The sequence below is a fragment of the Ligilactobacillus apodemi DSM 16634 = JCM 16172 genome, assembly GCF_001434405.1.
In the GTDB taxonomy this organism is placed as follows: domain Bacteria; phylum Bacillota; class Bacilli; order Lactobacillales; family Lactobacillaceae; genus Ligilactobacillus; species Ligilactobacillus apodemi.
In genome coordinates this window covers 784,294-841,964 of record NZ_AZFT01000053.1, presented here as the reverse complement: position 1 = coordinate 841,964, position 57,671 = coordinate 784,294, and the positions used below count along the sequence as shown (strand labels likewise).

General features: G+C 36.8%; 54 protein-coding genes and 1 pseudogene (1 of these 55 running past the window's edge). 47 read left to right on the top strand and 8 right to left on the bottom strand.

Going from position 1 to position 57,671, the window contains the following annotated elements; all coding sequences use genetic code 11:
- The 15 genes from ftsZ to recD2 form a co-directional block, all read left to right on the top strand.
- Window positions 1-1,235: the 3' portion of a cell division protein FtsZ gene (gene ftsZ, locus FC32_RS09445; RefSeq protein ID WP_025086871.1), read on the top strand. 37 nt of this gene lie to the left of the window's left edge; only the last 1,235 of its 1,272 coding nucleotides appear in the window; its start codon lies beyond the left edge, outside the window; the stop codon is at window positions 1,233-1,235.
- A gap of 20 nt (window positions 1,236-1,255) precedes the next feature.
- Window positions 1,256-1,690, top strand: a complete 435-nt coding sequence (locus tag FC32_RS09440) for a cell division protein SepF (RefSeq protein WP_025086872.1) — start codon at window positions 1,256-1,258, stop codon at window positions 1,688-1,690.
- 13 nt (window positions 1,691-1,703) lie between these two features.
- A complete protein-coding gene (locus tag FC32_RS09435) occupies window positions 1,704-1,964 on the top strand; it encodes a YggT family protein (RefSeq protein ID WP_025086873.1) in 261 nt (86 codons plus the stop codon).
- An 18-nt stretch (window positions 1,965-1,982) separates the two neighbouring features.
- Window positions 1,983-2,765, top strand: a complete 783-nt coding sequence (locus FC32_RS09430; protein WP_025086874.1) for a YlmH family RNA-binding protein — start codon at window positions 1,983-1,985, stop codon at window positions 2,763-2,765.
- Window positions 2,766-2,789: 24 nt separating this feature from the next.
- Window positions 2,790-3,548: a DivIVA domain-containing protein gene (locus tag FC32_RS09425; protein WP_025086875.1), complete on the top strand. Its 759-nt coding sequence runs from the start codon at window positions 2,790-2,792 to the stop codon at window positions 3,546-3,548.
- A 301-nt stretch (window positions 3,549-3,849) separates the two neighbouring features.
- Window positions 3,850-6,645, top strand: a complete 2,796-nt coding sequence (gene ileS / locus FC32_RS09420; protein ID WP_025086876.1) for an isoleucine--tRNA ligase — start codon at window positions 3,850-3,852, stop codon at window positions 6,643-6,645.
- Window positions 6,646-6,762: 117 nt separating this feature from the next.
- Window positions 6,763-7,305 carry an NUDIX hydrolase gene (locus FC32_RS09415; protein WP_025086877.1) on the top strand — a complete coding sequence of 181 codons (543 nt, stop codon included), beginning with the start codon at window positions 6,763-6,765 and terminating at the stop codon, window positions 7,303-7,305.
- Between the two features lie 10 nt (window positions 7,306-7,315).
- Window positions 7,316-7,537, top strand: a complete 222-nt coding sequence (locus FC32_RS09410) for a hypothetical protein (RefSeq protein WP_025086878.1) — start codon at window positions 7,316-7,318, stop codon at window positions 7,535-7,537.
- A 24-nt stretch (window positions 7,538-7,561) separates the two neighbouring features.
- The gene (locus FC32_RS09405; protein WP_025086879.1) at window positions 7,562-8,248 is read left to right on the top strand and encodes a 5'-methylthioadenosine/adenosylhomocysteine nucleosidase; all 687 of its coding nucleotides are present in this window, start codon (window positions 7,562-7,564) and stop codon (window positions 8,246-8,248) included.
- A gap of 12 nt (window positions 8,249-8,260) precedes the next feature.
- Entirely contained in the window at window positions 8,261-9,412 is a 1,152-nt protein-coding gene (locus FC32_RS09400; protein ID WP_025086880.1) for a cysteine desulfurase family protein, read from the top strand.
- A gap of 16 nt (window positions 9,413-9,428) precedes the next feature.
- Complete coding sequence (locus tag FC32_RS09395) at window positions 9,429-9,767, top strand: DUF1831 domain-containing protein (RefSeq protein ID WP_025086881.1); 339 nt, start codon at window positions 9,429-9,431, stop codon at window positions 9,765-9,767.
- Window positions 9,768-9,926: 159 nt separating this feature from the next.
- Window positions 9,927-11,069: a tRNA 2-thiouridine(34) synthase MnmA gene (gene mnmA / locus FC32_RS09390; protein WP_081780052.1), complete on the top strand. Its 1,143-nt coding sequence runs from the start codon at window positions 9,927-9,929 to the stop codon at window positions 11,067-11,069.
- A gap of 119 nt (window positions 11,070-11,188) precedes the next feature.
- Complete coding sequence (locus FC32_RS09385; RefSeq protein WP_025086883.1) at window positions 11,189-11,842, top strand: histidine phosphatase family protein; 654 nt, start codon at window positions 11,189-11,191, stop codon at window positions 11,840-11,842.
- Window positions 11,843-11,857: 15 nt separating this feature from the next.
- Window positions 11,858-12,517, top strand: a complete 660-nt coding sequence (locus tag FC32_RS09380; RefSeq protein WP_025086884.1) for a tetratricopeptide repeat protein — start codon at window positions 11,858-11,860, stop codon at window positions 12,515-12,517.
- Window positions 12,518-12,529: 12 nt separating this feature from the next.
- Window positions 12,530-14,911: an SF1B family DNA helicase RecD2 gene (gene recD2 / locus FC32_RS09375; RefSeq protein WP_056957415.1), complete on the top strand. Its 2,382-nt coding sequence runs from the start codon at window positions 12,530-12,532 to the stop codon at window positions 14,909-14,911.
- A gap of 49 nt (window positions 14,912-14,960) precedes the next feature.
- On the opposite strand, the gene FC32_RS09370 is transcribed toward recD2, so the two are convergent.
- From FC32_RS09370 to FC32_RS09360, 3 genes are all read right to left on the bottom strand, one after another.
- Complete coding sequence (locus FC32_RS09370; protein ID WP_025086885.1) at window positions 14,961-15,944, bottom strand: diacylglycerol/lipid kinase family protein; 984 nt, start codon at window positions 15,942-15,944, stop codon at window positions 14,961-14,963.
- Between the two features lie 249 nt (window positions 15,945-16,193).
- Window positions 16,194-17,870, bottom strand: coding sequence for a ribonuclease J1 (rnjA, locus tag FC32_RS09365; protein ID WP_056957414.1), 1,677 nt, complete (start codon window positions 17,868-17,870; stop codon window positions 16,194-16,196).
- Between the two features lie 3 nt (window positions 17,871-17,873).
- Complete coding sequence (locus FC32_RS09360) at window positions 17,874-18,086, bottom strand: DNA-directed RNA polymerase subunit epsilon (protein ID WP_025086886.1); 213 nt, start codon at window positions 18,084-18,086, stop codon at window positions 17,874-17,876.
- 223 nt (window positions 18,087-18,309) lie between these two features.
- Between FC32_RS09360 and FC32_RS09355 the strand changes: the two genes are divergently transcribed.
- Window positions 18,310-18,783 carry a hypothetical protein gene (locus FC32_RS09355; protein WP_156399018.1) on the top strand — a complete coding sequence of 158 codons (474 nt, stop codon included), beginning with the start codon at window positions 18,310-18,312 and terminating at the stop codon, window positions 18,781-18,783.
- A gap of 79 nt (window positions 18,784-18,862) precedes the next feature.
- On the opposite strand, the gene def is transcribed toward FC32_RS09355, so the two are convergent.
- On the bottom strand, window positions 18,863-19,417 hold the full coding sequence (def, locus tag FC32_RS09350; RefSeq protein WP_025087960.1) for a peptide deformylase: 555 nt from the start codon (window positions 19,415-19,417) through the stop codon (window positions 18,863-18,865).
- Between the two features lie 251 nt (window positions 19,418-19,668).
- Here def and FC32_RS09345 point away from each other — a divergent pair, with 251 nt between their 5' ends.
- From FC32_RS09345 to holA, 15 genes are all read left to right on the top strand, one after another.
- Window positions 19,669-20,571, top strand: a complete 903-nt coding sequence (locus FC32_RS09345; protein ID WP_235722608.1) for a Rossmann-fold NAD(P)-binding domain-containing protein — start codon at window positions 19,669-19,671, stop codon at window positions 20,569-20,571.
- A gap of 78 nt (window positions 20,572-20,649) precedes the next feature.
- Window positions 20,650-20,940, top strand: a complete 291-nt coding sequence (locus FC32_RS09340; RefSeq protein WP_025087959.1) for a UPF0223 family protein — start codon at window positions 20,650-20,652, stop codon at window positions 20,938-20,940.
- An 8-nt stretch (window positions 20,941-20,948) separates the two neighbouring features.
- Window positions 20,949-21,719 (top strand): inositol monophosphatase family protein, encoded by a 771-nt coding sequence (locus tag FC32_RS09335; protein WP_025087958.1) that lies wholly within the window; start codon window positions 20,949-20,951, stop codon window positions 21,717-21,719.
- 157 nt (window positions 21,720-21,876) lie between these two features.
- On the top strand, window positions 21,877-23,718 hold the full coding sequence (gene typA, locus FC32_RS09330; RefSeq protein ID WP_025087957.1) for a translational GTPase TypA: 1,842 nt from the start codon (window positions 21,877-21,879) through the stop codon (window positions 23,716-23,718).
- Between the two features lie 400 nt (window positions 23,719-24,118).
- The gene (locus FC32_RS09325) at window positions 24,119-24,403 is read left to right on the top strand and encodes a DUF1507 family protein (RefSeq protein WP_025087956.1); all 285 of its coding nucleotides are present in this window, start codon (window positions 24,119-24,121) and stop codon (window positions 24,401-24,403) included.
- Window positions 24,404-24,650: 247 nt separating this feature from the next.
- Entirely contained in the window at window positions 24,651-25,856 is a 1,206-nt protein-coding gene (locus tag FC32_RS09320; RefSeq protein WP_025087955.1) for an FtsW/RodA/SpoVE family cell cycle protein, read from the top strand.
- A gap of 35 nt (window positions 25,857-25,891) precedes the next feature.
- Window positions 25,892-29,317: a pyruvate carboxylase gene (locus FC32_RS09315; RefSeq protein WP_056957413.1), complete on the top strand. Its 3,426-nt coding sequence runs from the start codon at window positions 25,892-25,894 to the stop codon at window positions 29,315-29,317.
- A 1-nt stretch (window position 29,318) separates the two neighbouring features.
- Complete coding sequence (locus FC32_RS09310) at window positions 29,319-30,452, top strand: CAP-associated domain-containing protein (RefSeq protein ID WP_025087954.1); 1,134 nt, start codon at window positions 29,319-29,321, stop codon at window positions 30,450-30,452.
- Between the two features lie 17 nt (window positions 30,453-30,469).
- A complete protein-coding gene (locus tag FC32_RS09305) occupies window positions 30,470-30,772 on the top strand; it encodes a YlbG family protein (RefSeq protein WP_025087953.1) in 303 nt (100 codons plus the stop codon).
- Window positions 30,773-30,777: 5 nt separating this feature from the next.
- On the top strand, window positions 30,778-31,341 hold the full coding sequence (gene rsmD, locus FC32_RS09300; RefSeq protein ID WP_025087952.1) for a 16S rRNA (guanine(966)-N(2))-methyltransferase RsmD: 564 nt from the start codon (window positions 30,778-30,780) through the stop codon (window positions 31,339-31,341).
- Window positions 31,341-31,820 (top strand): pantetheine-phosphate adenylyltransferase, encoded by a 480-nt coding sequence (gene coaD / locus FC32_RS09295; RefSeq protein WP_025087951.1) that lies wholly within the window; start codon window positions 31,341-31,343, stop codon window positions 31,818-31,820. The genes rsmD and coaD overlap by 1 nt, the downstream gene beginning before the upstream one ends.
- 54 nt (window positions 31,821-31,874) lie before the next feature.
- Window positions 31,875-32,513: a helix-hairpin-helix domain-containing protein gene (locus tag FC32_RS09290; RefSeq protein WP_025087950.1), complete on the top strand. Its 639-nt coding sequence runs from the start codon at window positions 31,875-31,877 to the stop codon at window positions 32,511-32,513.
- A 61-nt stretch (window positions 32,514-32,574) separates the two neighbouring features.
- The gene (locus tag FC32_RS09285) at window positions 32,575-33,066 is read left to right on the top strand and encodes a ComE operon protein 2 (RefSeq protein ID WP_035460248.1); all 492 of its coding nucleotides are present in this window, start codon (window positions 32,575-32,577) and stop codon (window positions 33,064-33,066) included.
- 11 nt (window positions 33,067-33,077) lie between these two features.
- A complete protein-coding gene (locus tag FC32_RS09280; protein WP_235722606.1) occupies window positions 33,078-35,306 on the top strand; it encodes a DNA internalization-related competence protein ComEC/Rec2 in 2,229 nt (742 codons plus the stop codon).
- 76 nt (window positions 35,307-35,382) lie between these two features.
- The gene (gene holA, locus FC32_RS09275; protein ID WP_025087947.1) at window positions 35,383-36,411 is read left to right on the top strand and encodes a DNA polymerase III subunit delta; all 1,029 of its coding nucleotides are present in this window, start codon (window positions 35,383-35,385) and stop codon (window positions 36,409-36,411) included.
- A 53-nt stretch (window positions 36,412-36,464) separates the two neighbouring features.
- On the opposite strand, the gene rpsT is transcribed toward holA, so the two are convergent.
- A complete protein-coding gene (gene rpsT, locus FC32_RS09270) occupies window positions 36,465-36,719 on the bottom strand; it encodes a 30S ribosomal protein S20 (protein ID WP_025087946.1) in 255 nt (84 codons plus the stop codon).
- A 265-nt stretch (window positions 36,720-36,984) separates the two neighbouring features.
- Here rpsT and rpsO point away from each other — a divergent pair, with 265 nt between their 5' ends.
- The 14 genes and pseudogenes from rpsO to FC32_RS09200 all read left to right on the top strand — a co-directional run bounded on the left by rpsO (window position 36,985) and on the right by FC32_RS09200 (window position 53,294).
- Window positions 36,985-37,254, top strand: coding sequence for a 30S ribosomal protein S15 (gene rpsO / locus FC32_RS09265; RefSeq protein WP_004048905.1), 270 nt, complete (start codon window positions 36,985-36,987; stop codon window positions 37,252-37,254).
- 207 nt (window positions 37,255-37,461) lie between these two features.
- Window positions 37,462-39,171, top strand: coding sequence for a ribonuclease J (locus FC32_RS09260; RefSeq protein ID WP_025087945.1), 1,710 nt, complete (start codon window positions 37,462-37,464; stop codon window positions 39,169-39,171).
- 78 nt (window positions 39,172-39,249) lie between these two features.
- The gene (locus FC32_RS09255; RefSeq protein ID WP_025087944.1) at window positions 39,250-40,128 is read left to right on the top strand and encodes a hypothetical protein; all 879 of its coding nucleotides are present in this window, start codon (window positions 39,250-39,252) and stop codon (window positions 40,126-40,128) included.
- Between the two features lie 1,324 nt (window positions 40,129-41,452).
- Window positions 41,453-42,034, top strand: a complete 582-nt coding sequence (locus tag FC32_RS09250) for a TetR/AcrR family transcriptional regulator (RefSeq protein WP_025087943.1) — start codon at window positions 41,453-41,455, stop codon at window positions 42,032-42,034.
- A complete protein-coding gene (locus FC32_RS11120; RefSeq protein WP_369384585.1) occupies window positions 42,031-42,132 on the top strand; it encodes a beta-ketoacyl synthase N-terminal-like domain-containing protein in 102 nt (33 codons plus the stop codon). The genes FC32_RS09250 and FC32_RS11120 overlap by 4 nt, the downstream gene beginning before the upstream one ends.
- A 201-nt stretch (window positions 42,133-42,333) precedes the next feature.
- Entirely contained in the window at window positions 42,334-43,275 is a 942-nt protein-coding gene (locus FC32_RS09240) for an ABC transporter ATP-binding protein (protein WP_056957412.1), read from the top strand.
- Window positions 43,276-43,291: 16 nt separating this feature from the next.
- Window positions 43,292-44,031: pseudogene (locus FC32_RS11015) on the top strand (ABC transporter permease).
- A gap of 1 nt (window position 44,032) precedes the next feature.
- Entirely contained in the window at window positions 44,033-44,986 is a 954-nt protein-coding gene (locus FC32_RS09230) for an ABC transporter permease (RefSeq protein ID WP_056957411.1), read from the top strand.
- Between the two features lie 270 nt (window positions 44,987-45,256).
- On the top strand, window positions 45,257-46,444 hold the full coding sequence (gene tuf / locus FC32_RS09225; RefSeq protein WP_025088061.1) for an elongation factor Tu: 1,188 nt from the start codon (window positions 45,257-45,259) through the stop codon (window positions 46,442-46,444).
- A 177-nt stretch (window positions 46,445-46,621) separates the two neighbouring features.
- The gene (gene tig / locus FC32_RS09220; protein WP_025088060.1) at window positions 46,622-47,911 is read left to right on the top strand and encodes a trigger factor; all 1,290 of its coding nucleotides are present in this window, start codon (window positions 46,622-46,624) and stop codon (window positions 47,909-47,911) included.
- Between the two features lie 173 nt (window positions 47,912-48,084).
- Window positions 48,085-49,320, top strand: coding sequence for an ATP-dependent Clp protease ATP-binding subunit ClpX (gene clpX / locus FC32_RS09215; protein WP_025088059.1), 1,236 nt, complete (start codon window positions 48,085-48,087; stop codon window positions 49,318-49,320).
- 72 nt (window positions 49,321-49,392) lie between these two features.
- Window positions 49,393-50,817, top strand: coding sequence for an NADP-dependent phosphogluconate dehydrogenase (gene gndA / locus FC32_RS09210; protein ID WP_025088058.1), 1,425 nt, complete (start codon window positions 49,393-49,395; stop codon window positions 50,815-50,817).
- 261 nt (window positions 50,818-51,078) lie between these two features.
- On the top strand, window positions 51,079-51,765 hold the full coding sequence (locus FC32_RS09205; RefSeq protein ID WP_025088057.1) for a response regulator transcription factor: 687 nt from the start codon (window positions 51,079-51,081) through the stop codon (window positions 51,763-51,765).
- Window positions 51,765-53,294, top strand: coding sequence for a HAMP domain-containing sensor histidine kinase (locus tag FC32_RS09200; protein WP_056957410.1), 1,530 nt, complete (start codon window positions 51,765-51,767; stop codon window positions 53,292-53,294). The genes FC32_RS09205 and FC32_RS09200 overlap by 1 nt, the downstream gene beginning before the upstream one ends.
- A 111-nt stretch (window positions 53,295-53,405) precedes the next feature.
- Here the strand turns inward: FC32_RS09200 and yidC are convergent, their stop codons facing one another.
- Both yidC and FC32_RS09190 read right to left on the bottom strand, forming a co-directional pair.
- Window positions 53,406-54,326: a membrane protein insertase YidC gene (gene yidC / locus FC32_RS09195; RefSeq protein WP_025088056.1), complete on the bottom strand. Its 921-nt coding sequence runs from the start codon at window positions 54,324-54,326 to the stop codon at window positions 53,406-53,408.
- Window positions 54,327-54,441: 115 nt separating this feature from the next.
- Window positions 54,442-54,717 carry an acylphosphatase gene (locus FC32_RS09190; protein ID WP_025088055.1) on the bottom strand — a complete coding sequence of 92 codons (276 nt, stop codon included), beginning with the start codon at window positions 54,715-54,717 and terminating at the stop codon, window positions 54,442-54,444.
- Between the two features lie 143 nt (window positions 54,718-54,860).
- On the opposite strand from FC32_RS09190, the gene FC32_RS09185 reads away from it, so the two are divergent.
- Together FC32_RS09185 and FC32_RS09180 are read left to right on the top strand one after the other, a co-directional pair.
- Complete coding sequence (locus FC32_RS09185) at window positions 54,861-56,021, top strand: hydroxymethylglutaryl-CoA synthase (protein WP_025088054.1); 1,161 nt, start codon at window positions 54,861-54,863, stop codon at window positions 56,019-56,021.
- A 111-nt stretch (window positions 56,022-56,132) separates the two neighbouring features.
- Window positions 56,133-56,639, top strand: a complete 507-nt coding sequence (locus FC32_RS09180; RefSeq protein ID WP_025088053.1) for a hypothetical protein — start codon at window positions 56,133-56,135, stop codon at window positions 56,637-56,639.
- Window positions 56,640-57,091: 452 nt separating this feature from the next.
- Here FC32_RS09180 and FC32_RS09175 read toward each other — a convergent pair whose 3' ends face one another.
- Window positions 57,092-57,280 carry a hypothetical protein gene (locus tag FC32_RS09175; RefSeq protein WP_056957300.1) on the bottom strand — a complete coding sequence of 63 codons (189 nt, stop codon included), beginning with the start codon at window positions 57,278-57,280 and terminating at the stop codon, window positions 57,092-57,094.
- Window positions 57,281-57,671: the final 391 nt, after the last annotated feature.

Here is a 57,671-nt window from a genome sequence, read left to right as displayed (position 1 = left end):
GCGCCACGATTAAAGTTATTGGTGTTGGTGGTGCTGGTGGTAACGCGGTCAACCGAATGATCGCTGATGATGTTAAAGGAGTAGAATTTATTGTTGCTAACACTGATGTGCAAGCATTAAAAAATTCAAACGCAGAAACTAAAATTCAGTTAGGACCAAAACTTACTCGTGGTCTTGGTGCAGGTGCTAACCCAGAGATCGGTAGCAAGGCTGCGCAAGAAAGTGAAGAAGCTTTGGCTGAAGCGTTAAGCGGTGCTGATATGATTTTTGTGACAGCTGGTATGGGTGGTGGTACCGGTACTGGTGCTGCTCCGATCATCGCTAAGATCGCAAAAGAACAAGGCGCTTTGACTGTTGGGGTCGTAACACGTCCATTTAGTTTTGAAGGACCTAAGCGAGCTCGTTTTGCTGCTGAAGGTGTGGCAAAGATGAAAGAACACGTTGATACTTTGGTCATCATTGCTAACAATCGTTTACTTGAGATCGTGGATAAAAAGACACCGATGTTACAAGCTTTCCAAGAAGCAGATAATGTGTTACGTCAAGGTGTGCAAGGTATCTCGGATTTGATCACCTCACCAGGTTACGTTAACTTGGACTTTGCTGATGTGAAGACGGTGATGCAAAATCAAGGTTCAGCTTTGATGGGGATCGGTTCTGCTAACGGTGAAAACCGGACGGAAGAAGCAACTAAGAAAGCTATTTCTTCGCCATTACTTGAAGTTTCCATTGATGGTGCAGAACAAGTCTTGCTAAATATTACTGGTGGTCCAGACTTGAGTTTGTTTGAAGCCCAAGCTGCTTCTGATATCGTTTCGCAAGCTGCTACAAGTGACGTGAACATTATCTTTGGTACTTCGATCAATGAATCTTTAGAAGATAATGTGATCGTAACTGTAATCGCAACCGGGATCGATAAAAAGAAAGCTGAAACAGGTGCGCAAAAGGCACGCAACATTCAGCAAAACTTTACTAACCCAACAAACCCAGCTGTAAATCAAGAAAAGACACAGGCTGGTCAATCAGCGACAACACAAAATGTTGATCCATTAGGTGATTGGGATCTTTCTCGTCAAATCAATGGTACGCGTAAAGCTGCTCAACAACGCGAAACAGAGTTCCAAAATGTTGAAAAAAAGGACTTTAACGTTTTTGGTTCTAATTCTTCAAGTGACCAAACAAACGATGAGGATGATTTAAACAATCCACCATTTTTCACACGTCGTCGTCGTTAAACTAAAGAGGGGGGATCGAGATGTCATTTTCAAGTAAGCTAAGTGGCTTTTTTAGTGCAGATGATGATTTTGATCGTTTTGATGAAGAACAAGACGAAGAGACATATCCAGAGCGTAAGCCGGTTGAAACCAAAAATGAAGGTAGCGTAATGGAATTGCATAATAATAGACGTCCAGTCGAGAAAAAAATCATGCTCTTTGAGCCCCGAATTTTTTCTGACGTTAAGGCAATTGCAACGCGTTTGTTGGCTGGTCAAGCAGCCGTAGTCAACTTCCAACGAATCGATGACGAACAAGCTCACCGAGTCGTTGACTTTCTTTCAGGGGTCGTGTTTGCTGTGGATGGTGAGATTCAACGGATCGGTGAACAAATTTTCTTGTGTACACCACATGATTTTGAAGTTGAAGGAAGTTTGACAGATACGATGCGTAGTGGTGATTATAAGTATAATTAAGGAGCCAGTTTAAGTGGGATTAGTAGGAATTATTAATGGTTTGTTTAGTTTATATACGTTTCTTATCGTAGCTTATTGCTTGCTTTCATGGTTTCCAGGAGCATATCAAACACAATTGGGACAACTATTAATAAAAATATGCCACCCATATTTGAAATTGTTTGATTTTATTCCGCCAATTGCGGGAATAAGTTTTGCACCTGTAGTTGCGATAATCGTTTTACAGTTTGTTAGAAATGGTGTTTACATGTTGTTAAGTCTGTTGCTCTTTTAAGCGTGGGAGCATAATAAAATGAATAAGGAAGTATACCAACATTTTAGAACAGAAGAACGGGCGGTAATTGATAGTTTGGCTGATTATATTAGCCAGGCTCAAGCTGAGTATCGCCCAGTCTTGACCCACTTTTTAGATCCAAGACAACAACATATTGCACAATTTTTGCTTCAAGATGATGATTTGATCAAGGTTATGGCAGAAGGGGGCACAAAAGAGGCTGAACGCAAACGCCTCCTTTTTTACCCAACGTATTATGAGCCGACATTAGCTGATTTCGAGTTACAATTACTGGAGATCAACTATCCAACCAAATTTGTCACCTTAACCCATGGTCAGGTTTTAGGAACTTTAGCTAATTGTGGTTTAGAGCGTGATGTTTTAGGTGATATTATAACTGATTTGACCCACTGGCAAATTATCGTCCAAGAAAATATTAGTGATTACTTAGTTCAGCAAGTTGAACGGATCGGTAAAACTAACGTTCGACTTGAAAAAATACAACTTTCAGAGATGGTGAGTCAACATAATGATTGGGAAATTGAAACGCTCTCAGTCAGTTCGTTGCGAATAGATACCGTTATTTCCGGTGTTTATAATATTTCGCGTAAACGAGTTAAAGATTTGATCAATGCTAAAAAAGTTCAGTTAAACTGGATGGTAAGCGAAAAGCCAGATACTGAGGTTGGGTTGTTGGATATTATTTCGGTTCGTGGTTTTGGACGGATTAAATTACAAGATATTTTAGGTATGTCCAAACGCGGGAAGCAACGCTTAGAAGTTGCAGTGATTAGAAAATGATTTTAAATTTGGAGGTGTTTGGGGATGGCTTTGACCCCTTTAGATATTCATAATAAAGAATTCCATACAAAATTACGTGGTTATGATCAAGATGAAGTCAATGATTTTTTAGACCAAATTATTAAAGATTACGAACTTGTTTTGAAGGAAAACGCACATTTAACTGAAAGTTTGAAACAAAGTCAAGAAAAGTTGAAGTACTTTAATGATTTGAAAGATTCGTTGAACCAATCGATCATTGTTGCCCAAGAAGCAGCTGATAAAGTTAAAGCAAACTCACAACGTGAAGCTGAGATCATCAATCGTGAAGCACAAAAGCAAGGTCAAGATATTATTGACCAAGCTAATGAAAAGTCACGTCATATTATTGATGAAGCTTCGAAGAAATCAAAACGTTTGGCGTTAGAAACTGATGATTTGCGCAAACAAGCTCGGATCTTCCGCCAAAAATTACAAGTTATGTTAGAATCTCAACTTGAAGTTGTTAAGGGGAGTGAATGGGATGACATCTTGAAGCAAGGGGAAACTACAAGTTACGAAGCTATTCAAGATGCAATTCGTCACGATGATACTCTTGACAAAGCCAATGCAAAAGAAGTAAAATCATTTTCAAACAATAAAGATGACGTCAATGATGTTTATGTTGCTGAAAGTGCACAAATCAGTGAAGCAGTTGAATCTCCAAAAGAATCAGAAGCTGAAACAGTTGTGATTTTCCCAGATTCAACTGATAGCAAAGCTGATAAACAAAGTTTTGCTGAAGATGACTCTGAAAACGAGTAATCTCAATACTTAACAAATTATAAGAGAACACGAATTATTTTTTATGATGTAAGCGAGCCGGAAAAATGGTGCAAGGACCGGTCATCCTCTAAATTATAGTTTATCATCTCTTTTTTGACAGGCTGAAAAAAGTAAGTTTGTCCGGGTTGATCGCGTTATAAGATTGCAGAGTGGAATTATTATTAATTCTTAAATTGGGTGGTACCGCGAGATCTCGTCCCTTAGTTGGACGGGATCTTTTTATTTTAACCAAAAGAAAGGAAGGCTGTGTTTTTCCATCCAAGCACAGTGGGTATTGGATATGCGAATCAAAGATACTTTGAATTTAGGTAAAACTAAATTTCCAATGCGTGGTAACTTACCTGTTCGTGAATTAGAACGTCAAACAGAATGGGAAGAAAATAAAGTTTACGAAAAGCGCCAAAAATTAAATGAAGGGAAACCATCATTTGTACTACATGATGGCCCTCCATATGCTAACGGAAACATCCATATGGGACACGCAATGAACAAGATCTCAAAAGATATCATTGTTCGTTCCAAGTCAATGATGGGCTTTAGAGCACCGTATGTTCCTGGGTGGGATACACATGGTTTACCAATCGAACAACAATTGAAAAAAGCTGGTGTTGACCGTAAAGCTTTGTCAGTTGCCGATTTCCGTGAAAAATGTCGGGAATATGCATTAGAACAAGTTGATAAACAACGTAAAGACTTCAAACGTTTGGGTGTTGCGGGTGAATGGGATAATCCATATTTAACTTTAAACCCAGAATATGAAGCACAACAAATTCGTGTCTTTGGTAAGATGGCTGAAGCAGGACTTATTTATAAGGGTAAGCGTCCAGTTTACTGGTCATGGTCTTCTGAATCTGCTTTAGCTGAAGCCGAAGTTGAATATCATGATGTGACTTCACCATCTGCTTACTACGCAGAAAAAGTTTTAGACGGCAAAGGTGTTTTAGATGACAATACATATATGATCGTTTGGACTACGACACCTTGGACGATTCCTGCTTCAGAAGGGATCACGATCGACGCTAACTTTGATTATGCAGTCGTTCGTCCAGCCGGTGAAGATCGTAAATTCGTGATGGCAGCAGATCTAGTACAAAAGAATTCCGAATTATTTGGTTGGGAAGATGTTGAAACTTTACAAGTTGTTAAAGGTAAGGAACTTGAATATATTACCGCACAACATCCATTCTACGAAGATCGCGAATTGCTAGTGATGTTAGGTGACTTTGTTACAACTGAATCTGGTACAGGTTTAGTGCACACGGCTCCTGGCTATGGTGATGATGACTACAAGATGGGGATGAAATATGGTTTAGATATTTTTGCTCCTGTTGATGATACTGGTCACTTAACTGCTGAATGTGGTCCGGAATTTGATGGTGTCTTTTACGAAGATGCTAACGAAGTTTCTTTAAAGAAATTGCGTGAAGCTAACTTACTCTTGAAGTCAATGGATTATGAACACAGCTATCCATTTGACTGGCGGACTAAAAAGCCGATCATCTTCCGTGCTACACCACAATGGTTTGCTTCCGTTGATAAGATCCGCGATAACATCTTAAATGCAATCAATGAAGTTAAGTTCTTGCCAGAATGGGGGCAAAAACGTCTTTACAATATGATTCGTGACCGTGGTGATTGGGTCATCTCACGTCAACGTGTTTGGGGTGTACCACTTCCAATCTTCTATGCTGAAGATGGGACAGCGATCATGGAAAAAGAAACGATCGAACATGTTGCTAAATTAATTGAAAAACATGGCTCAAACATTTGGTTTAAGCTAGATGCAAAAGATCTCTTACCAGAAGGTTATACTAATGAACATTCACCAAATGGTAAGTTTACTAAAGAAACTGACATCATGGACGTCTGGTTTGACTCTGGTTCTTCTCACCAAGGTGTTTGTGCCGAACGTGATTATTTAACTTATCCAGCTGATCTTTACCTTGAAGGTTCTGACCAATACCGTGGTTGGTTCAACTCAAGTTTGATCACAAGTGTTGCGGTTTCAAATCATGCGCCATATAAGCAGATCTTGTCACAAGGCTTTACGCTTGATGGTGAAGGACGCAAAATGAGTAAGTCGTTGGGGAATACGATCGTACCAGAAGAAGTTATCAAGAAGATGGGGGCTGAAATTATTCGCCTTTGGGTCTTAAGCGTTGATACTTCTGCTGACGTGCGTGTTTCGATGGATAGCTTTAGCCAAATTTCAGAAAGCTACCGTAAGTTCCGTAATACGATGCGTTTCTTGTTGGCTAATACGACTGACTTTGATCCAGCAACTGATGCTTTACCATTTGAAGAATTAGAAGCAATGGACCAATACATGCAACTTAAAGTCAATGAGTTTACTAAAGAGATTCTTGATGATTATGCAACTTATAACTTCATGGATATCTATAAGAAAGTCATTAACTTTATTACAACTGATCTTTCTGCCTTCTACTTAGCTGTGGCGAAAGATGTTGTTTACATTGAAGCTAAGGATTCTAAGAAACGTCGTTCAATGCAAACCGTTTTATATGATACCGTGGTTCGTTTAGCTAAATTAATGACACCTGTTATGCCACACACGACTGAAGAAGTCTGGAATTTTGTTAAAGAACCAGAAGAATATGTTCAATTAGCTGATATGCCAGCAGTAGAACATTTCGATCATGAAACAGAGATCCTTGAAAATTGGGCTCGTTTCATGAAAGTTAGAACCCATGTCTTGAAGAGTTTAGAAGAAGCTCGTAATCAAAAATTGATCGGTAAATCTTTTGAAGCTCATGTTAAATTGTACGTTTCTGACGGTGTTAAACAAGAACTCGATAATTTAAATACTGATGTTCGTCAAGCCTTGATCGTCTCTGAATTAGATGTTTTACCACTTGCTGACGCACCAGCAGATGCCGATGATTATGGTGACGTTAAGATCGTTGTTAAACATGCTGAAGGTGAAACTTGCCCACGTTGTCGTCGAATCACACTTGATGTAGGTAGTGATGAACGCTTTAAAGAATTGTGTGCAAACTGTGCCCAAATCGTGGCGGAAAACTTCCCTGAAGCACTTAGCGAAGGCTTAGAAAAATAAGATTTGATAACAAGTTGTGTTTAGGACTTTTTCGTCTTAGGCGCAACTTGTTATTATTTAGGTGTAAGATCAAAGCCAATTTGATATAATCAATTCAAGGATAATGAGGTGAACTAAATGGAATTTGAAGAAAAAGTTACTAAAGTAGAGCATTTATTTGATGGGAAAGTGATCGATCTAGATCGTGAAACAGTCACGCTTCCAAATGGGAAAGAATCTTTTCGTGAAATCGTGAGACATCATGGCGCTGTAGGTGTAATTGCAATCACACCAGAAGATAAAATGGTCTTTATCAAACAATGGCGTGCTCCTTTAGGTCAAGTGACTTTAGAGATCCCAGCCGGCAAGATCGAGCCAGATGAACAAACCAGTCCATTAGAGACCGCTACTCGTGAGTTAAATGAAGAAGCACGCTATCAAGCCCAAAATATTGAATTAGTCATGCCATTTTACACATCTCCAGGTTTTGCTGATGAAAAAATTTATCTTTATCATGCAAGTGGCTTAGAAAAAGTAGCCGAAGAATTACCACAAGATGAAGATGAATTTTTAGAAAAAGTTGAATTGACTTTACCAGAAGCCCTTAAAGCAATGCAAAATGGGTTGATTTGTGATAGTAAGACGATTATGGCAGTGATGTTTTGGCAATTGATGAATTAGTGAGGTGCTAATGGAAGAAGAAAAAAATACGCCCTTACGGCGGAGTAAAAAAGCTACTGCAGCTTCGACTGAGACTACAAGCTATAGTCGAACGGCTGCGCGTAAGCAACAAAAACAAGAAAATGAAGAAGAAAAGACAAAGCGACTTGCTAAAAAGCTCAATCTTGCGATCGGTATTTTAGTCGTTGCAATTATTTTAGTCTTTTTATTTATGCGCTTTGTCAATTTCTAATTAAGAAAGGTCGTTATTTAGAAAATGAAGTACGGTATTATTTGTGCAATGGAAGAAGAAATCAAGGAGTTACGCGCTAACTTGACTGAGAGTACCGAAAAAAACTTAGGTGGTATTGATTTTTATGCCGGAAAGATAAACGGTCATGAAGTCGTGTTAGTTCGTTCCGGAATCGGTAAGGTCCAAGCAGGGATCACGACCGCTCTTTTGATCGTTGAATTTGGGGTCAATCGAATCATCAACTCAGGTTCAGCTGGTGGGATCGGCACGGGACTTCATGTCGGTGATGTTGTTTTTTCAACCGGAGCAGCTTACCATGATGCTGATGCTACTGTTTTTGGTTATAAACCAGGTCAACTTCCACAACAACCACAAATCTATCCGGCTGACCAAGAATTATTGACAGCACTTGAACAAGCAGCTAAGAATGCAAATTTAACGGTCAAAAAAGGTTTGATCGTGACCGGTGATCAATTTATCGCCTCAAGTGATAAGATTGCTGAGATCAAAGAAATTTATCCTGCAGCCCTTTGTTGTGAAATGGAAGGTGCGGCCATTGCTCAAGTAGCACACCAATTTAAGATTCCTTTTGTAATCGTACGTGCAATGTCTGATGTTGGTGATGAAGATGCTGGCCAAACATTTGATGAATTTATCATTGATGCTGGTAAACGTTCTGCCAAAATGATCTTAGAATTAATGCAAGCTTAGTGAGGGATCAACGTGAAAAATATTTATTTAGATAATGCGGGCACTACGCCTATGGCACCTGAAGTAGTAGAAACTATGACACAAATGATGACTGAAGTCTTTGGTAATGCTTCAGCCGCTAATTCATTTGGTCGCAAAGCTCGTGGTGTCTTGGAAAGAAGTCGGCAAATTTTTGCAGATTCACTCAATGCTAAAAATGCTAACGAAATCATTTTTACGAGTGGTGGTACAGAAAGCGATAATACGGCGATCATCCAAACTGCTCGTAAAAGAAAAAATCAAGGACGACATTTAATTACGACGGCCATCGAACATGAAGCAGTCTTAAAGCCAATGGAATATTTAGAAGAAAACGGTTATGAGGTAACTTATCTTCCCGTTGATGAAAATGGCGTGATCTCATTAACTGATTTAAAAAATGCACTCCGACCAGATACAATTTTAGTGTCGATCATGGCAGGCAATAATGAAGTTGGTAGTCATATGCCACTAACGCAAATCGGTGAAATCGTTGCTAAGAGCAATGCTTGGTTCCATACTGATGCAGTACAAGCATATGGCATTGTAGATATTGATGTTCAACGAGATCAAATCGATTTATTATCGACCTCGGCTCATAAGTTAAATGGTCCTAAGCAAATGGGCTTTTTATATGAGCGTGAAGGCTTAGATCTTGGTTCGCATTTGATGGGCGGAGATCAAGAGTTAAAACGGCGTGCGGGAACTGAAAATATTCCAGCAATTGCTGGTTTTGCTAAAGCCGTTGAATTGGAACAAGCAGAACGCGAAACTTTGCAAAAACGTTATCAAGGCTTTAAACAACAGTTGTGTGATGCATTAGCTCAAAATGGCGTTTCCTTTGAAGTTAATGGTAAAATGGGAGCAGATGAGTTGCCACAAATCATTAATATTTGGTTTAAGGGCTGTCAAAACGATGCAATGTTGACTAATTTAGATTTAGCAGGCTTTGCAGCAGCTGCAGGTTCGGCTTGTACAGCAGGTTCACTTGAACCTTCACATGTATTAAAAGCAATGTATGGTGATAATGAACGGGTGGTTCAATCATTGCGCTTTAGTTTTGGCAAATATAATACTGCAGACGAAATTGCTCAATTAGCCACACAATTAGCTAAAATCAGTCAACGCATTAAGAAAAATAATTAGTAAAGAGGTGTTTTACATGGCTTATGGAAAAACAGCGGAAATTTTAGGCGATACCACAACGTATCAATTATCTAGTGACGTAAAAAAATATGCGTTACGCGATACAGGTTTTATGGAAACTAAGGGCGGAAAATTTCAATTAGAACGCTCCTTAGATCCAGCTTCACCATTTAAAGGCTTTAAATTAAAAGTAGTTGTAGCTGCTGATTTAGGCAGTTTTAAGATGGTCACAACTACTGCTAATGGGCTAAAAGAAGTTAATATTTTCAAAGGTAAAGATGCAGCTGCTAATCAAGAACAGTTAGAATATATTTTGGCTGATTTATTAGCACGAAACATCATTGAAAAAGTTTAATGAAAGAGAGCTAAGGAGAAAAATCCTTAGCTTTTTTATTGTGAAAATTCAAGGTAAAAAAAGTAAGCAAACCTTGTCAAAACACGGATTAATCGTTATAATGGTAAGCACTGGATAAAGCGACCTTCAAATCGTAGAGATTCAGAATCTAATGAAATGATGGTGATTTCTTACATGCAAGACAATAGTAAGACAAGAGTTGTTGTTGGAATGAGTGGTGGCGTTGACTCGTCAGTCGTGGCCTATCTTTTGAAACAACAAGGTTATGATGTTGTCGGAGTTTTTATGAAAAACTGGGACGATAAAAATGATAGTGGGGTTTGTACGGCAACCGAAGACTATCAAGATGTAGCTAAAGTAGCTGATCAAATTGGAATTCCTTATTACTCCGTTAACTTCGAAAAAGAATATTGGGATGGTGTCTTTACGTACTTTTTAGATGAGTATAAAAAAGGGCGTACCCCTAATCCAGATGTCATGTGTAATAAAGAAGTTAAATTTAAGGCCTTTTTAGATTATGCAATGGAATTGGATGCCGATTATATTGCAATGGGACATTATGCACAAATTTCACGTGATGAAGATGGGACAGTCCATCTTTTGCGTGGGGCCGATGAAAATAAGGATCAAACTTATTTCTTAAGCCAATTGACCCAGAAGAATCTCCAAAAGGCAATGTTTCCTATCGGAGGCATGGATAAAAAAGAAGTTAGAAAAATTGCCGAAGAAGCCGGCTTAGCAACTGCCAAGAAAAAAGATTCTACCGGCGTTTGTTTCATCGGTGAACGTAACTTCAGCAAGTTTTTAGGTGAATTTTTACCAGCTAAGCCAGGTCTAATGAAGACCCTTGATGGCGAAGTTAAGGGTGAACATTTTGGTTTGATGAACTATACGATCGGTCAACGTCGTGGCCTGGGGATCGGTGGGGATTCTAAGAGCAATGAACCATGGTTTGTTGTCGGTAAAGACCTGGCAACTAACACTTTGCTTGTGGGGCAAGGATATCATCATGATTACCTTTATGCGACAAGCTTGGATGCCAGCGAATTAAGCTTTGTGGCCCCAATTGAAGACCGTGGTCAAGAATTTCACTGCACGGCTAAATTCCGTTACCGTCAAAAGGATTCAGGCGTAACCGTGCGTTTCAACGATGACCAGACAAAAGTTGAAGTTATCTTTGACGAGCCAGTCCGCGCGATTACACCAGGTCAAGAAGTTGTTTTCTATGATGGTGAAGAGTGCTTAGGTAGTGGCACGATTGATCACGCTTATAAAAACGGTGAAATGTTACAATATGTTTAAAATAAGAGACTGTGACTTAGGTTACAGTCTTTTTTACTTTAAAACTGATGGTTGTGCGGTGGTTGCCTTGTTGAATCTGTGCTAAAATTTAACCAATAGATGAGAAAGAGGGAAGACAAGTGACGAAATTATTTTTTATTCGCCATGGTAAGACCGAATGGAATCTAGCCGGACGCTATCAAGGTGCGTGTGGCGATTCACCTTTATTACCACAAAGTTATCGTGAGATCGAAGATTTGGCTAAATACCTAAATGACTTTAAGTTTGCCAAAATCTATTGTAGCCCGATTCGTCGTGCTAAAATGACCGCACAACAGATCGTAGCTAATTTGAACCAACCTTTAAAATTAGAAGCAGATGTTGCTTTTCAAGAATTTAATTTAGGGAAAATGGAAGGGATGAAATTTACCGACGTAGCGAAAAAATATCCCGCTCAATTAGACGGTTTTAGGCATCATCCTGATAAATATGATCCAACTGAGATCGAAGGTGAATCTTTTCCTGAGCTTTTTGCCCGGATGACCCCTAAGATCAAAGCTATTTGTCAACGTTATCCTAACGACAACATTTTGATCGTTGGTCACGGAGCTGCTTTGTGTGCTGAAATTAGGCATTTGATGGGAGTTCCCTTAGATAAGATCAGAGCTAAGGGTGGTTTAGCTAATACGAGCACAACGATCTTAGAAACAAAAGATGGTCAAAATTTTAAATGTTTAGCTTGGAACAAGACGGATTATTTGAATAAAGAACTGGATGCAAGTGATATTGTGTAAGAGAAGGTAATAGATTTGACACGAAAAGAACAAGAAAAAAGTACGCAGGAATTGACGACAAAGCTAATAAAAAAAATCGATGAAGATCCCTATGATGAACAAGCCTATTATGCTTTAGGGACAGTTTTAACCGAACAAAAAAGCTATGAACAAGCAGAAGAGTTATTTAAGCGGGCACTAAATGCAGTTGTGGACAAACCACAAAAACTCGCCTTGTTGCACTATGGTTTAGGAAATGTCTATTATGCAAGTGCCTTGTATGACGAAGCGCTAAAAGAATTTAGCTTAGTCAATGACAAAGATTTACAGGCACAAGCTTATCTAATGCTTGCTCAAACTTACTATGCTAAGGAAAATTATCAAAAAGCTTTAGCCTTTGCGATGACTGCTGATCAGTTAGAAAGTACGCTAACAACACTTGGCTTAATGGGAGATTGTTTTTTAGCTTTAGGAGATTTTAACCAAGCAAAGGCGATGTATTTGCAAGCTTTAGCAAAAGATACAACTGATGCCCGGATAAATTTCCAATTAGGTGTATTAGCGGTAGTTGATGGCGAAGATCCAAGCAAGTATTTTGATCGAGCTAAGAAAAGTGATCCAAAATTATATCAAAAATTAAATGAACGACTAAAAGATGTTGAGCAGGTGATCCAAGCTACAAACAAGAAAAAGTAAGGAAGAGATGGCATGCAACAGGAGAAACTATCATTATTTGATAACGAAAAGCAAGAAGGGTATTTGATCGGCGAAGTATTGAATATCTTTTTTGAAGCACCCGCTAGTTTATATAAAGTTGCCCTTGTTGAAGTAAAGGAGACTGACCTTGATTTAGAACTAGAAGTGACCGTTACTGGTAATTTTCCAGAATTGATCGAAGGCACGAGTTATTATTTCAAAGGAAGGATCGTTGAGCACCAAAAATACGGTCGTCAATTTCAAGTTTTGACCTATAAACCGGAGATCTTATCGTCTAAAGCTGGAGTTGTAGCTTATTTATCGAGTGAACATTTTGCGGGAATTGGTGAAAAAACAGCGCAAAAAATCGTTGATAAACTAGGCGAAAATGCAGTAGAGTTGATTTTAAAAGATCCAACATGTATTGAGCGCTTAGCTTTAACGAAAAAACAAAAAGAAACTTTATTAGCAGGGATCAGTGAAGATAACGGGGCCGAACAAGCCTTGATCGGGTTAAGTAGTTTAGGTTTCTCTGATAGTATGGCAACCAAGATCTTTGAAAAATATCGTGAGAAAACTTTAGAAGTTTTACATGAAAATCCATATCAATTAGTCGCTGATATTGAAGGTTTTGGCTTTAATCGGGCCGATCAAGTTGCAGTTAAATTGGGCTTTGAGCCGACGTGTGAAGTTAGGATCAGGGCAGCAATTTATGAAAGTATTGCGCAATTAAGCTTGTTTGCGGGGAATACTTACACTGATGCAAAATCATTATTAGAAACTGCACTTACATTACTTGAGACAGCTCGCCCCCAAAAAATCAATCCGCAACTGATCGCTGAACAACTATTGAAATTAGGCGAACAAGGAAAAGTCGTTTCAGATGAAGGAATGATTTATCTAAAAAGTTATTATGAAGCCGAATATGTGATCGCCGAAGAGCTAAAGCGTTTATTACAATATCAAATAGCAGAGTTACCATCTGATGCTGAGTTTGAAAAAGAGATGGCTAAGATCCAGCGTGATTTAGCGATCACTTATGGAGCTGATCAAAAACAAGCGATCAAAGCAGCAGTGAGTTCACCGGTATTTTTATTAACGGGTGGACCTGGTACCGGTAAAACGACGATTATCATGGGAATTGTCCGGCTTTTTGCACATTTAAATGAACTTGATCTAAGCGATACTAGTCAATTGCAAATCGTTTTAGCTGCTCCAACTGGGCGAGCTGCGAAGAAGATGAGTGAAGCAACTGGACTACCAGCCTCAACGTTACATCGGTTATTAGGTTTAAACGGGCGCGAAGATGATTTAGCCGAAGAAACTAAGCAGCTTGAAGGAAAACTTTTGATCGTTGATGAAACATCAATGGTGGATACGATGTTACTTAAGCTTCTGTTAGAAAGTATTCCCACTCAAATGCAAGTGATCTTTGTAGGAGATAAGAATCAATTGCCTTCAGTTGGACCAGGGCAGGTCTTTTCTGATATGCTCGCAAGTGAGACTTTACCCAAAAAAGAACTAGAAAAAATTTACCGTCAGGGGGATGGTTCGACCATTATTTCCTTAGCCCACGATGTTAAAGACGGAATCGTTCCTTCTGATCTGTTGCAAAAAACAAGTGACCGCTCCTTTATTGCTTGTCATGCTTCACAAGTAAAGTACGTTACTGAAAAAGTGGTCAATGCAGCGCTAAAAAAAGAGAACAATAAAGATGACATTCAGATCTTAGCTCCGATGTATCGTGGGGAAGCTGGGATCGACAGTTTAAATCAAGCACTCCAAGCTTTACTTAATCCATTAACTGAACGAAAAAAAGAGCTGGTTGCAGGTAAAAATATTTTTCGGATCGGGGATCGAGTGCTTCATTTAGTAAATGACCCTGAAAATAATATTTTTAATGGTGATATTGGCAAGGTCGTTTCGCTTGAAGTCAAACAAGATCCTTCACCAAATGATAAATTGATCGTCTCTTTTGATGGTCAAGAAGTAACTTTTTTACGTAAGGATCTGCGTAATTTGACCTTAGCATATTGTATGTCGATCCATAAATCACAGGGGAGCGAATTTCCGATCGTTGTTTTGCCAGTAGTCAAACAATACTCGCGCATGTTCGCCCGTAACTTATTGTATACCGCTTTGACGCGAGCAAAGGAAAAGTTGATCTTGTTAGGTGAGCCTGAAGCATATGCTCAATGTATAAAAACAGTGGCTTTGAATCGTAAAACAAGCTTAACCAAACGCTTGCAAGCAGTTTTGGAAATTAAAAAAGACAAGCAAGTTGCTAAAAGTGATGTGCCTAAGTTCGTTTTAACAAAAGAGCTAGTTTTTGGAGAATCAATTGATCCAATGATCGGAATGGATGGGATCACGCCGCTAAATTATTTAACTTAAAAAAGAAAAGTGTCTCATAATTGCAGAAAAACAATTATGAGACACTTTTTTAGCGTTTAGCGACGGGAACACCTTGAATGTTGAGCCAGAAAGGATATTTACTGGAACCAAAGAAAATATCGTAATATTTACTACCAACTTCTTCACCGTCGATTTGACCATATTCTAAGGAATTAATGATCAGATGAATATTTTTATCTTTGTAGTGATGAAGATAAGGGAGTTTCAATTGCTTTTTAAAATAAATCGCAATACTCAATAAAAGAAATTTGAAAAAGCCTAAATTATCAGCAATGATCAAATCTAACTGATGATCATTGACATCAGCGGCTGGCGATAAAACGATGCCGTTTTCAAAGTAAGGATGATTAGCGACATTCACGATCCGAGCATGCTTAAAGAATTCATATTTATCACCGATCCGTAGCGTAACTGCAAAAGCTTCTTGATTTAAAAAGGCAGTAAAGATATTGATCAGATAAACGAGAAAACGTAAACGTGCGCGTAGCAAGAATTTCTTTAGCCGAACATGTTTATGTGCATTTGCATTCAAACTAGTGGCGTAAGCATCTAATCCGATTCCAAAGTCGTTTAAAAAATATCCTTGTTCATTGTGAGTCGTTTCTTGATATTCACCAATGTCATAATAAACTGGTTCGGTTGCCGTTAAGACTTGTTCAAGGGCAGTTAAAGGATCCGCAGAAAGTCCGATTCCCTTGGCAAAACCGTTATTTTGTCCTACTGGAATAAAGGCAAGGGGGACTTCGATTGCAGCTTCTTTTTTGATACTATTTAAGGCTTCATTAAGTGTACCATCGCCACCAACAACTAAAACAACATAATTTTTAGCTTTTTCAGGTGACATTTTACTAAACTTAAGATGTATAAATTGTTGTGTGTGACCTACGTGGTCGGTTAAATGAGCTTCATAGTCAACATTGCGCGAATCAAGAACATTTTGTACTTGTTCCCAGATTTTGGCAGCTTGACCATGTCTAGCTAAAGGATTAACGATGATAAAGAAAGATCTCAAGGTAATAATTACTATATAAAATATGGCAAAATAGCGAGTTTGCGCACTTACTATCTAAGAAAGATTATATATTTTCCTTCCTTAATTTTTAAATATTAGATGATAACCGGGTCGACTATTGCTCCATACCATATTTTCTTTCTTAGGATCAAATTCCAATAGCCAATCATAATAATTATAGCTAATATTTTACCAAGCTACAAGATGAGAATAATAAAAAAGCAAGTCTAACATAGACTTGCTTCAAATTTAAACTGTCACAAACATTGGTAAAATCATTGGGTGACGTTCTGTTTGTTCAAACAGAAATTTTTGGAGTTCCGCAATGATATTTTCACGCAACATCGCTTCAGTTACTTTTTCATTTTTTAAAGTTTGTTTGATCGTACGGTAAACGCGTTTACGTCCTTGCTTGATCAATTCACCTGATTCACGCATATAGATAAAACCACGAGAAAGTAGATCTGGTCCAGCTAAGATCTCACGTTTTTGCATATCGATCGTAGCGACCACGACGACTAAGCCTTCTTCAGAAAGAATCCGGCGATCGCGCAAGACGATATTACCAATATCGCCAATGCCAGAGCCATCGACATAGACATCTTCAGCGTTGAAATGACCAGCATAACGGGCAGAATCTTTAGTCAAGGCTAAAACATCACCGTTTTCCAAGATAAAGGAATTTTCAGCTGGAACATCACATTTTTCCGCCAATTCAGTGTGGATCTTCAACATCCGGTATTCACCGTGAACAGGCATGAAAAATTTTGGTTTCATCAAACGAAGCATCAATTTTTGTTCTTCTTGTCCACCGTGACCAGAGGCGTGAATGTTATTGACCTTACCATGGATCACCGTTGCGCCAGCTTCTTCAAGTTCATTGATCACTTTGTTAACACTTAAAGTATTTCCAGGGATCGGTGAACTTGAGAAGACAACTGTATCACCAGGTTGGATCGCAACTTGGCGATGGGTCCCATTAGCAATACGACTAAGTGCGGCCATTGGTTCACCTTGAGAACCTGTACATAAAATCATTACTTTATCGGCTGGTAAACTATTGATTTCACGGGCGTCCACGATTGCATCATCAGGTATATCAAGATAGCCTAGTTCACGGCCATTAACGATCGCAGCTTCCATACTGCGACCAAAGACTGCGATTTTTCGTCCCTTAGCAATCGCAGCTGAAGCAGCTTGTTGCACGCGGGAAATATTTGACGCAAAGGTAGCAAAGATGATGCGTCCTTCAACTTGCTCAAAAATACGTTTGATCGATTTTCCGACCCAACGTTCTGACTTAGTGAAGTTTGGAACTTCGGCATTTGTACTGTCAGAGAGTAAGCACAAAACGCCTTCATCACCTAAGCGCGCCATTTTTTGGAGATTAGGTGCTTGATTTGTGATCGGAGTTAAATCAAACTTATAGTCACCCGTGCAGACGATCGTACCCGAAGGTGTTTTGACTGCAACCCCTAATGTATCAGGGATGGAGTGTGTTGTTCTAAAGAAAGACACACTCGTTTTGCGAAAACGTAACACTGTATCTTCATTTATTTCATGAAGTTCAGTTGAGTTTAAAAGACCATGTTCTTCAAGTTTGCTCTTGATCAGGGCTAAGGCTAAAGGCCCAGCATAAATTGGAACATTGACTTGCTTTAATAAGTAGGGGATGCCCCCAATATGATCTTCGTGACCGTGTGTAATGACTAAAGCTTTGATTTTTTGCTGATTTGCTACGAGATATTGATAATCAGGGATGACATAATCGATCCCTAAAAGGTCGTCTTCAGGAAACTTTATTCCGGCATCAACGACGATGATCTCGTCTTGAAATTGGATCCCGTAGGTATTTTTACCAATTTCACCTAAACCGCCGAGTGCAAAAACGGCGGTTTCGTTATTTTTAACATTTAGCTTTTTCATTTTTTAAAACTCCGTTAGTTTAAAAGCCGGACTCTCTTTTTCGTAAGCTAAAGCTGCATCGTTTAATTCTTCGATGAATTCAATGTTGTATTCAGTATTGTTTTCTACTAAAATTCTTGCTTCTGGTTCTGAGTCTGCTTCTAAATATAAAGATTCCGTATTTTCACGGCGTGGATTAATTTTTTTACTTGGTTGATAGTATACTTTAAAAATCATTAATGATTCTCCTTTATGATTTAAATTTTTTATTTGCACAAGCTTATAAATCAGCAAAATAAACTTCCGAACAGGGATTGTTTACACAATAATTAAATCTATTCTAACATAGTTTACTAGTTAAGTATATAAAGTTGAATAATTGTAAGTTACATTTAAGAAGTTGGTTAATTGATACACATTGTAAGAAATATATTATATAATCAAAAGAGGTGAATTTTAGATGAAAATAATATATATATTGTTAGGTGTGATTGTGATCGGAGCTTTTTCATTACTTTACCAACGTTATCGTCGCAAAAAAGCACTTTTGGTGGTTCAAGCTGCCAGTAAGAAAATAACAGATGAAGCATTAGCATACTGTCTTCAAGAGTTGGGCATGGATTTTAGTGATGTGCCAAATTCTCATGTGATATCAGACGTTTGGGGTAAAGGTGTTATGGCTTTTGAATACCAGATCAAGGTCAAAGATTTAAACCGAAATTCTCTCAAATCATTAGAAATGGCAATTAACGATAAATTAAGTTATTTTGCCCAACAAAAAGAACTGGTGGGATACTTAGAAAAAGGGCCAATATTTGTTGTATCCGACATTTGGTTACAAGAAGATATTTTGCATATTGATATCTCACATTTGGTCAATCAAGCAACCGTCAGCTATTTAAAAGACATGCGAACCTTAGAAAAAAACAATTAAAAATCAAATAAATAACCTGATCTCTAATATCACGAGATCAGGTTATTTATTGCATTATGCGCTTATTTATAGTTATTAATTAAAGCAAGATCAAATCGTCTGTGGCTGCAAAAGGATTTTCTTGATTAATATGATCGAAAAACAATACGCCGTTTAGATGGTCGATCTCATGTTGCACAACGATTGCAGTGTAGTCGCGCAAACGAGCTACATGTTCATTGCCATCAAGGTCGTACCAACGTAACTTGATCCGCGCATGGCGTGGAACATATCCTGGGATCTCGCGGTCAACTGAAAGGCAACCTTCACCTTCAGAAAGAGCCGCCATTTGAACAGATTCACTTAAAATCGTTGGATTGATCAAAATGTGTTTAAAAAGTGGTTCTTCTCCTTCTTCTCCAGGAACAAGTACAGCTGTCATTCGCTTAGAAACGTCGATCTGCGGTGCAGCTAAACCAACTCCAGCACGGAGATTGTACTTTTCAGCAATTTCTGGATCTTGGCTATTTTCAAGGAATTCCATCATTTTTTGAGCAGTTTCTTTTTGTTCATCAGATAAAGGAAATTCTAATTTTTCCGCGCGAGCTCGTAATGTTGGATGACCTTCACGGATAATATCATGCATAGTGATCAAATTTTATCATCCTTTCATTGATTAAAATCACTACTTCAATTTTAGCATATTTTTTACTTATTTTTTCAAATAATTTGAAGTAGTGTTGGTGACAAAAAAGTCATAGTTTCATAAGTTGTGATATAATTAAAGGGTATTTTTAGTGCTGTTTTTTACGAAAATACGTTTGCTTTTTGTTATGTGAAGAGATATACTTGATTTTTTAGCGATGAACGATGTCTCAGAGACAAGAGTGGAGGTAAGGTAAGATAATGGAAAATAATATCATGATTTGTGGTGAGAGTTCAGAATTAAAACTCTTTTTACAAACATGTATCATTCAAGATCGACCTTTAAACTGTGATTGGTTTCAGATAAGTGAAGAAACGGATCCGATGGTGGCTTCATTGGTCAATAGTGCCAATTTTGCAGATAATTTTAATTTGGAAATGACGCTTCACCCTAGATGGGAGCAATTAGAATTATTAGTGGTCGGAACGCCACCACGTTCTTTTATCGAGACTGAAGGTAAAGAGGCTAAACGAAAATGGGTCCAATTAGTGATCAATCAAGCGATGGCTAACGGATTTAAGGGGAAAGTTTGTTTTGTCGCTGATAACGATCATTTGTGGGTCTATTCAGCTTTGCGTTTTTCTGGTTTGCCTGCAAGTAATATTTTTGGCTTAGGAACGATGCCGTTATCAGAAACAGTGGCGCGTTTGTTGGGCACAGGGCTAGCGATCGGGAGCGATCCGATTTACGCTAATGTGATCGGGACAAGAGATGATTCTTTTATAGCTTGGAGTAGAGCACAGATCGCAGGTAACTCTTTGTTAAGTGTGGTAACACAAGACAATAGTTTATTTGATCAAAGCAAGTTAGATCAAATAACGGCAACGTATTTGGACGAAGCAAAATTGTCGCATGATATCGTAACCGTTTTATGTCTACAAAGAATTTGTAGGGCTATCTTTTTCAATCATCCGATCTTGGTTCCTTTAACACATGAGATCGAATTTGCTAAACAAAAGATCGCAATCAGTGAGCCTGTCGTTTTATCCAAACAAGGTGTCGCAGTTATGACTAAGCTCAATCTTTCAGAAGAAGAAACCGAGCAATTTGTAGCAGTTAAGCAACGTGTATTAGCACAAATCGATGAATTACGAAATAAATAACAAGTCAGTTCAATTTTATTGGCGACTTTAGAAAGGAAAATTATCGCAGATTTAATAATCTAGATATCGTAAAGTATTATGAAAATTAGTGAAAATTTTGAATATCCATTATTGCCAGAATGGAGTACCCAAGAGATCATTGATGCTAGCGAATTTTATGAAGCAGTAGAAAAAGTGTATACTACAGGGATCGAGCGAGCTGAATTTATGAAAAAATATATACGCTTTTTAGAGATCGAACCAGCGATCATGACGCAAAAACAACTTGATCGTGCCTTTAGTGAAGCGTCGGGCTTAAGTATTTATCGGGCAGTTCAATTTGTAAAAAATAGTGATAAAGAACACATCAAATTTACAGAAAAGAGTTGAGATGTGTTATGCATTGGAAACAAATCAATGAACATGTCCAAGTGTGGTTGCGTGAAGTTAGTCGGCAACTATTGCTAGGAAGAAAGCAAGAACTTCAAGTTGCTACTAAAAGTGAACGAACTGATTTAGTAACTAATATTGATAAACAAGTAGAAAAATATTTAGTGGCAAAAATTAGAGCAACTTTTCCAACGTCAAAGATCTTAGGTGAAGAAGGAACTAAAGATAAGGATTTAGCTTCATCTCAAGGATTATTATGGATCATTGACCCACTTGATGGCACGATGAATTATGTAAAGCAACGTGACTGCTTTGCGAGTATGATCGCAGTTTATGAAAATGGTCATGAAAAACTAGGCTATATTTTGGATGTAACGGCGCAAAAGCTCTACTGGGGTGGTCCAGAATGTGGTGTCTTTTGTAACGATGAGCGGCTTCCTAAAGTTGCTGATCTTTCTTTAGCTCAAGGGCTAATAGATGTTAGTGGAAGAATGTTAATGAATAATTACCATAATGTGTGTAAAATGGCGCAAACTAGTATGGGAATTCGGGTTTATGGTAGCGCAGGGATCAGTTTCATTCATGTGTTGACCGGCAAAACAGTTGCTTATTTTTCACATTTACATCCGTGGGATTATGCGGCTGGAAAAATTTTAGCTCATGCCCAGGGTTTAAGCGTGAAAGGCATTGACGATAGTAAGTTTGATATGCTATCATCAGATGATGTATTAGTAGCAACGAAAAATGCTGAGGAAGATATTCTCAAACTTTTGGGTTGACCATTTGTTTGGTGCTGTGACAGAGCGTCACAGTTTTTTTATGTAGCTTTTTGAAAATGTATTTGATATTTTTCATCAGTGAATAGAAAATCATGGATTTATTCCAAACCTATAGTGGCATTTCTCAAGCAGTAGACTTTGAAAGGAAGAAACAACTTTGAAAACACGTGATGATATTCGTAACGTTGCGATCATTGCCCATGTTGACCATGGTAAAACAACGTTAGTTAACGAATTATTAAAGCAATCTGATACGCTTGATGAACATACTGAAATCAGCGATCGCGCAATGGACTCAAATGATATCGAAAAGGAACGTGGGATCACGATCCTTTCCAAAAATACAGCCGTAAAATTCAACGGTAAACAAATCAACATCTTGGATACTCCAGGACACGCCGATTTCGGTGGTGAAGTTGAACGAATCATGAAAATGGTCGATGGTGTGTTATTGATCGTTGATGCCTTTGAAGGTACAATGCCCCAAACACGTTTCGTGTTGAAAAAGGCTTTGGAACAACATTTAACACCAATCGTTATCATTAACAAGATCGACCGCCCAGGTGCCCGCCCTGATGAAGTTGTTGATGAAGTTTTAGATTTATTTATTGAATTAGGTGCAGATGAAGATCAACTTGAATTCCCTGTGATCTACGCATCAGCCATGAATGGTACTTCTTCATTTGACTCAGATCCAGCAAAACAAGAACATACGATGGATCCAATCTTTAATACGATCTTAGACACGATCCCAGCTCCAGAAGATAACTCAGAAGAACCACTTCAATTCCAAGTTGCAATGCTTGATTATAACGATTTCGTAGGTCGTATCGGGATCGGGCGTGTTTTCCGGGGCAAGATCAAAGTCGGTGATCAAGTTACGGTTATGAAACTTGATGGCACTCAAAAGAATTTCCGGGTAACTAAGTTATTTGGGTTCTTTGGCTTGAAACGTTTAGAGATCGAAGAAGCAAAAGCAGGTGACTTGATCGCTATTTCAGGGATGGATGACATCTTCGTTGGTGAAACTGTTTGCCCAGCTGATCATCCTGAAGCATTACCATTATTGCGGATCGATCCACCAACATTGCAAATGACCTTTATGACAAATGATTCCCCATTTGTTGGACGTGATGGTGACCAAGTTACAGCACGTAAATTGGAAGATCGTTTGAAATTACAATTACACACAGATGTTTCCTTGAAAGTTGAAGATACAGATTCTCCTGATGCTTGGACTGTTTCTGGTCGTGGTGAATTGCACTTGTCAATCTTGATCGAAACATTGCGGCGTGAAGGCTTTGAATTAGCAGTATCTCGTCCAAAAGTTATTTATCGTGAGATCGATGGTCAACTTTGTGAACCATTTGAAAGTGTTATTATTGATACACCAGATGAATACTCTGGTTCTGTGATCGATTCAATGGCACAACGTAAAGGTGAAATGTTGAACATGGAAACGGGTGTCAATGGTCAAACTCGTTTAGAATTCTCAACACCAACTCGTGGCTTGATCGGTTATGATTCCCAATTCTTGTCAATGACACGTGGTTATGGGATCTTAAACCATACTTTTGCTGAATATAAACCAGTTATTCGCAACTGGGAACCTGGTCGTCGTAATGGTGCTCTTGTTTCGATCAACCAAGGTAAAGCAACAACTTATGCCATCATGGGGGTTGAAGGTCGTGGTACGATCTTTGTTGATCCAGGGACAGAAGTATATGAAGGTATGATCGTGGGTCAATCTTCGCGTGAACGTGACATCTCTGTTAACGTTACAAAAGGTAAGAACATGACAAACGTTCGTTCTTCTAACAAAGACCAAACTGCAACGATCAAAAAGCCAACTCATTTGACACTTGAAGAATCATTGGAATTCTTGAATGAAGATGAATTGCTTGAAATCACACCAGAAAATATTCGTTTGCGTAAACGTATTTTAGAAACAAATGCACGTGAAAAAGCTGCCAAGAAAGCAGCTAAAGCAAAACAATAAAATAATTTGAAAGTTCTATGAAAATGTTTTATTTAGCATTTTCATAGAACTTTTTTTGATATCCGAAGAACTTTTGATAAAAAAATAATATTTTTCGTGGAATCGGGCTAAATTATTGTAAATTTCTTTATAATGTACGCTAGTTAGCGCATGACCAACTGGTTTTATGATATAATTGCGGAGTATGAGAGGAGTGACAAGTTGTTGTTGAATTTGTGATGTAGTGACTAACAACACCAAGTAGTTTTAGCTACTTGTATAAAAATTTAGTGTGAATTAGTGCAACACAGCTATTTAAAAGTAGGTAACAAGCATGATTGTACCTATGTGGGTAGTTTTTAAATAACATACTATTAAGAAAGGAAAAGCTATATTTAGCTTATTATATAGCAGATAACAGATGGTGGAAAATATTTCAAAACAACAAGCTTTAGAAGTTTTGAAGCAGGATGCAGCTGATATTTGCGAACTGTTAGGTAATCAAAGCGCACTTTTTTGCAGAAATGATTGTCCAGCATTCGAAGAAGTTGCGGATACAAGACTTTATGGCTTTTCATGTGAAGTGAAGTTTTTAATAAAATGTGAAATCTTAACTGATGTTGAAGGGCAAAACTTGATTAAAGAACTTGAGGAAGCTCTAGGTAATATTCAAGAAAAAAATATTCGTAATGTTGGGTTGCAATAGCTACTAGCAAAATAGATAAAGCTAAAAATATCCATTAGAAAGGAAAAATGTGGGGATGGATATTTCTAAAAAAACTCATTTTTTATGGGTCGACTTAGATTTTCAAAGCTAGTTAAGTAAGAACTAGCTTTGATACTAGAAATAAAATCAAGAAAGGAAAAGCTATAGTTCTTTCTAAGTTTACGTTGAAAAGACCTATACTTTTCTACATAAATTTCTCACATGTCATATAGCAAGTTGAATGGAAATGAAAAAAAAGTTTGCAGAAAAGCTTAAATATTTCGATTACGCTTTATTTATTCCCTTTTTGATTTTAGCGTTTATTGGAGTGGTAATGGTTTATTCTGCTAGCTCGATCAATCTGTCATATTTAACAGGCAGTACGATGCAGTATTTTATTCGCCAACTCATCTATGTTGTTATGGGGATAGGGATCACTATCTTGTTTGCCCAGCTTAATCCAAGATGGTGGCGCTCAACGGGCTTATTGATCGGTGGTTGGTTTTTCTTCATGGGCCTCTTAATTATTGCTAAGTTTTTTAACAGTGCGATCAACGGGGCAAATGGGTGGATCAATTTAAAAATCATCAGTATCCAACCGTCTGAGTTTTGTAAGTTATATTTAGTGATGTTTTTGGCCAATCTTTTTTCTAACTATAATAAAAATGGCGGTAATATTTTAATTAGAAAGTTAAAGATGGGTAAGATATTCGTCAAGGAATGGCTCTTGATAGCGATGGTCCTTACAATGTTAGTGATGATCTTATTAGCACCTGATATGGGGGGCTTTGCAATTAGTTTTGCAATCGTCATTGTGATGTATTTAGCTTATGTCAATCTAAAATATTGGAAGAGTTTGCTAATTATCGTTTCGGGAATCGCAACGATCGGTGTAGGAGCATATTTCCTACAGTTCACAACTTTCTTAGATGGAACTAAGATCGGTTATATGATTCAGCGTTTCAGAGCGGTTTTTGAACCGTTTAAGTATGAAAATTCAATCGGTAAACAGCTCGTAAACTCACTATATGCGATCAGTAATGGTGGTATATTAGGTCGTGGGATCGGTGAGAGTATCCAAAAGCGCGGTTATCTTCCTGAACCGTATACTGATTTTATTATCTCGATCACCGCCGAAGAATTAGGTGCGATTGGCGCGACAGTTGTTATTTGTTTGTTGGCATGGGTCATTTTACGGATCTATTTGATCGGGATTCGCTCTAAGAGTACATATGCGATGTTCTTTTGTTATGGTGTAGGTACTTTCTTTGCAGTCGAAACATTTTTTAACATTGGTGGTGCGATTGGTTTTCTGCCGATTACAGGTGTTACACTACCGTTTATTTCTTACGGGGGATCAAGTATGATCGTCTTGACTATTGCGCTTGGGATGGTGATGAACATTTCGGCTAATCAAAAGCGTGGTACAGAAGTAGCAGTATTTGGTGAATAGTAAAAAAATAGGTTTTTGGAAAGTGGTGTTTTTTGATGAAAAAGATTTTAGTTGCTAATCGTGGTGAAATTGCCATTCGAATTATTCGTGCTTGTCATGAATTAAATTTAGCTACTGTGGCAATTTATGCTAAAGAAGATGAATACGGGGTACACCGTTTCAGTGCTGATGAAGCTTATTTAGTCGGGGCCGGTAAAAAACCGATCGAAGCTTATTTAGATATGGATGATATCATCCGAATCGCTAAAATGACCGGCGCTGATGCAATTCATCCCGGTTATGGATTTTTGGCTGAAAATGAAGTTTTTGCTCAAAAATGTGAAGATGCAGGCATTACCTTTATTGGCCCAACTGTTCGTCAATTACAAATGTTTGGTGATAAGATCGAAGCTAAAGAAGTTGCCCACGCTGCCGGCTTAGAAACGATCCCGGGGACTGAAGATCCAGTAAAATCGATTAGTGAAGTGCGTGATTTTGCTCATCAACATGGTTATCCGATCATGGTCAAAGCAGCTCTTGGCGGCGGTGGTCGTGGGATGCGGATCGTTTACTCAGATGATGAATTAGAAGAAGCATATAACCGTGCGCGGAGTGAAGCGATGCAATCTTTTGGGGATGATGAGTTATATGTCGAAAAATATCTGCAAAATCCTAAACATATCGAAGTTCAAATTTTAGCTGATAAGTATGGTAATACTTTACACTTATTTGAACGTGATTGTTCAGTTCAAAGACGCCACCAAAAAGTTATTGAATTTGCACCAAGCATCACGCTTGATGATAAAAGAAGACAAGAGATCTGTAATGCAGCTGTTAAATTGGCCAAAAGCGTCAACTATCAAAATGCTGGGACGGTCGAATTTTTAGTGACCGATGATAAATACTACTTTATTGAAGTAAACCCACGTGTCCAAGTGGAACACACTATTACTGAAATGATTACTGAGATCGATATCGTCCAATCCCAGATTTTGATCGCTGCTGGAAAAGATTTGTTTAAAGATCTCCATTTACCACAGCAAAAAGATTTGACATACCATGGTTGTGCGATCCAATGTCGAATCACAACAGAAGATCCAGAAAACAACTTTATGCCCGATACGGGTAAGCTTGAAACTTACCGTTCACCTGGTGGTTTTGGTGTTCGGCTTGATGGGGGAAATGTCTATACCGGGGCGGTCATCACGCCATTTTACGATTCTTTACTCGTAAAGACATGTGTTCAAGCAAGGACTTTCTTAGAAGCTGTTGCTAAAATGGATCGTGTTTTACGTGAATTCAGAATTCGTGGGGTAAAGACAAATATTGATTTTATGCGTAAAGTTATCAATAACGATACCTTTAAAGCAGGTGAAGCAATAACAACGTTTATTGATCAAACCCCTTCACTTTTTGAAGTGGAACAAAAGGGCAATACTGTTAACCATTTACTAAAATATATTGGTGATGTTACGGTCAATGGTTTCCCTGGGGTAAAACAAGAGAAGAAAGTTTTCGTCCCAGACATAAAATTGACCGATACCTTTGCGCCAAGCGATAATATCAATGCTAAAAAAGTATTTGATGATCTAGGTGCTCAAGCAACGATCGAATGGGTCAAGGATCAAAAAGAAGTTCTGTTAACTGATACTTCAATGCGTGATGCGCACCAAAGCTTATTTGCAACACGGATGCGCACCAAAGATATGCAACCGGTGATCGAAGTATTTGATAAAGCTTTGCCAGACGTCTTTTCAGCTGAAGTTTGGGGTGGAGCGACCTTTGATGTGGCATATCGCTTCTTAAATGAAGATCCTTGGCAACGCCTAAAATTCATGCGTGAAAAAATGCCAAACACTTTATTACAAATGTTATTACGCGGTTCAAATGCAGTTGGGTACCAAAATTATCCTGATAATGTTTTAAAAGCATTCATCGAAAAAAGTGCTGCTAACGGGATCGATGTTTTCCGAATCTTTGATAGTTTAAACTGGATCGAACAAATGGAAAAGAGTATTCAGTATGTGCGTGACACTGGCAAATTAGCTGAAGGCACAATGTGCTATACGGGTGACATTTTAAGTAAAACAGAAACCAAGTATACATTGGCTTACTATGAAAACTTAGCTAAACAATTAGTTGATGCTGGTGCACAGATCATTGGGATCAAAGATATGGCAGGCTTGCTCAAACCAAAAGCTGCCTACGAATTAGTCGGTTCGTTAAAACAAAAAGTTGATGTACCGATCCACTTGCATACTCATGATACGACTGGTAATGGGGTGTCCACTTATGTTGCAGCAACTAAAGCGGGCGTAGATATCGTTGATACTGCCATGAGTGCCTTGTCAGGTACTACCAGTCAACCAAGCATGGGAAGTCTTTACTATGCTTTAGAAGAAAATGAACGCCAACCAAAACTCAACATGGAAAATGTTGAAAAAATCAATCATTACTGGCAAGGGGTCAAGCCGTTTTATAATTCCTTTATGAATGGGATGACTTCGCCACAAACGGATATTTACCAAACTGGGATGCCAGGCGGACAATATTCGAATTTGCAACAACAAGCTAAAGCCTTAGGGATTGAAGACTTTGAGTTGGTAAAAGCGAAGTATCGTGAAGTAAATGATTTGTTGGGTGATATCATTAAAGTCACACCTAGCTCTAAAGTTGTGGGTGATCTTGCGATTTTCATGATTCAAAATGAACTTGATAAGGACAATATTTTAACGCGCGGTCAACAGTTAGACTTCCCCGAATCAGTAGTTGATTTCTTTGCTGGTGATTTAGGTCAACCATACGGCGGTTTTCCAAAGGATCTCCAAAAAGTAGTGCTCAAAGACCGGAAACCAATCACGGTTAGACCAGGGAGTTTAGCTAAACCCGTTGATTTTAATAAGGTCAAAACTGAATTAGCTCAAAAAATAAAACGTCGTCCAACTGAAGAAGAAGTTTTGAGCTACATTTTGTACCCAGATGTTTTCTTAGGTTATGAAGAAAACGTTAAGAAGTTTGGCTCAATGGGAATTTTAGATACGACGACCTTCTATCAAGGAATGCGTTCAGGTGAAACGATCCGGCTCAAATATCGTCCTGGTAAGACATCAATCTTTAGACTTGATTCGATTTCAGAAGCCGATGAAGATGGTAATCGGAGCCTATTTTTCTCAGTCAATGGGCAAAGTATCCAAATCTCGATCCATGATAAGAGTAAGGAAGCCAAAATCAAAGCGATCCCTAAAGCAGAGCCAACTAATCCAAATCATATTGGGGCAACTTTAAGTGGTTCAGTGTTAAATGTGCTAGTGACAAAAGGACAAGTTGTTAAAAAAGGTGAACCGTTGATCGTGACCGAAGCGATGAAGATGGAAACCACGATCAAGGCGCCATTTGATGGAAAAGTCACACATATTTACGTAAAAGATGGTGATGTCTTGACCAGTCAAGATCTGCTGCTTGAATTAGAACCAGTAAAGTAAGTTGAAAAAATTAAACTTTTGGCAACGTTTGTTACTGTGTTTCGTAGTTGTCTTACCTTTGATGTATTTAAATCCTTTTTTTAAAGCAGATAAACAACAGGTGGATCAAACAGTTTCAAATGAGCAAAAAAGCGCCGTTAAGTCACCGGCAATAACAACGTCAAAAGTGAAAAAATTAAAGACAAAGGGTTTGGCACGTTATATTGGCGTGTCAACTCTTTCATTTAGAGAAACTTTTGGCGAACCGCTTCAAACGTTTGCAAGTGCTGAAAATATTGAATGGCAGCAGTATGGCACTTCAGCTTCAGAGTATATGTTAGTCGGGAGCGATCAAAACACTGGAAAAATTGTTACGATCTATACAGTCGGAAAGAGCTCAGCAAAAAATGTGTTACAAGTAGGAATGTCGCTTAAAAAATTGCGTCAAAAGGTGACGTTGAGCAGTAATTTTAAATTAAGTTTAAATGAACAGGTAGCGCAATTGAAATTGTCTGCCAATGATCTAGTGACTCGTCCCTTAGTGGCGTTTAAAAATGGTAGCTATGCCATCAGTTATTTTGATAGTAATACTAAAAAGATAACGGCAATTGCATATATGGCTAAAAATGAATTATTGCGCAGTCAAATATATCGGGTGAGTTCACAAACTCCTCTACCTGTGCAGTATAGTAGCACCGTAGACTGGAATGCCATTCAACTGCCCTTACAAAGCAGTACTTTGGCTTTGATAAATGTCAAGCGAAATTTGGTTAAAAAAGAACCATATATGAGCTCAACCGAGCTAAATGAAGTTGCTAAAAAAATTAGCATGACAATTGATGAAAAGCCCCAAAAATATTTTTCTAAAAAACAAATGAAGCAATATCGCTTGTTAAAAAGTGAACGTCTAGTAGATGCCACATCACTTTTATTGACGTCTAAGACCAAAATCAAACAGCTATTAAAGGATGCTGGTGTAGATCCTAAAAGTTATGGGATTTGTTATGGTGCTCCAGTTACCGCACCGACACAGTTACTAACTGGGCAAACAAAAATCAGCACATTTTGGCAAAAATTGATATATGCTGACGCAAGTGAAGTTGGGATTTATTACGATAAGGCTTGTTTAACTGCGGTATATCGCAAAAAAATATAATTAGGAAAGGTGTTAAGATGTCATTTGAAGCAAAAGCGCGACGTGGTGTGATCGTTTATTTATATCATTTGCGTCAAAGTAAGCAGTTGCGTCGCTTTGGAAATATTCAGTATGTTTCACGTAAAATGAAGTATGCTTTAGTGTATATGGACGAAGAACTTGTAGATAAGACGGTAAGCAAGTTGAAACAATTACGCTTTGTTAAAAAAGTTGAAATTTCTAGACGACCAGACCTAAAAGTTGAATTTGATGAACAAAATCAAAAAGCATATAAGCTGACTGAAGAAGATCAAGAAAAATTTGAAAATAAAGAGAGTTGAGATAGATGAGAATTGTAGCAGGTGAGTACGGGGGGCGAAGACTAAAGGCAGTCCCGGGCATGAAAACTAGGCCAACAACCGACAAGGTCAAAGAAGCGATGTTTAATATTATCGGTCCATATTTGGACGGAGGCGAGTCCTTAGATCTTTTTGCAGGTTCTGGTGGGCTAAGCATTGAAGCTGTTTCGCGTGGCGCCGAACATGCAACCTTGATCGATCGGCAATATCAAGCAATAAAAACGATTCATGAAAATATCGCAGTAACTAAAAATGAAGAAAAATTTACCGTGCTAAAAGGGGATGCCACTAAGGTGATCAATAAATTAGCCCAAGCAGGTAAAAAATTTTCCTACGTTTTTTTAGATCCGCCCTATAAAAAACAACAAATTGTTGCAATGCTACAAAAACTTGTGGAACTAGATCTTTTGGCTGATGGAGCGTTGATCATTTGTGAAACCGATCATATAGCTGATCTACCAACTGATTTGGCTGGTTTTGAATTTATTAAGCGTGCCACTTATGGGATCACCGAATTGACCTTTTATCGTTATGAGGGAAGTGAACTATAATGAAAGCAATTTTTCCAGGAAGCTTCGATCCAATTACTAACGGACATCTGGATGTGATCAAACGTAGCGCTCAACTGTTTGAACATGTTTATGTTGTTATTTTGACTAACACCGCTAAAAAACCATTATTTAGTGCGGAAAAAAGACAAATGTTGGTCGAAGATGCGATCAAAGATCTCAGCAACGTAACAGTTTTGCTTAAAGAAGCAGATTTAACGGTAAATGTAGCTAACCAATTAGGCGCACAAGTGATTATTCGAGCCTTACGAAATGCGCAAGATTTTGAATTTGAAAAAAACATTGCGGAAATGAATAAAAATTTAGCACCGCAAATTGAGACGATGTTGTTAGTAACAGATCCCAAGTATAGTTTTGTTTCATCTAGTTTAGTTAAGGAAGTCGCTCGTTTTAAGGGAGATGTGAGTCAGTTAGTTTCACCACTCGTTTTAGCTGAACTAAAAAAGGCGAATAAAGCGTAAAAAGGAGGAAAAAATTCCTCCTTTTTTTCGTATTTATATATTGGGGGTGAGCTGATGGAAAAATTAGTTGAGCTTTTTGAAAAATACAAGATGTGGTTGATCTTGCTAGGTGTAAGTGTATTTGGGGTAGTTAGTGTTTTTTATTTAATGTTTTCTTCTTCGGCAAAAGAGGAGTCGTTTAAGCAAATTTCATCCAATAAAGTAGCGCGAGTAGTAAACTCAAATGTTGCTAATAGTTCCAGCAAGACGCATGATATTTATGTTGATATCAAAGGGGCAGTCAAACAACCAGGTTTATACCGCATATCGGCTTCAAAACGAGTGGGAGACGCAATTGCATTAGCGGGAGGTGTGACCGAACAAGCCGATATTTCACAAGTAAATTACGCTAAAAAATTAACCGATCAAATGTTGATTTATGTTATCAAAAAAGGGGAAAGCAATCCTAATTCTTCAACGGTCTCGAATGCAGCATTAGCGACTGCCGATAGTACTAGTACAGATAAGATCGATCTTAATATAGCTACTAAAGAGCAATTGATGCAAGTCGATGGAATTGGTGAGAAAAAAGCCGATAAAATCATTGAGTATCGTGAACAACATGGTGGTTTTAAACAACTTTCAGATTTAAAAAATATTTCTGGTATTGGTGAAAAAACGTATCAAAAATTGGTAGATCATTTGAAGATATAGGCATTTTAAACTATGTCTGCTATACTATTACTAAAATTTATAGAATATGAGGTAAGCGATAATGCAAAAAAGAATTCCATGGAACCAATATTTTATGCTACAAGCGGTATTGCTCTCGCTACGAAGCACCTGTAATCGTTTAGCGGTCGGCGCAATTCTAGTTCGTGATCAACGCATGATCGCTGGTGGCTATAATGGTTCTGTTTCTGGAGATAAGCACTGTATTGATGATGGATGTTATATGGTCGATGGTCATTGTTTACGGACGATCCATGCAGAGATGAATGCGGTCTTACAATGTGCTAAGTTTGGGATCCCAACTGATGGTGCGGAAATTTATGCGACTGATTTTCCTTGTTTGCAATGTACAAAGATGTTATTGCAGGCGGGTGTTAAAAAAATCTACTATTTAAGAAACTATCATAATGATCCTTATGCACTTGAATTACTTAAGTTGAAGAATGTTGCTGTTGAACAAGTAAAGCTTGATAAGGAATACATTGATGCTGCTTTGATCAAACAATTAGTTGACAAAGGAGAGCCTCATAAATAACTGAAATTTTAGTGTTGTCCGCTTTAGGTGTGACCGCACTTAGTTTCTTATTGCTTGAAAGTTCCTGGCTCTGGGGTTGTATTTTCCTCTTGATCGTGCTTAAAATTATTAGTTTACGCGATTTTAATGCACTCATGATGATCTGTTTGATAATTCTTCTTTTTGGTAGTCGCTACTATTTTTGGGCGAAAAATCAAACAACGTTGCAGGCTTTAGATCAAGTAGAATTAAAAGATCAACATTTTTTAATGTATAGCGATGAAACAAAAATTCAGGGAAATTTATTACAAGCTAAGGTACTTTGGTTAGAAAAAAAGCGAAAATTAGTTTTATATTATCGACTAAAGTCACAAACTGAAAAGCGCAGTCTACAACAAAATAAGACTAGTCAGATCTTGGTTGGTGAAGGTAAGTTACAAAAAGTTAATCCCCCAACAAATGAAAATGAATTTAACTGGCAACGATTTTATCAAGCTCAAAATATTGCCTTAACATTTTTTGTAGTCAGATGGCATCAAGTTGAAACGAGACAGTTATCGCCTAGTGAATACCTAGCTATTTTCTTGCATGATTTACGAACTAGTTTTAGTCAGCATCTCCAAAGTTATCCAACTCCCTTAAATTTTTATGGAGAAAGCTTGCTCCTAGGTGTAAAAGAAGTCGGCTTTTCAGCAACACTGACTGAATTGAATAAGTTAGGTTTGATTTATTTGTTCAGTCTTTCGGGGATGCATGTTTTTTATTTTGTAAAAGCTCTTAGATGGTGTTTTATGCATTTGTATTTTTCCCGTGAGCTAACCGATTTAGTGTTGCTTTTTTTGTTACCGTGTTACGCAATTTTAGGCGGAGCTGTACCTAGTTTAATTAGAGCAATTTTGATGTGTTGGCTTGCCTTAGGAATACGGCTTTTATTTAGGAAAAAAGCAGATGGCGCAGGAATTTGGGCGATCGTTTTATTACTGGAGATTTTTATTACGCCAGCTATGTTTCAAACTTTAGGAACGCAGTTAAGTTACTTGTTGACCTTGATCATATTGCTAAGTTCTAGTCACACGAATTGGTGGTTTAATGTAAAACTAAATTTGTATAGTTTACCACTTGTCTTATACCATACTTTTAGTTGGAATATTTGGACGCTACTTTTTTCGAACTTAGCAACTTGGGTGTTTGAGATAATTATTTTGCCAGTAACTCTGCTAGGGTGCTTTATTCCCGGAATTCAGAGCGTAGCTAGCTATTTTTTAAATGGGATTTCGGTTGGTTTACACTTGTTGGCAAAATTACCTGGTAATATTGTCTTTGGAAAGCCACCTTTGCTAATTGTCTTTATATGGTTAGGACTGACGATAGCCTTAGAAATTGTTGCAAATAAAAAGAAGCTACTATGGTTCTTAGCTTTAAGTTATTTCTTAGTTTTTATGTGGATCCATTATCCCCTAGGAAGTGAGATCGTATATTTTGATATTGGACAAGGGGACTGTACTCTAATACGCGACCGCTTTAATCGTCGAATAATCATGATCGATACTGGGGGCAAGGTTCACTTTAAGCAAGCTAATTGGCAAAGAAGAAAAGAAAAAACGACAGGCGAAACGATCGTAGCTAATTACTTATTGAGTAAGGGGATCGCGCGAATCGATCAACTCTATTTAACACATCAGGATGCAGATCATGTGGGAAATTTTGCTAGTTTGAGTCAAATTATCAAGATCAAACAATTGATCGTACCTTTAGGGATGGAAAAATTGCCTAGCTTCAAGCATAGATTGGCATTGTCAAAAGTTTTACGTAAAGATGTGTTACCAGTGACTGATAAAATACAACCGACTGACCCTAACTTAAAATTGTTACATCCATTTAGTAAAGGACAAGGAACTAATAAAGATTCCCTGGTTTTATGGTTAAATTTTCAGGGGATATCCTGTATTTTTACTGGAGATTTGGATCGACAAGGTGAATTGGCTGTTCTTAAAAAGTATCCCTGGCTAAAAGCTGATATTTTTAAAACTGGTCATCATGGAAGTAAGACGGCTAGTGATCCGCGCTTTGTACATGCACTTAGTCCAAGGATCGCAATTATTTCAGCTGGGAGACATAATCGTTACGGTCATCCTGATCAAGAAACGTTAGCTACTTTAAAAAAAGAACGAATCAAATATTATTTGACCGCTAAAGTTGGTATGATAAAAATTAAAGAATTTTTTCAAAAAAAATCTATTCAATATTATATTAACCCTTAAGAGATGTAATTAAGTATGGTATCATGAAAAGATCGACGATCGATCAAGAGAAGGGAAGCGAACTTAACGAGTGGCAATGGTAACGGTAGAAAAAGTTTTAAAAGATATTGAAGCAAATAACTTAGCGCCAGTTTATCTTGTGTTAGGTGAAGAACAAGTCAATGCAGAAAAACTAAAGCAGCGATTGATTAAAAATTTCCCCGAAGAAGAGCGGGAATTTAACGTTGGTATTTATGATATGGAAGACGTGACGCTTTCTACAGCTTTAGCAGATGCAATGTCAGTCCCATTTTTTGGCGAAAAACGCCTTGTGTTTATTATGCGACCATATTTTTTGACAGGCGAGATCAAAAAAAACAAGTTAGAACATAATTTTGATGAATTGTTGGCATATTTGGCTGATCCAGAACCGACAACAACATTAGTGTTTATGGCACCGTACGCAAAATTAGATGAACGAAAAAAAATCGTCAAGCAGTTAAAAAAATCTGCAATTGTAGTTGATAATAGTCCTTTATCTGAAGCGCAGGTAAGAAAATATTTAACCACGGATCTACAGACTAAAGGTTATACGATTTCACCTCAGGCACTTGAGATCTTGTTACAGCGGACTGATGCAAATCTAACAGCAATTGCAAATGAATTACCTAAGTTATTACTTGTTGCTGAAGACAAAAAAATTACGGCTGAGCAAGTAAAAGCAATGGTTTCACGTTCGTTAGAACAAAATGTCTTTGACTTAGTTGAGCTAGTATTAAAGCGTGATACAGCGCAAGCTTTAGCATTATATCAAGAATTATTGCAACAAAAAGAAGAACCATTAAAGATCAATGCAATTCTAGAAGGGCAGTTCCGACTATTACTTCAAGTTGAAATTTTGCAAAAACACGGCTATGCGCAAGGAAATATTGCTAGCACACTTAAGGTGCACCCGTACCGAGTTAAACTAGCTCTGCAAAAAACACGAGTCTTTAAGCGGGTAGACTTAAAAAACGCTTATTTAGGTTTAGTTCATATTGAAGAACGTTTGAAAAAAACTTCGCAAGATCCTGAATTACTATTTCAATTATTTATGTTGAATTTTACGCAACAAGCTGTGGGGTAGGATAAAACACATAAAAAAAGAAGCTTAGATGAATTTCTAAGCTTCTTTTTTTATTATTTAGCTAAACGTGCAGCCATACGAGACTTGTCACGCGCTGCTTTATTAGCTTTGATCAAGCCTTTAGAGTGTGCGCGGTCAATTGCAGAAACTGCTTCACGGTAAAGTTTTTCAATATCTTCTGCACCAGCAGTCTTAGCTTTTTCAAATTTTTTGATTGCTGTACGCATCTTGCTTAATTCAGCAGAGTTACGAGCATTAGCTTTTTCGTTTGTTTTTACACGTTCGATTGCGGATTTGATAATTGGCATTAATGTCACCTCCACTTGCATGACCCGTAATGGTATCATCTAAATTTTCAACATATCTCATTATACAAGAGCAATTTAAACAATGCAATAAAAAAATGCAATTGATGTCAAGAAAAATTCCTTGACAGTTAAATTCGACTTGCAATTTCTGGAAAAATCTAGTAAATTAGTTAAGTACGGATGTACCGGACCTTTAACTTAGTTTGGCGACGACACCGACGACTTACTCGGTTAGGGGCAGAATTATCGAAAGGTGGAAATACAAATGGCTATTTCAAACGAAAAGAAAAACGAAATCATGAAAAAATATGCACGTCATGAAGGCGATACAGGTTCTGCAGAAGTTCAAATCGCTGTTTTGACTGCTGATATCAACGAACTTAACGAACACGTTCGTTCACACAAAAAAGATTTTGCTTCACAACGTGGTTTGATGAAGAAGATCGGTCATCGTCGTAACTTGTTAGCTTACTTACGTAACAAAGACGTACAACGTTACCGTGAATTGATCAAGAGCTTAGGCTTACGTCGTTAATAAATAAACTTAAGATGTTGCTAGAGAATACTTTAGTGACATCTTTTTTTGTGCAATCATTTACTTAGCAATGCCATCTTGTTACTAGCTGGTAAGTATATTTTATAAATTTAGGGGATTTATGGTATAATTAAGCGTTGATAGGTCAGTTAGCCCCTGTTTAATATGAAACTATTGTATATAAAATTAAATTTTAGAGGTGATAATGTGAGTGATGTAAAACTCATTTCACTTGGAGGCGTACGTGAGAATGCTAAAAATATGTATGCTGTTGAAGTAAATGATGATATTTATATTTTAGATTGTGGATTGAAATATCCTGAAAATGAATTATTGGGAATTGATATTGTGATTCCTGATTTTGAATATTTACGCCAAAATGCACGGCGAATTGTCGGTGTTTTCTTGACTCATGGACATGCAGATGCGATAGGAGCATTGCCATATTTTGTGAGTGAATTTGACGTTCCTGTATTTGGTTCTGAATTAACGATCGCTTTAGCAAAAATTGCTTGTGAAAATGAAGAGATCGCTAAGAATTTTGCTGACTTCCATGTGATCAACGAAAAAACCGAGATCGATTTTCCTAGTGCAACGGTGTCGTTTTTTAAGACAACTCATTCTATCCCAGAAAGTTTAGGAATCGCTTTAAAGACGGATGAAGGAACGATCGTTTATACCGGTGATTTTAAGTTTGATCAAACGGCTTTGCCAGAATACCAAACCGATTTTGCACGTTTAGCTGAGCTTGGAAATGAAGGAGTATTAGCTTTACTTAGTGATTCTGCTAATGCAGAAAACCCAAATGAAACGGTCAATGAACGTGAAATTTATGATTTTATCAGTGAAACGTTTGAATATCGTAAAGGGCGGATCATTGTAGCGTGTGTTGCATCAAATATTTCGCGCGTTCAACAAGTCCTTGACGCTGCAGCAGCTAATGGACGAAAAGTAGCTTTGACGGGGCATGATGTTGAAAAAATCGTGCGGACAGCGATGAAGCTAAATAAATTGCACTTGCCAGAAGATGATATCTTGATCCCAATCAAAGATATTGGTCGCTATGATGATGATCAAATCGTTGTATTAGAGGCAGGACGCTCTGGTGAACCCTTAAAATCTTTACAAAAAATGGCTCTTAAGCGACATAAATTTGTTAGTTTGCATGAAGGGGACTTAGTGTTTATCACAACAACCCCGTCCCATGCAATGGAAACTAATGTTGCTCGTACACGTGATATGATCTATCGTTCTGGTGCGGACGTAAAATCGATCTCTGATGAATTGAATTCTTCGGGGCATGCTAGCAAAAATGATCTACAGTTGATGATGAACTTATTAAAACCACGGTATGTTTTACCAGTTCAAGGTGAGTATCGTTTACTAGCAGCCAATGCTAAAGCAGCTAGTGAAGTCGGTGTTCCAGCTGAAAATATTTTCTTATTAGCCAAGGGTGATGTAGCTGAATATACCCGTGGAAAAATGTTAGTGGCTTCATCAGTTGAAGTTGGTAATACGATGATCGATGGGATCGGTGTCGGTGATATCGGTAATATTGTGCTACGTGATCGCAAAATTTTATCTGAAGATGGAATCTTTATTGCTGTGGTCACGATCGATCGCAAGAAAAAGAAGATCGTTGATAAACCAAAAATCACCTCACGTGGCTTTGTGTATGTTAAAACGAGTCGTGATTTGATTGCTGAGAGTGCAGACATTATTACTAAAACAGTTCAAGCTAATTTAGATAATAAAGAATTTGATTGGAGCCATCTTAAGCAAGATGTTAGAGAACAATTAAATCATTTCCTTTATGAACAAACAAAGCGCCATCCGGTGATTTTACCAGTTATCATGGAAATCAATCAATATCATGGACATGGTAAAAATAAAAAGAATAACAAAAAAGAATCGTAAAATAAACATATCATGCCATGGGACTGTAGTTACTGCTACAGTCCCATACTGATATATCGTGGGAAAAGGGTATAATACATGGAAAATAATGCGTATGATGCAGGTGTTTTGGCACTTGAACAAAAGAATTATGCAAAGGCAGTTGAAAATCTGGAAAAGGCTTATGCTGATAAAAAAACTTTCAAGTTAAATTATTTATTATTTTCAGCGTTTAAGGGGCTAAATGAGCATGCAGAAGCCAGTTTGATCGCTGAAGACTATTTGCTTGACTATATCAGAGATAACGAAAAATTGTCAGAGTATGTCAAAGAAGCTATTTTAGCAGGTAAAGTTCGTAAGATCCAAATGACTTTGGACTTAATGGGCGGTTTTATGACCTCAAATGAGGCAGATTCATTTTCAAAACTATTTGAAAAAACGTTAGCGCAAGCTAGAAAAGATCGAAGCGTTGCAGATATCAAGCGACAATTAGCTCATTTAGGGGCTCTGGATACTTTAGGACAACGCAAGCTCGTTTCACAGGCTGATTGTTTAACGATCGAAGAATTTAAAGAAGCAGTCGTCAATGATTTGAATGACCCTTATGTTCATCCGCTAGTTAGAGCTTCGTTGCTAGATGAATTGCGCTATTTAGGAAGCAAAGAAAAGGTAAGATACCGTTTATTTAGTGGTGAAGAACAAGAATTTATCCCAGCAAACTTAAAAGAGTTAGACGAGTATTTAATGTATCAGCGCTTGGTAATGCTGCTAGAAAATGATGATACGATCTCAGAAGATCTCAGACCAGCAATGCTTGCTGAATTACGGTTAAAATTACAATTGTTATATCCTAAATTAGCTTTATATCAAGATCCAGCACAAATGTATCGTGTTCTGTTACAAAAAGATGATATGTCGGAAGCAGAAACGGCTTTGGCAAATGAATTGGAAAAAAGTTTGAAACAGTGGAATGTCTAATTCCTATTGATTGTGATCATTTGCAGTATTTCAAAAATAGGTCGAATATCTTTGTGGTAAACGAGAAAGTAACCATTGCTTAATCTTTGTAAGGATAGGAAAGTTAATGACTTCTTTAAGGCTGATTATGATCAATAAAATTGTACTTAGTATTTTTTTAGACTCAATGATCATTAATGTGATGGAACTTTTTCCGATAACCAAATGAATTGCCTCATTTTCATTCCTAACTGCCAACTAGATACCATATAGACGACCAATTGCTGAAAGTATGCAAGAAAAATTTTCAGAGCTTAACATCTTAATTGAATTAGCCGAAACATATGGAAAATACCAGGTGTCCGTCGATTATATGGATAACCTGTATAACACTTCCTACAGAAATGTGGGGAGTGTTTTTTCGTAAAAAGAAAAATTGTTGATTCCTAAAGCCATAACAATTTTTTTAGTAGCTTTATATTCGTTGATATCTCTGAAATAATTGGGGTTCTGAGTTTGGAGTTCATCTATTTTTATGGAATAAATGCCATTGAGATTTGAGAGTTTTATATTTTCGACTCTTTTTATCTAGTGATTTGGCAAGCTAGCAATATGCGATAATTATCTAAAGCTTGTTCCACTAATTGGACGATATGGAAGTAATCATGATGATTTTGGAATTGGTGAAAAGTTGTCTGATAAAGTGCTGATATTGAGTATTTAAACTGACTACAATAAAGTTTACTTGGTTACGTTCTTGTTTTGAATAGTAGTTTTTAAAATGATTGATGATTGTAGCTAATGGCTAATCAGGAAGTTTAATACGTCGTCGAACACTACTGACAGAACAATGACAAAGGCGAGCCATAAACCCGTTATTCAGTTCTTATTTACAAATAACATGATTTACTTTTTGGTTTACAAGATAGTGTTTCGATGAGATTATTTAGGCTAGTAGTGCTAAATAGTGAACGACAGTTTTCTCTTTTTTGGACGATAAAGTATCAATAACTTCAAGTGTATAAATGATTTAGTGATTTTAGGATAAAATGGTTACAGGACATAGATGTCATACTCCTTTATTTGGTTATTTGTGGTGAATTAATTGTATAACAGGAGGACATTCAATGTCTTTTTTTGTGTTAAAAACTGGTATGAATTTTTCGTCCATACCAGAAAGCGTACACACATTATACTATATGATTAAAGTACTTTTAGTGATTTTTTGTTCATATATAAAGGTTATTTCTTAAGAAAGCGAATTTTAGTTCATGTATATAGTTGATTTTCGCTGTTAGATGATTTGTAATTCATTTATAGAATATAAAATTATTTTGAGGTAATTATGGCAAGAGATGATAATAAACAAAAATTAATAAAGGCTACAGATGCCCTTTTAAAAAATAGAAGCATAACGTCTATAACAACAAAAGAAATTACAAAGATGGCAGGAGTTTCTGCGGGTGTTTTTTATAACTATTTTAGTAGCAAAGAAGATATTTTTAAAGAATTGATCAAGACGTTTTTTAACTATTCTTTAAAGCAAATGGAAGTCTTACGAAAAGAAGTTACAGGGAAAAATATTCGTTCAGAAATAAAAATAAAAGAATTTTTAATTAAAGGAATAGATAATACTTGGGAAAACCATTTTTTAAATAGTGATATTCTCATACTTTCTAGAAAAGATGAAGATTTTCAAAAATTAATGGTTAATTTTAACCAAAAGATGGTTTCCATTGTTGCCGAGATACTTACAGTTATTAATCCAGAACTAGAAGAAAATCCACCATTACTAGAAGCAAAAATGATTATGAATTTAATTCAAAATTCATACCCTATCTTTTCGAAATTTGATAGCGAAGATGAAAAAGAAAGCTATATGGAAAAAATTGTAAATATTATTTTTAACATTGGTTTTAATGGATAAGAAGGCTAGAAAATATAGCAGTAATGATTTCTGGGAGAATTTCATATATGTTTGATCTTACAGGTCCAGCAATTACAATTGATTTTTCATGTGCATAATGTTTTAGGTGCTCAAACTGAATTGATAAAAAAACAAGGTGTGTTTAATTTAAAATGGGAATTTGTAAAAATTAATGGATGTTTACAGGCGATAATTGAATATCGAAATGAGATGTTCACTAACTCAGAAGTAATGTATTTAAAGCGATTTTTCTTTGAAACAATCAAAAAATTGTAAAAGGGTAAAGGATGAAAGACATAATGGAAAATCTTTTAGAGGTAAAAAAACTATCAAAAACATATAAAAATGGGAGGAAAGCGTTAGATAATTTAAATTTTAATGTTATAAAAGGTGAAATTCTAGGTTTCTTAGGACCAAATGGTGCAGGAAAAAGTACGACAATAAATATTTTATCTACTTTATTGCAATCTGATAATGGTGAAATAACTTATTTTAACGATGCTGGCTTGTCTATTAAGGATATAAAGAAACAACTCGGAATTGTCCCACAAGAATTAGCTATTTATGAAGATATATCAGCTTTACAGAATGTTAAATTCTTTGCTTCCTTATATGGAATAAAAAAAAGCGAAATCAATGAAAGAGTTGAAGATGCATTAAGAAAAGTTGGGCTTGAAGATAGAAAACATGATAGGCCATCAACTTTTTCTGGTGGTATGAAAAGGCGTTTGAATATTGCGTGTGCTATAGCACATAATCCCAAGTTGATTATTTTTGATGAACCAACAGTTGGGATTGATCCACAATCTAGGAATCATATACTAGATTCAATTAAGAATTTGAGAGACGAGGGAGCAACCATTATATATACAACCCATTATATGGAAGAAGTACAACAGATATGTGATCGTGTCATTATCATGGATGGAGGAGTAGTTCTTTTAAATGACTCACTTGATAATATTTTAAAATATTATAGTAATTCTAATTACCAAATTAGAGTAGATAAACAAATAAATCCAGAAGTGTTAGATGAAATTCGTAAGTCATCGAATGTTGTGGAAGTAAATCAAAAAAGTGAATCTGAAGTGATTTTTAGTATGGATGAGGAATCTGCACCGATTAATAGTGTATTGGAGATTCTAATTAGATTTAATTTAAATATCGTTAGTATCACGATGATAAAGAAAAACTTAGAGGATGTTTTCTTGCTATTAACTGGAAAAAGATTAAGAGATTAAATAGTGAGGTTTAATAATGCTAACAATAATGAAACAAGATACGGTGAATCTTTTAAGAAATAAACCAATCATGATGTATCTAATAATTTATCCAGTTGTTCTGATATTAATAACAGGGCTGGTATTTGAATCAATTTTTAGTGACGATATTTTAACTTCATATGATTATTGTGGTGTTACGATGATGATTTACTTATCGATGGCAACTGTTATTATACTACCAGAATTATTATTTGGAAGTAATGTGAAATATGCAAATTATAGGATTGTGTATTCACCTATTCCACGATATAAAATTTATCTATAAAAACTAATAGTTGCTATCTCTGTCCCATATTTTATCTTAGCAATTTATATGATTATTTTTAATAGTATGGGACTAGTGAACTATGGTAAATCAAATATTGACTATATTTTATTACTTGACTTAGCTTTAGTAACATTTTCTATCACATTTGGAGGTGCCTTCTGTGTGCTAATGCAAAATGAAGATATTGCGACTAAAATTTTAAATTTAGTTATTAACATTTTTGCAATTTTATCCGGATTGTTTTTTCCGATGTACATATTTGGGGAAAAATTGCTGATTTATCCACTCTATCTCCAATTTCAAAAGTGATGTCAATATTTTTTAGTGTAATTTACGATAAAAATTACAGTTCTTATTTTAATACGTTAGCAATTTTATTACTATGTTCAGTACTATTTTTAATTATTATTCACTTTAAATATCACCCTGAGGATTATGGAGAGTAAAATGAAATTTATGATCTTAAGAGGCAACTCACAACGTTTTTTAGAAGAAAAATCATATATTCTTATATCTATTTTACTAGTTTTTGTAACTATCGCAGCAACATCATTTGTTGTAACAATGAAAAGCCAAAAAGTACAAATAGGTGTAACCAAAGATGCAATTGAGCTATTAGAAATGAACGATAAAAACTTTTCTGTCAAAGAAGTAGAAAAGGATGATAATTATTATGTTAATTTGATACTAGGTAAGTATGATTCATATATTAGTAAGGAGAATGGAAAATATAAAGTAATTACAGCCAGGAATTCAACTTTAGGTAAAAGATTAAGTCAGTATTTAAATGAAAGAAAATCATTAACCGCCCCTACTTCTAATAGTAATAATTATTATAAAATTATTATTACTATTATGGCTATGAGCTCTATGATACTTTCATTAATACTATATAAATTCTATTTCGATGATAGAAATGGACTTGATAAACGAATTCATCTAAGTGGAGTGTCAAATCTTCCTTATATTTTTCAACAAGTAACGTTTAATTTTTTAATTTTATTTATAACTAATCTATTAAGTAGTTTAGTTATACTTCCTTTATTTGATCTTGATATATCGTGGAAGTTAGTTTTATACATCCACTTAATTGAGATATTTTCAGCAAATTTTGGAATGTTGTTATCTACTTTTACTAGAAAAAATCAAGGGGCACTTTTAGTAGGAACAATGGTATCTGTTCTAACTATGCTACTTTCAGGTGCATTATTTTCCCTAAAAGAGGGTTCCATACAAGATAAGATACATTATATTTTTCCCCAGTATCATATTTCAAATTTAGGAAAAAACATCGATGGTAATTCAGCTAATCCGACTCAATCGCTTATAGTAATTGTATTGTATACACTTTTATTTTTCTTGATTGCAAACTATGTCCAAAAACGGAGAATAAATGAATAATATACCTTAAATCGATATCAAGTGATTGTAATAAAAAACATACAAAAGCCTATTCTTTAGCAAGGTTTATTAAATTTTTTTCTAAATAATTGGATTTTAGTATTTACAAAAATGAATAGTGACTATATAATAATTCAAGGTTTTCAGTTTAGAAAGAACCCGAGTAATAAATTTGCTTGGCATTCTTAACTGAAAGTAGTATAATAAATGCTAAAGGATTATCGGCAGGATTGCAGATTTTCTTTGCAAAATTACAGGAGGTTCGTATTAATGGCAAAAGAACATTACGAAAGAACAAAACCCCATGTAAACATCGGTACAATTGGACACGTTGACCATGGGAAAACAACTTTAACAGCAGCTATCACAAAGGTTTTATCTGAAAAAGGTTTAGCTCAAGCTGAAGATTACGCTTCTATTGATGCTGCTCCAGAAGAACGTGAACGTGGTATCACAATCAACACAGCTCACGTTGAATACGAAACAGAAGGCCGTCACTACGCACACATCGATGCTCCAGGACACGCTGACTACGTTAAGAACATGATCACTGGTGCTGCTCAAATGGATGGTGCTATCTTGGTTGTTGCTGCAACTGATGGTCCTATGCCACAAACACGTGAACACATCTTACTTGCTCGCCAAGTTGGTGTTGAATACATCGTTGTCTTCTTGAACAAGTGTGACTTGGTTGATGACGAAGAATTATTAGACTTGGTTGAAATGGAAGTTCGTGACTTATTAAGCGAATACGATTTCCCTGGTGATGATATTCCTGTTATCCGTGGCTCTGCTCTTAAAGCATTGGAAGATGATGAAGATGCTAAGAAGAAGATCCTTGAATTAATGGATACAGTTGATGAATATATCCCAACACCAGAACGTCCTACAGACAAGCCATTCTTGATGCCTGTTGAAGACGTATTTACAATCACAGGTCGTGGTACTGTTGCTTCTGGTCGTATCGACCGTGGTGTTGTTAAAGTCGGCGATGAAGTTGAAATCGTTGGTTTGAAAGATGACATCCTTAAGACAACAGTTACAGGTGTTGAAATGTTCCGTAAGACACTTGACGAAGGTGAAGCTGGCGATAACATCGGTGCTTTACTTCGTGGTGTTGACCGTACACAAATCGAACGTGGTCAAGTTCTTGCAAAACCAGGTTCAATCCAAACACACAAGAAGTTCAAGGGTGAAGTTTACGTCTTGACAAAAGAAGAAGGTGGCCGTCATACTCCATTCTTCTCAAACTACCGTCCACAATTCTATTTCCACACAACAGACGTTACAGGTGTTATTGAATTACCTGAAGGTGTAGAAATGGTTATGCCTGGCGATAACGTAACATTCTCCGTTGAATTGATCGCTCCAGTTGCTATCGAAAAAGGTCTTAAATTCACAGTTCGTGAAGGTGGCCGTACAGTTGGTGCTGGTGTCGTTTCTGAAATCGACGACTAATATTTTAATAATATTAGGAAAAGCTTGGGAATTTCCCAAGCTTTTTTGTATAAAAAGCGACTTTTTATCTGACAAATTGTGTGATAAACATTTACATTTCAAGCTTTCTAAGTTAAACTTAGTTAGTATGCAATTACTCAGTAAATTGTACAAACTATTTTACTCGGAGGGAAAATAATGTCTGTAAAATGGGAAAAAGAAAAAGGTACAAATAACGGTAAGTTAACCTTTGAAATCGAAAAAGAAAAAGTTAAGGAAGGTTTAGAAAAAGCATTTAACCGTGTTAAAAAGACTCTAAACGTTCCTGGTTTCCGTAAGGGTAAGGTTCCTCGTCAAGTTTTCAACCAAATGTTTGGTGAAGAATCATTATACCAAGACGCTTTGAACGCTGTTTTACCAGAAGCGTATGCAGCAGCTGTTGCTGAATCTGCAATCAAACCAGTTGCTCAACCTGAAATTAACGTTGAATCAATGGAAAAAGATTCTACATGGGTTTTAACTGCTAAAGTTACAGTTGAACCAGAAGTTAAATTAGGTCAATACAAAGATCTTGAAGTTAAAGCACAATCAACTGAAGTAACAGATGAAGAAGTTGATGCTGAAATCAAGAAATTACAAGAACAACAAGCTGAACTAGTCTTAAAAGAAGACCAACCAGCTGCTGAAGGCGACACAGTTGTGATCGACTTTGAAGGTAAAGTTGACGGTGTTGCTTTTGATGGTGGTAAGGGTGAAAACTATTCACTTGAACTTGGTTCTAACACATTTATCCCAGGCTTTGAAGAACAATTAGTTGGTCACAAAGCTGGTGAAACAGTGGAAGTTGAAGTTACTTTCCCAGAAGAATACCATGCAGAAGATCTTAAGGGGAAAGATGCTGTCTTTGAAACAACGATCCACGAAGTAAAGACAAAAGAATTACCAGAGCTTGATGATGAATTCGCTAAAGATGTTGACGAAGAAGTTGACACATTAGTTGAATTAACAGCTAAGACACGCGAACGTCTTGAAGCTCAAAAAGAAGCAGCTGCTAAAGAAGCTATCCAAGATGAAGTTATCGATAAAGCAGTTGAAAATGCTGAAATCGGCGAAATCCCAGCAGCAATGATCGAAGAAGACGTACATCGTCAAATGGATCAATACTTAGCTGGTCTACAACAACAAGGTATTAGTGCAGATATGTACTACAAACTTACAGGTTCTTCTGAAGAAGACTTGCATAAACAATTTGAAAATGGCGCTGAAAAACGCGTTAAGACAAACCTTGTTCTTGAAGCAATCGTTGCAGCAGAAGATGTTAAGGCATCTGAAAAAGAAATTGATGATGAAATCAAAGCATTGGCTGCACAATATGGTATGGAAGAAGCTGCAGTTCGCTCAGCGCTTTCCAACGATATGTTGAACCATGATATTGCTATCAGAAAAGTTGTTAAAGAAATGACTGACTCTGCAAAACAAGTTAAGTAGTCAATTACTTCAATTAAATCTTGTAATTTAGGGATCGTAGCGGACAAACCCGTTGCGGTCCCTAAATTTATCTCACTTTATTTTCTGGTTAGTTAATATTTAAAAGTAAGTATTAGTGTTTAGTAGCAATGTCTGATAAAATAGGAATTAATTATTAGATAAAGGTGATTTAAATGTACGAAAATACAGATCCAAATGAACCGGCTGTTTGCTCATTTTGTGGCAAATCTGAACGGCAAGTTAAGAGTATGATCTCGGGCCCGGGCGTATATATATGTAACGAATGTGTTGAGTTAGCCCAAACGATCATCACAGAAGAAAATAAGGCAACGGTACAAAGTGAGTTTACCAATGTTCCAACACCAAAAGAGATTGTTGATATTTTAAATCAATATGTTATTGGGCAAGAACAAGCAAAGAAAACATTAGCGGTTGCAGTTTATAATCATTACAAGCGAATCAATGCTTCTTTAGGCAAAGATGATGATGAAACAGAATTACAAAAAAGTAATATCTGTTTAGTGGGACCTACTGGTTCAGGTAAAACATTTTTAGCACAAAGTTTGGCACGGATCTTAAATGTTCCTTTTACGATCGCTGATGCAACAACACTGACCGAAGCCGGTTATGTTGGGGAAGACGTTGAAAATATTTTGCTTAAATTATTGCAAAACGCAGACTATGATGTTGAACGAGCACAACGTGGAATTGTATATATTGATGAAATTGATAAAATCGCAAAAAAAAGTGAAAATGTTTCAATTACACGTGATGTTTCCGGTGAAGGTGTTCAACAATCATTACTAAAGATTTTAGAAGGTACGATCGCCAATGTTCCACCTCAGGGAGGACGTAAGCATCCACAACAAGAATTCATTCAAATCGATACAACAAATATTTTATTTATCGTTGGTGGTGCTTTTGACGGTATTGAAACGATTGTTAAGAATCGTTTAGGCGATAAAACGATCGGTTTTGGAGCTGATAGTCATCAAAAATATGATGAAGATAAAAGCCTTATGCAACAGATCATTCCAGAAGATCTATTGAAGTTTGGTTTGATTCCTGAATTTATTGGGCGCTTACCAATCTTAACTGCTTTAGAAAAACTTTCTGAAGAAGATCTAGTTAGAATCCTAACCGAACCTAAAAATGCTTTAGTAAAGCAATACAGTAAGTTGTTAGAATTTGATGATGTTAAATTGGAATTTGAAGAAGATGCTTTGCGTGAGGTAGCTCATCTAGCTATCGAACGTAATACCGGTGCGCGTGGGTTACGCTCGATCATTGAAGCAACCATGCGCGATATCATGTTTGAAGTACCAAGTAATAAAGAAATCGAGAAAGTGATCATTTCAAAAGATACTGTTTTAGGTAAAGCAGAACCTACCCTTGTGATGAAGGGTTAAGCTTCGTATCTTTTATTTTTGTGATAGTTTTGGTAAAATTAACGCAGTGAGGATTTTAGGAGGTTTTTTGTGATGGGTAAAGCACAAATTGGTGTTGTTGGTATGGCTGTCATGGGAAAAAATTTAGCATTAAACATTGAAAGCCGTGGTTATACGGTTGCGATTTTTAACCGTACTGGTTCAAAGACTGAACAAGTAGTAAAAGATCATGCTGACAAAAATTTAGTTCCAAGTTATACGATCGAAGATTTTGTAAATTCTTTGGAAAAACCACGTCGTATTATCTTGATGGTCAAAGCTGGTGCACCAACCGATGCAACGATCAAGAGTTTATTACCTTACTTAGATAAAGGTGATGTCTTAATTGATGGTGGGAATACCTTCTTTGAAGACACAATGCGTCGTAATAAGGAATTAGATAATTCAGGTGTTAATTTCATCGGTATGGGTGTTTCCGGCGGTGAAAAAGGCGCCTTGGAAGGTCCATCATTGATGCCTGGTGGTCAAAAAGAAGCTTATGATCTTGTAGCACCAATTTTAAATCAAATTGCTGCTAAAGCTGAAGATGGTAAAGCTTGTGTTACTTACATCGGTGCTAATGGTGCAGGCCACTATGTTAAAATGGTTCATAATGGGATCGAATATGGCGACATGGAATTGATCTCTGAAAGCTATAACTTGTTAAGAAATCTTTTAGGCCTTTCAGTTGATGAAATTGCTGACATTTTCAATGGTTGGCGTGAGGGTGAATTAGATAGTTACTTGATCGATATCACAGCTGATATTTTGACAAGAAAAGATGATGAAGGCACAGATAATCCAATCGTTGATATGATTTTGGATCGTGCCGGTAACAAAGGAACTGGTAAATGGAGTTCTGAAAGTGCCTTAGAATTAGGGGTACCACAATCATTGATCACAGAATCTGTTTATGCTCGTTACATCTCAGCTTTAAAAGACGAACGTGTGGCTGCAAGCAAAGTTTTAGCTAAGCCAGCTAAGTTCGATGCAGCTAAGTTAGATAAAAAAGAGATAATTGAAAATATTCGCCAAGCACTTTACTTTAGTAAAATTATTAGTTACGCTCAAGGCTTTGAACAAATGCGTTTTGCCTCTGAAAAATATGATTGGGACTTAAATTATGGATCTTTAGCAAAGATTTGGCGTGAAGGTTGCATTATTCGGGCTCAATTCTTACAAAAGATCACAGATGCCTTTGAAAAAGATCCTGAACTGAAAAACTTGATGTTAGATCCATATTTCACAGAAATTACAGCAAAATATCAAGCTGCTGTGCGTGAAATTTCGGCTTTAGCAATTCAAGCTGGTGTTCCATGTCCTGGATTTACAAGTGCGATCACATACTATGATCAATATCGTTCAGCTGTCTTACCAGCTAACTTGATCCAAGCTCAACGTGATTACTTTGGTGCACACACATATGAACGTGTCGACAAAGATGGAGTATATCACTACGAATGGTATCACGAAGAATAATGAGATTGCTTTAATAGGGGTACGCAGTTTGCGTAGCCCTATTTTTTAGTAATTGATTAATAAATTCGTATGTATCTTGATATTATATAAAAAAATGAATATGTTTATCAGGTAGCGGTATAACAGTAAGTATGCTATAATAAATTCTTCTTGATGTAAAATACATGTGTACTTATTGATTGCATTAATGTTAAAATTAAAGTTAGTCACAGTAAGTAATTAATAATAATATAACAATAAAAATTATAGGAGTGTTTAGAAATGAGTAAGATACTTATCATTGAAGATGAAGCAAATTTATCTCACTTTGTAGAACTTGAATTAAAACATGAAGGGTATGAGACCTATGTTTGCGAAGATGGCCGTACAGGTCTAGAAGTTGCTTTAAGTGACGAATGGGATGCTATTTTACTTGATTTGATGCTTCCTGATTTAAATGGTCTTGAAGTATGTCGCCGTGTACGCCAAGTTAAAAATACACCAATTATTATGATGACTGCACGCGATTCTGTTATTGACCGTGTATCGGGCTTGGATCATGGTGCAGACGACTATGTCATCAAGCCTTTTGCTATCGAAGAATTATTAGCGCGTTTGCGGGCAGTTTTACGTCGGGTAGATCTTGAAAGCGAATATAACTCTTCCAAGCAAACAACGGTAAGTTATCGTGATTTAGTAATTGAAAAAGAAAACCGGGTCGTTCGCCGCGGTGATGAAATCATCGAATTGACAAAGCGTGAATATGAATTACTTTTGACTTTGATGGAAAATGTGAATGTTGTTTTGGCACGTGATGTCTTGTTAAAAGAAGTTTGGGGTTATGAATCACAAATTGAAACGAATGTGGTTGACGTTTACATTCGCTATTTACGCAACAAGATCGATCGTCCAGGTGAAGATAGCTATATCCAAACTGTACGTGGAACAGGCTATGTAATGCGCTCGTAATGAAGCTCAAACAAAAGAATAAAGTAAAAAAAAGAAAGAATACTAAGAAAAGTTTCTTTTCTTTAAAGTTAAAGTGGTCTGTTGGGACTGGAATAGGGGTTCTGGTAATTTTTGCAGTCTTTTCAGTACTGTTATTTCAAAGCTTTTCAACATTATTGATGAACCAAGAAAAGCGCTATGCCCAAGAAGCATTGGAAACAGCAGTCGAAAGTTTGGCAACAAATACAAAAGAGCTTACGCGAAATAGTGCCGAAAATTCACTGAGCTTAAAGGTTCGCACTGATCATAATATTCGTGAAGTACAGACATTATATTCGAGTTCTTTTTATACGGCCTTAACACGGGAAAATATCAGTGTGAGTGTTTATAACCTTTCAAATGAGATGGTATTTGCGTCACGTGATGTCCCCGTTAAATTTGATCCTTTAGAGATCACTGAAGAAACAACTGTCAAACGTACCCAAAATTCTGGTGTGCTAGTACTAGGTAAAAAAGTTGTTTCTAAAAGTAATAAACAAGTTATTGGTTATGTACAGGTTACTGATGACTTAGTGAATTATGATAAGACAAGACGTAAATTAACTTTGATTTTCTTAGTATTTTGTTTGATCGCCGCAATTGGGATCGCCTTACTTAGTTATGGTTTATCATCGCTCTTGCTTCGTCCGATCGAATCAATAAATAATACGATCGGGATCATAAATGGCGATGATGAAAGTGATGCTTTAGCCAATGTTCGTGTGCCAGAATTTGCCCATGAAGATGAATTAGCCGAACTAGGGCGTCTTTTCAATAAAATGCTTGACCGCATGCAACGTTACGTTGAGCAGCAACAGCAATTTGTGGAAGATGTTTCGCACGAACTCCGGACCCCAGTTGCTGTTATTCAAGGGCATTTATCCTTATTGAAACGCTGGGGGAAAAATGACCCTGCTGTCTTAGATGAGTCGATCGATGCTTCGTTGCAAGAAATAAGTCGCATGAAGAGTTTAGTCCAAGAAATGCTTGATTTATCCAGGGCTGAACAAGTTGAAATCCAATTTGGTAAAGAAATTACTGATGCCAAAGAAGTTGGTTTGCAAGTCTTTAACAATTTCCAAATGATCCATCCAGATTTTAATTTTGTATTGGATGATGATTTAAACGATAAGGCAGAAGTGCAAATTTACCGCAATCATTTAGAACAGGTACTGATTATTTTAATGGATAATGCCGTAAAATATTCAAAAGATCGCAAAGAAGTACATTTGACATTGTCGAAAAATATCAATGATATTGATATTGTGGTGCAAGATTTTGGTGAGGGGATCTCTCAGGAAAACATTAAACGGATCTTTGATCGCTTCTATCGAGTAGATAAAGCTCGGAGTCGCGATAAAGGCGGTAATGGTCTGGGGTTATCGATTGCTCGGCGCTTGATCGAAGGTTATCATGGTAAATTGATCGTTGAAAGTGCAGTTGGCCAAGGATCTTTATTTAAGATCTCATTACCATTAGCTAAACCTAAAGATGACTCTAAAAATAAATAAAAACTAGAAAAAGTGGTGAAAAAGTGCAACAGCATGTTTTTCACCACTTTTTATTTAAATTAAAAGCACCTTTAAGTCGTAGCTCCACAACTTAAAGGTGCTTTGTTTTTATTACTTATTTCGGTGTTGTTTTCCTGCGTTGCGCTTTTTCTTAGCTGAAGTAGCTGTATTGTCAGCTGTACTTTCAGCAGTAGTTTTTTCTGTGGCTTTTACAGGAGTTGGTGTTGGTTTTTTAGGCGGATTTTTCTTCATTTCAGCCGCAATTTCTTGTCTGATACGTGGACGCATGTAATTGATTATCAAAGTTTGTAAACATGCAAAGACCCCACCAACAAAGAAATATAAGCCTAATCCAGCAGGGGAAACATAGGTCATAACCGTGATCATTACAGGACTAATGATCATCATTTGTCTCATTTGAGCTTTTTGTGCTTCGGGTAAACCAAGGGTCGAAAGCCAGCCTTGTAAAGCATAGATCACAAAGGATAAAACAACTAACGCAAAGCTTCTTTGACCTAGGTTGATTCCATAAAAATAAGAACTAGATAATTCTGGTGAGTATTGAATTGCGGCATAAAGAGCTGCAAAAATCGGCATTTGGATCAAGAGTGGTAAACAACCGATCCCACCAGTCATGGAAATATTATTGTCACGATAAAGTTGTAACATCTCTTGGTTGATCGCCATTCTTTCTTCATCACTAGAAGCTTCTTTTTGGCGCTTAGAGATATCTTCCATCAGAGGCTTGATGTGAGCCATCTTTTCTTGTTGGATCGTGGCATTTTTAGATTGTTTAAGCATAACGGGCATTAAAAGCAACCGAACAATAAATGTAATTGCAATGATAGCCCAACCTAAACTATTGCCTAAAATTTGTGAAAGCCCCATCAGTAAATGTTGGGTAGGTACGGCCATATTTTCATATACCCAACCATAAGGCTTACCAGAAGATGTTCTTTGAACACAACCACTTAAAAATACTGTGGCGGAAGAAAGAATAGCTAAAGTAGCCAATAATTTCTTATTTTTCATTTGTCAATTCCTTTCGCTTATGTGTATAAGTTCGATATTAACTATACTTGAAAACTAATGATATTTCAATGGAGCACGCATAAATAAAAGGCGAGCAAGTTCTCGCCTTGAAAGTTTATTCATACATAACGTTGAAACGAGTGTAACTGTTTTCAGGGATGGAATGGATAGCGACGCGATCAACTCGTCCAGCAGGGCTTGGTGAAGCTTTGACGCCTTCAATAAAAGCAGCTAATTTTTCCGATGGTCCTTGAGCTTCAATATAAACTGAACCATCACTTCGATTTAACACCTTACCGACGATGCCGATTTGATCGGCTAGAATTTTAGTCGTGTAACGAAAACCAACACCTTGAACAATACCATAAACTTCTAAACTAACTGCTGCCATAAAATATCCCACCTTTGAAAAATTTTATAGTTTAATTATACTACTGGATACTCGAATTTGCGAAACGAAGAATTCTTCGTTAAACTGGATAGGTAATTATATGAAAGGTGATCATGTAAAATTGGGCATGATGTAACAAAATTATGAAAATAGGAATAGATAAAATTGGTTTTTATACCTCACATTTATATGTAGATATGGCTAAGCTAGCGAAAAAACGTAATGAAGATCCTAATAAATATTTGATTGGGATCGGACAAGAAAAAATGGCGGTTATTCCACCAACGCAAGATGCAGTGACTTTAGCAGCTAATGCAGCAGATACGATCTTAACCGAAGAAGATAAAGAAAAAATTGATCTTGTGTTAGTTGCAACCGAGTCGGGAGTAGACAATTCTAAGTCTAGTGCAGCTTATGTTAGTGAGTTATTAGGTTTAAAACACAATATTAGAACATTAGAACTTAAGCAAGCTTGTTATGCAGCAACAGCAGGTATCCAACTTGCTAAGGGGCATATCAGCTTAAATCCGCATAAAAAAGCGTTAGTGATCGGAACAGATATTGCGCGCTATGGTTTAAAGACACCCGGAGAGCCAACTCAAGGTGGGGGAGCTGTGGCAATGGTAATCTCAGCTGATCCAGCCGTTTTAGCATTGGAAGATGCAAGTTCTTACTATGCTAAAGATATTATGGACTTTTGGCGGCCTTTATCACAAACAGAAGCGATGGTTGATGGCAAATATTCGGCGAACGTATATTTAGAATTTTTTGAACAAGTATTTCATGACTTTCAAGAACAAACGGGTCTTACTTTACGAGATTTTACGGCCTTATTATTCCACTTACCTTATACTAAACAAGGGCTAAAAGCACTAAGACTGGCAGTAGAAAACATTGATCCTACGCAAGCAACAAAGTACTTTAATGAATTTGAAGCAAGTCGTAAGTATAATAAATTGACTGGAAATCTTTATACGGGTTCGCTTTATTTAAGCCTATTATCACTGTTAGAAAATAGTGATAATTTACAGGCGGGTGATCGTTTAGGGCTGTTTAGTTATGGCTCTGGTGCTCAAGGTGAATTTTTCTCGGGGATCTTGCAAGAAAATTATCGGCAACATTTAACAAATAAAACAACCTCACTGCTCAATAAACGACAAGAGGTCAGTGTAGCAGAATATGAAAAGCTGTTTAATTCGGTTTTGACAAATGAAAAAAATCGTACTTTAGATACAACTTCAGATCCAGCAACATATGTTTTAACAGGAATAAAAGATTTTAAACGGCAATATCAAAAGAAATAATTATCAAAAAGAATGCTTACCAAATCGCGTAAGCATTTTTTTTTTTGAAAAAAAAATAATTCGCTATTTTTTGCGTACTTATATAGTATACCGAGGAAAGGAAGATAAATTATGTATAACTCAAATAAAGTAATTACATTATCTCAAGATACGCAAAAAATTGTCGATCGTTATCTGGCGTTAAGCATGGGGGTCATTCAAGAATTTATCGCTAAATGCGAGCTTTACCCGTTCTCTAAGTGTAAGCAAGTCGTAAATACAAAATATACCGCACGTTCGCAAAATACTGCCAATAAACTATTTGAAAATACACTTTTAGTCACGTTTGATTTCTTAGAGCAAATTTTTCTAGCACATAAGCCCTTTATGGCACATTTATTGTTAGGGATTTGTGCTGGTGAATGTAGTTTTTTGGTCGAGCAAGGGATTTTTAAGGCTGAAGATATTAGGGTGTATAAGTATTTTGCGATTTATCGTAAAAAGACCACTTATTATGTTTACTTTTTTAATGAATTGCCCAGCAATAACGTTAGGCAAGCAGAGTTTAGAATTATTTTTCGGAGATCACACGCACACTTGTTCCCGTGTGATATAAGGCTTTTAAGTAAAGCTCTTTAGCAGATTATTAAAAGAGAGTAGATAAAAATAGTTTAAAAGAGACCGAAAGGAGACCCTAGGGAGATCCTCAAATTTGGGCTAGGTGGTTTAGAATAGTGCAAGATCTCAAGCGTTGGAAATTCCAGCGCTTTTTTATTTTGCCCATATCTGATATACTAAGAGTCAATCGAACAAGGTTAGCCACTCTCTGGATCGTCTACGGGCACCAGAGAGCTTTTTATTTAGTAATGTGTGATATAATATTTGCAGGGTTTCTCATTGATTACTTACAGCCTAAACAGTTCTTTAGCGTCTTGCGATCGTGCAAGGCGTTTTTATTTGCAACGTTGGGATGTGATTACCCACAATTGGACAATGTGCATCCCTAAGAAGTGATATAATACGTTTAACATGAGTTCCAAAAAGTGGAACTTGCTAAGAAGCCCCTTGCGATCGTGCAGGGGGCTTTTTGCTCATTCTGGAAAGCGTTCGGCCAGTTTCTCGTTAGCAAATGCGATCAATGCTTCTAAGCCTTTTTTGGTGGCTACTCTGCAGTAACTGCGTGCCATGGATCTTTTAGCAAGATAGTATTTGCGTACTTTGTTCTTCTCGTTCCAGCGATTAGAGGCGTCACGTTGCGCCTTGGTCGTTTTCATTGTCATTGGTGATAACTCCTTACTTGCATTCGTATATTAAATATAATATACTTAGATACGAATAAGGGACTGATAGCCACCAACTATCAGCCCCCGATGTGGTTCGAGAGTTTAAGGGTTAGGACTAATCGCGATCTTTGAAATCGTGGTTAGTCTTTTTATATATTCTGCATGCGATCATCAAATCAATGGAGCATTTTCCGACCGCCAGGATAATAAAGGCGATTGTCATATCCCTTAACCTTTCTAAATAGTTTCATGTTATGAGCAGCCCCCTCCTGTGTGATCACTTGAAAAAACGGGCTATAACTCCCAACTATTTCCACTAGGTTACCAGCTAAAGACTAGCTATCTTTAGCTGGTATTGTATTTATAGCATAGCAGGAATTTTATCGCA

Coding starts and splice junctions, on each gene's coding strand:
- FC32_RS09440 (WP_025086872.1), top strand. CDS start 1,256: ATGTCATTTTCAAGTAAGCTAAGTGGCTTTTTTAGTGCAGATGATGAT.
- FC32_RS09430 (WP_025086874.1), top strand. CDS start 1,983: ATGAATAAGGAAGTATACCAACATTTTAGAACAGAAGAACGGGCGGTA.
- FC32_RS09425 (WP_025086875.1), top strand. CDS start 2,790: ATGGCTTTGACCCCTTTAGATATTCATAATAAAGAATTCCATACAAAA.
- ileS (WP_025086876.1), top strand. CDS start 3,850: ATGCGAATCAAAGATACTTTGAATTTAGGTAAAACTAAATTTCCAATG.
- FC32_RS09415 (WP_025086877.1), top strand. CDS start 6,763: ATGGAATTTGAAGAAAAAGTTACTAAAGTAGAGCATTTATTTGATGGG.
- FC32_RS09410 (WP_025086878.1), top strand. CDS start 7,316: ATGGAAGAAGAAAAAAATACGCCCTTACGGCGGAGTAAAAAAGCTACT.
- FC32_RS09405 (WP_025086879.1), top strand. CDS start 7,562: ATGAAGTACGGTATTATTTGTGCAATGGAAGAAGAAATCAAGGAGTTA.
- FC32_RS09395 (WP_025086881.1), top strand. CDS start 9,429: ATGGCTTATGGAAAAACAGCGGAAATTTTAGGCGATACCACAACGTAT.
- mnmA (WP_081780052.1), top strand. CDS start 9,927: ATGGTGATTTCTTACATGCAAGACAATAGTAAGACAAGAGTTGTTGTT.
- recD2 (WP_056957415.1), top strand. CDS start 12,530: ATGCAACAGGAGAAACTATCATTATTTGATAACGAAAAGCAAGAAGGG.
- rnjA (WP_056957414.1), bottom strand. CDS start 17,870: ATGAAAAAGCTAAATGTTAAAAATAACGAAACCGCCGTTTTTGCACTC.
- FC32_RS09360 (WP_025086886.1), bottom strand. CDS start 18,086: ATGATTTTTAAAGTATACTATCAACCAAGTAAAAAAATTAATCCACGC.
- FC32_RS09355 (WP_156399018.1), top strand. CDS start 18,310: ATGAAAATAATATATATATTGTTAGGTGTGATTGTGATCGGAGCTTTT.
- FC32_RS09345 (WP_235722608.1), top strand. CDS start 19,669: ATGGAAAATAATATCATGATTTGTGGTGAGAGTTCAGAATTAAAACTC.
- FC32_RS09340 (WP_025087959.1), top strand. CDS start 20,650: ATGAAAATTAGTGAAAATTTTGAATATCCATTATTGCCAGAATGGAGT.
- FC32_RS09335 (WP_025087958.1), top strand. CDS start 20,949: ATGCATTGGAAACAAATCAATGAACATGTCCAAGTGTGGTTGCGTGAA.
- FC32_RS09325 (WP_025087956.1), top strand. CDS start 24,119: ATGGTGGAAAATATTTCAAAACAACAAGCTTTAGAAGTTTTGAAGCAG.
- FC32_RS09320 (WP_025087955.1), top strand. CDS start 24,651: ATGAAAAAAAAGTTTGCAGAAAAGCTTAAATATTTCGATTACGCTTTA.
- FC32_RS09315 (WP_056957413.1), top strand. CDS start 25,892: ATGAAAAAGATTTTAGTTGCTAATCGTGGTGAAATTGCCATTCGAATT.
- FC32_RS09305 (WP_025087953.1), top strand. CDS start 30,470: ATGTCATTTGAAGCAAAAGCGCGACGTGGTGTGATCGTTTATTTATAT.
- rsmD (WP_025087952.1), top strand. CDS start 30,778: ATGAGAATTGTAGCAGGTGAGTACGGGGGGCGAAGACTAAAGGCAGTC.
- coaD (WP_025087951.1), top strand. CDS start 31,341: ATGAAAGCAATTTTTCCAGGAAGCTTCGATCCAATTACTAACGGACAT.
- FC32_RS09290 (WP_025087950.1), top strand. CDS start 31,875: ATGGAAAAATTAGTTGAGCTTTTTGAAAAATACAAGATGTGGTTGATC.
- FC32_RS09285 (WP_035460248.1), top strand. CDS start 32,575: ATGCAAAAAAGAATTCCATGGAACCAATATTTTATGCTACAAGCGGTA.
- holA (WP_025087947.1), top strand. CDS start 35,383: ATGGTAACGGTAGAAAAAGTTTTAAAAGATATTGAAGCAAATAACTTA.
- rpsT (WP_025087946.1), bottom strand. CDS start 36,719: ATGCCAATTATCAAATCCGCAATCGAACGTGTAAAAACAAACGAAAAA.
- rpsO (WP_004048905.1), top strand. CDS start 36,985: ATGGCTATTTCAAACGAAAAGAAAAACGAAATCATGAAAAAATATGCA.
- FC32_RS09255 (WP_025087944.1), top strand. CDS start 39,250: ATGGAAAATAATGCGTATGATGCAGGTGTTTTGGCACTTGAACAAAAG.
- FC32_RS09250 (WP_025087943.1), top strand. CDS start 41,453: ATGGCAAGAGATGATAATAAACAAAAATTAATAAAGGCTACAGATGCC.
- FC32_RS09240 (WP_056957412.1), top strand. CDS start 42,334: ATGGAAAATCTTTTAGAGGTAAAAAAACTATCAAAAACATATAAAAAT.
- FC32_RS09230 (WP_056957411.1), top strand. CDS start 44,033: ATGAAATTTATGATCTTAAGAGGCAACTCACAACGTTTTTTAGAAGAA.
- tuf (WP_025088061.1), top strand. CDS start 45,257: ATGGCAAAAGAACATTACGAAAGAACAAAACCCCATGTAAACATCGGT.
- tig (WP_025088060.1), top strand. CDS start 46,622: ATGTCTGTAAAATGGGAAAAAGAAAAAGGTACAAATAACGGTAAGTTA.
- clpX (WP_025088059.1), top strand. CDS start 48,085: ATGTACGAAAATACAGATCCAAATGAACCGGCTGTTTGCTCATTTTGT.
- gndA (WP_025088058.1), top strand. CDS start 49,393: ATGGGTAAAGCACAAATTGGTGTTGTTGGTATGGCTGTCATGGGAAAA.
- FC32_RS09205 (WP_025088057.1), top strand. CDS start 51,079: ATGAGTAAGATACTTATCATTGAAGATGAAGCAAATTTATCTCACTTT.
- FC32_RS09200 (WP_056957410.1), top strand. CDS start 51,765: ATGAAGCTCAAACAAAAGAATAAAGTAAAAAAAAGAAAGAATACTAAG.
- yidC (WP_025088056.1), bottom strand. CDS start 54,326: ATGAAAAATAAGAAATTATTGGCTACTTTAGCTATTCTTTCTTCCGCC.
- FC32_RS09190 (WP_025088055.1), bottom strand. CDS start 54,717: ATGGCAGCAGTTAGTTTAGAAGTTTATGGTATTGTTCAAGGTGTTGGT.
- FC32_RS09185 (WP_025088054.1), top strand. CDS start 54,861: ATGAAAATAGGAATAGATAAAATTGGTTTTTATACCTCACATTTATAT.
- FC32_RS09180 (WP_025088053.1), top strand. CDS start 56,133: ATGTATAACTCAAATAAAGTAATTACATTATCTCAAGATACGCAAAAA.
- FC32_RS09175 (WP_056957300.1), bottom strand. CDS start 57,280: ATGACAATGAAAACGACCAAGGCGCAACGTGACGCCTCTAATCGCTGG.